Here is a 51,076-nt window from a genome sequence, read left to right as displayed (position 1 = left end):
GTTTCCCAATAGCTTGAACCTCTTGGATTTCGCGCAGCGCGGCTTAAATGCCGATGCCCTCTGCTGAACGGAATCCACCCATGGCCGACTACGACTACGACCTCTTCGTCATCGGCGCCGGTTCGGGCGGGGTTCGGGCGGCGCGGCTGACGGCGCTCGACGGCAAGAAGGTCGCGGTCGCCGAGGAGTATCGGGTCGGCGGCACCTGCGTCATCCGAGGCTGCGTGCCCAAGAAGTTTATGGTGATGGCCTCCGAGGTCAGCCACGCGCTGGAGATCGCCGAGGGCTACGGCTGGTCCTTCGACAACGCCAAGTTCGACTGGCCCACCTTCCTTGAGGCCAAGGACGTCGAGATCGCGCGCCTGTCGGGCATCTACGCCGCCAACCTGGGCAAGGCCGGGGTCGAACTGGTCCACGGCCGCGCGGTCCTGAAGGACGCCCACACCGTCGAGATCGTCGGCAAGAACCGCACCATCACCGCCGAGAAAATCCTGATCGCCACCGGTGGTCGCCCGTGGAAGCCGGAAGATATGCCCGGCATCGAACATACGATCACCTCGGAAGAAGCCTTCCACCTGCCCGAACTGCCCAAGCGCATCCTGATCGCGGGCGGCGGATACATCGCGGTGGAGTTTGCGGGCATCTTCGCCGGCCTGGGCGTCGAGACAACCCTCATTTATCGCGGCCCCAACATCCTGCGCGGCTTCGATGACGACGTGCGCGCGCACCTGGCGGGCGAGATCGAGAAGCGCGGCATCAAGGTCATCCTGGGCTGCCAGCACGAGAAGATCGAAAAGACCGTCACCGGCCTGGTCAACCACCTGGAGAACGGCATGAAGCTGGAAGCCGACGTGGTCATGTTCGCCACCGGCCGTATCCCTCACGTCAAGGACCTGGGTCTGCAAGCCGCCGGCGTCGAGCTGAACGACGAGGGTGCGATCAAGGTCGATCCGTACTCGAAGACCACCGCCGACAACATCTGGGCCATCGGCGACGTGACCGACCGGATGAACCTGACGCCCGTCGCCATCCGCGAGGCCGTCGCCTTCCACCAGACCGTCTATCGAGACAATCCCCAGCACTTCGACTACGAGGCCGTCGCCACCGCCGTCTTCAGCCAGCCGCCGGTCGGCGTCGTGGGCCTCAGCGAGGCCGAGGCCCGCCGGTCGTGCTCCAAGGGCGTGGACGTCTACGTCACCCGTTTCCGTCCGATGAAATACGCCTTCACCGGCTCTGACGAGCGGGTTTTGATGAAGCTGGTGGTCGACGCCGACAGCCAACGCGTGGTCGGCGTCCACATCGTCGGCCCCGAAAGCCCGGAGATGATCCAGCTCGCCGCCATCGCCGTGAAGGCCGGCCTGACAAAGGCCCAGTGGGACGCGACCTGCGCCGTCCATCCGACCATGGCAGAGGAACTGGTCACCCTGAAGGAGAAGCAGTCCGGCGCCACTTCGGCCGGCTGACGCCCTTACGGCCGGGGCCGGTCGCGGAACCGTTCCAGCAGGTCCAGCCGCGCGCTGAACGGCACCGGCGTCACCGTCGGCCCGACGTTGCCGAAGTTCATCAGCCGGGTATCCCCTGCCCTGGCGCGAGGCCATTCGATCCGGCCGACGCCATTGGGATCGCCCGAACGCGCAAAGGCGGTCCAGTAGCCGATCATCGCCTCCGACGCCTTGCGATCCCGATCCTCGACCGGGTACGGCAAGGTGTTCAGGGTTCCGAACACATAAGGCCGCTCGATCGCATGGGTGGCCCCGCCGTGCGGCTCGGGGTTCTGCGGCGACGAGATGTCGAACCGATACAGCCAGGCCGGATGACCGGCCTTGTTGTGCAGCCGCGCCAGCATCCGCGCCGGTTCGGAAAAAACCAGATCCGTGATGGCCAGTTTGTCGAACGCCTCCAGACCGCCATAGGCCTGGACCGCGTCGGCCCGCTCCAGCCAGGTCATGTCGTCGTCGATCTGGCCATAGCCGTTCCGATCCGTCGGCCGCATCCACCAGAACTCGGCGCTGTTCGTGCCGATGATCATCGGCACGGGCGCCTGGCGCCCCGCCTTGAACGCCGCCTCGACCGTGGACGGCACGATCCGCCCGTCGATCAGGGTCAGGTCGCCGTTGGCGAAAACAGGCGGCGGCGTCAGGAACATCTCGGCTGGCGCGGCGCGCAGATCGGCGGCGCTTCTCAGGCCCGCGCCGAACGACCAGACCTCGCCCCGCTCACGCGCCGACGGCGCGCCGTGCGGCCCTTTCTTGTCCAGCGGCGTCTGCAACTCCCGCCCCAGGCCCGACTGCACCACGGCCCGGTCGAACAGCCCCCGCGCCGGCGGCGAGATCATCAGCCGCGTCACGATGGCGCCGCCCGCAGACTCGCCAAAGATCGTGACGTTCTCGGGATCGCCGCCGAAGTCCGCGATATTGGCGCGCACCCATTTCAGCGCCCCCGTCACATCCATCAGGCCATAGTTGCCCGCCGCTTCACCCGCCGGTCGCTCGGCCGCCAGCGCCGGATGGTCGAAGAAGCCCAACCGCCCCAGCCGATAGTTCAGCGTCACCACGACGACGCCGCGCTTGGCCAGGGTCGTGCCGTCATAGAGCGGCGCCGTGCCCGACCCGTTCACCAGACCGCCGCCGTGGATCCACACCATGACCGGCGCCGGCTGGCGCGTGCCCACCGGCCGCCAGACGTTCAGGTTCAGGCAGTCCTCGCTCATCGGCAAGGGTCCGACGCCCGGGTCTCCGTTGGGCGGCGCCTGGATGCACAGGGGCCCATAGGCGCCGGCGTCGCGCTGTCCCTGCCACGTCGGCGCCGGGCCCGGCGGGCGCCAGCGTCGATCGGCCATCGGCGGTGCGGCGTAGGGGATGTTCTTGAACGCGGCCACGTCGGCATCGGCGCGTCCGATCAGGACGCCCTGCTGAATGCGGACGGAGGGCTGGTCGGCTGCGGGCGCCATCATGAGCGAGAGGGTGGCGAAGACGCCGGCGATTGTCATCCTCGCTGATTAGCAAATCCTGAGATCAGGCCAATGACCTCGCGATCACAGTTGACGACATCTCGCGGTAGAACCGATTTCGAGATCGTGCGTTATCGTCAAGCTGGACGGGGTAGGCGTTGAACGACACGACAAAATCAAGCGACCTGACCGTCGATCTGGGCGCGGCCTTCGAGGCCTCGCCCAACCCTTATCTGCTGCTCACGACTGACCTGCGCATCGCTGAGGTCAATCAGGCCTATATCGACGTTACCGGCGCCAGGCGCGACGACGTGCTGGGCCAACCTCTGTTCGCGACCTTCGACTCCGGCCCCGGAACCGAGGCGCCGGAAAATGTGCGCCAGGTCCGCGCCTCTCTGGAAAAGGCGCGCGATACTCGACAACGGGATCACCTTGCCGTCGTGCGCTACTCCATGCCCAAGACGCTGCCGGACGGCAGCGAGGTCTTCGTGGAACGGATCTGGAGCGCCACCCACACGCCGATCCTGAACGACGCCGGCGAGGTGGTGCTGCTGCTCCAGCACACCACGGATGTCACCGACCTGTCCCCGACCATCCAGCCGGACGAGCCCACCACCGCCCTCGACGCCATCGTCGGCGGCTCGGTCTTGCGCCGCGCCCAGTCCGTGCAGGAAGACAACCGCCGCTTGGAGACAGAGCGTAATCGTCTGGTCGAAATGTTCATGCAGGCGCCGGGTTTCGTCGCCATCCTGTCCGGCCCGGAACACCGGTTCCAGATGCACAACGACGCCTATAGCCAGTTGATCGGCCACCGCGACATCGCCGGCAAGCCGGTCCGTGAGGCCCTGCCGGAACTGGTGGGCCAAGGCTTTTATGAGTTTCTGGACGGGGTGTTCGCGACCGGCGAACCCTACGAAGGCCGCGAGAGCGTGGCCCAACTTCAGCGCACGCCCGACGGCCCGTTGGAAACTGTCTATCTCAACTTCATCTACCAGCCGATCCGCGACGACGCGGGCGCTGTCGTCGGCATCTTCGTCCAGGGTCACGAGATCACCGAGAACGTCCTGGCCGCCCAACGCCAGAAGCTGATGATCGACGAACTGAACCACCGCGTGAAGAACACCCTGGCCACGGTCCAGTCGATCGCCATCCAGACGGCCCGTTCCAACACCGATCCCGCAGGCTTCGCCGAGACCTTCCAGTCCCGGATCATGGCCCTGTCCCACACCCACAACCTGCTGACGCAGAGCCATTGGGAAGGCGCCGACCTGCGCGCCATCTTGGAGCACGAGACCGAGGCCTACGGCCATACGCGCATCAGTCTGAACGGCCCGCCGGTTTCGCTGGAACCCGCCATCGTGCTGTCTCTCGGCATGATCTTCCACGAACTGGCCACCAACGCCGCCAAATACGGCGCGCTTCACACGCCTGAAGGCCGCATCCTGATCGACTGGTCTCTGGCCGATCAGAGGGCCCACAAGCTGAAGCTCAGCTGGCGCGAAATGGGCGGCCCAAAAGTTACGGTACCGGACAGAAGAGGTTTCGGTAGCCGCTTGATTGAACGAAACATTCGCCATGATCTGGCGGGCGAGATCGATCTGGTCTACGCCCCCGATGGATTGATCGCGGAACTGACGGTTCCGCTCGACAGGACGGCCGCACAATGACCCAACCCCTGACCGGCCGCCGCGTCCTGATCGTCGAGGATGAATCCCTCGTCGCCATGCTGCTGGAGACGATCCTGGAAGACATGGAATGCATTCCGGTCGGTCCCGCGTCCAACATCGACGATGGTGAGACCCTGGCCCGCGACACCGACAACCTCGACGCCGCCCTGCTGGACGTCAACGTCTCCGGCCGCCAGGTCTTTCCCGTCGCCGAAATCCTCAAGGCGCGCGGCGTGCCCTTCGTTTTCTCCACAGGCTATGGCGAAGGCGGCCTGCCCGAAGAATGGCGCGGCCAACCCACCATCCAGAAGCCCTTCACCGAAGCCGCCATCCGCGACGCCCTGATGAAGGCCATTGGCGTCGCCCAGGCCTGAGCCCTAGCTCGGCATCCGCCTCGGCGCGAACCAGCCAACGTCGGTGCGGTAGATGCTTCCTGCGGCAGTCAGAATATCAAGGGTGTGCTGAAGACTTTTGGTTACGCTCTGTGCGCCCTTCGGAACTTCGAAAAGCGACTTGAGATCGTCAGCGTCCAAAGGGCGACCGACGCCGCGCAATACCTCCAGAACGCTCATTATCCGGCCAATCTCATCCGAGGGTAGCGGTGGACGAGAGACATTCTGTTCGACGTGCGCCGACGGAAGGAATTTTCGTAGCTTGGGTAGCCTGGTCTTTTGGAACTCGGGACGAAGGAAGAGTATTCGCCCCTCATCTTCCTCCAGAGCGCGACTCTGATTGAGAGCCACCAGGTGTGAAACGATAGCCGCGTCACCGACATCGGACGCCCATCCGTAAGCTTGGAACACCAGTCGATCCAGACGCTGGCCGGCATCCAGCAGCAGGTCCACGCATCCGACTTGGCGGACGGTTCGTTCGGCCTCAGTCAGCGCAACACCCGCAGATGTCTTTTCCATGACGTTGTAGAGCGTCGTCATCGCCATGCCGGGATTGCAGGCCAGCACATGGGCTCTCCGATCGTCCAGGCCCTCGGCGACGGTGGCGATTTCCTGCCGCGCCAGACTGCTTATGTCAGGAAACGCAAACCGATCGAAACATAAGCCTTTTGAATAGACGGGACGATCCTCAAGCCTCCCCCCGACAGCGAGCGCCCACGCCCTGTGTACTCTGGACGAAAGGACGCCCAGGACGAACGGGTCGTCGGACGCAATGCAGACCAGACGATTGTCCGGCAATATCGAGGCATCGAGAAATCGGAACCATCGGTGTTTTGACGTCTCTACCGTAACGATGAAACGAGGCAGTCCCTTCACGGCGTCGCGAAGATCTCGTCTTGGTTCGCCGAAAATCCACCAGTTATCGCGATAGGAGGGCCGGTTGTTGACATCCCTATCCGGCTTCACCGTCTCCATCAAATGCTGCATGAAGCCGGGATGCTGTCGTTTTGCGTCCTCTTGCGACCAGCCGAACAGATCGATGACCTGAAGATCGCGCGACCGCTCTGTCAGATCCTTGCCGTTTCGATAAGGTCTAAGCGGGATGATATGACGATCCACGGATAAGCTCGCCAACGTCTCAGCCTTGTCCGAAGAGACCTGGAAGCCCTCCCCCATCAGTTGCACGCCGCGATGGGCCAGCAGGCGGTTGGCCTTGAGCACAACCGCGCGATCAATCCCGCGCCCGATCGTCAGATCGCTTCCTATATCGCCTCTGGTTTCAGTATAGACTAAGCCGTCTACGCTTTCCTGAACGACCTGCAACAGGCGCCCGCGACCATCAGGCGCCCCGGCCTCTGCGACCGTCATCGCGACCCTGACGGCTGCAGCTGCCTCGCCCTTGATCCAGGGGTGGTCAGCGATAGCGAAGGTCAGCCGCATCGGCGACGCGCCGCCAAGCCTTTCCTCGACAACACGACGCGAGAAGTTTTGCGTGATCGAATTGGTCGTTACATATCCAAAGCGCTGAAGAGCCGGCTCAGGTATCGAACGCTTCTTGGGCAGGTCGGAGATATTCTCGAACGGTCCCTGCTTTCCGATATCCGAGACAAGGATTTCAGCGGCCCGATCCCACCATACCGTCACGATATCCGCTGATCGAAAGCGATCACCACGAGAGGACCAGAGCGCTTCGACATAGGCTGAACCCAACTCGGCGCGAAGATCCTTGCCCGCGATGAACGGCGGGTTTCCGATGATAAAATGCGCCTTAGGCCACGTCGGGGCATAGGGCTCGACATAGCGAATACCGTCTTTAGACGTTGGCGCCGGAGACATTCCGCGCCATGCCAGAATGGCGTCACCCTGCTCGACGACGCAGTAGTCCTTCAGGATGGGATTGGATGGGTGTACTTTTCCTGAAAGGCGATAATGCCACTGCAAATGGCCGATCCACATGACCACCGTCGCGATCCAGACGGCTTGGGTGCTTTTCTCTATCCCCATGAACTGGCGTGGGCCGACCGATGACCCATCGGTGTCAAGAACCCTCTGAGACTCACCAAGAGCCGCCAGCCGCTCTATCACCTCGCCTTCGAGGCCCTTCATTCTGTCCATGGCGATGTAAAGAAAATTGCCGGTGCCGCACGCGGGGTCGAGCACCTTGATGTGACACAGGGCCAGATGGAACGACTTCGCCAGATCCGTCGCCTTGCGCAGATCGCCGTGCTTCTCGAACTTGTCGATCTGAACGGCGGCAGCTTCCCACTCTTTCTGAAGGACATCCATTATGGTGGCCTGGACGAGCGTCTCGACCATGGCTTTCGGGGTGTAGTGAGCGCCCAGCTCACCGCGCTCCTCGGTTGAAAGCGCATTCTCCATCAGTGCGCCGAAAATCGCCGGCTCGACCCTCGCCCAATCACAGCCAGCAGCTTGGCAGAGGATATCGAGTTCACCCTCCGACACGGCGATCGCGGCGTCTTCGGCATACAGACCGCCGTTGAACCAGCGCATATCGCATCGAAGCACCGTGCAATGACCGCCGGTGTCCATCGTGCGGAAGACTTGGCTGATCGCTCTGTGCAGGTTCTTCGCGTCGCCCTTGTAGCTCTTCAAAAACTGCGCAAACGCCCTGTCCGGGATCAGTTGAACGCTGTCGGCGAACATGGCGAACACGCACTGCATGACGAAGACGGCCACCCGTTTTTCCCAGGCCGCACGATGCACCGGATCGCCGGCCCCATTGGCATCTCGTGAAAAGCGCGTGCGGAACGATTGGACTAACCGGCCTAGGATCGCTGCAATCTCGGTGGTCGCATCCTCGACCTTTTTCGCCGGGTCGAGCGACATTGGATCGGTCCAGACGGCCGCAAGCCGTTCTCGGATCTTGGGATCGCTTAGATCTGAGATCGATATCCTGTAGTTTTCGCGATCCGGGTAGTGGAGATAGGTCTTTCCCATCCGACTGAAATCGGACCAAAGCTCGATGGATCGCCCCACGTCCACGATGATGAGGAACGGCGGCCATTCGTCCAGTGCGCGCGCATAGCCTTTGGCCTGCGCCCTGGCGTTTTCCATTTTTCGCTCGACGACGTCTGGCCCGACGAATTTCATCTGGTTGGTGTCCGGCCCGCCAGCCAGCCGTTTCGCCGTCTGTTTTGCTTCCAGAACGAAGGATCCGCGACGGTAGCAGTCGATGAACCCCCAGTGGGAGCTGGAGTCATCATGACGAAACCGAACGATCCGCTCAAACCCGTAGTCCAGATCACCGACCTTCTTCTCGTTCGGAGCGGCGACACCAATTATCTTACAGAGATGGATGACAAACGACTGCGCTGCATCCCGCTCCGAAGCCGGAGTGTTCGTCCAGATCCTGATGAACTCGTCCACATCCATAAAGAGAATCCCCCAACTGAAGACCTCTTTAACGTGTATTTATCACGGCCACAATCATGGGGTGTTTTACGCTATGGCGTGGAGCACGGGTTTGCCCAACCAGTAGCAAAGCTCCGCCGGGCGGGAGATGTCCCAGATCGCAAGGTCCGCCGCCTTCCCCGGTTCGATTGTGCCCATTTCGTCCAGCATCCCAAGCGCACGCGCCGCTTCTCGCGTCGCGCCGACCAGGGCCTCTTCCGGGGTCAGGCGGAACTGGACGCAGGCGAGGTTGAGGGCGGCGGTCATGGAGCCCAAGGGCGAGGTGCCGGGGTTGCAGTCGGTGGCGACGGCCATGTGCACGCCGTGGCGGCGCAGCAGATCGACGGGTGGCGCTTTCGTTTCACGCAGCATCAGGTAGGCGCCTGGTAACAGGACGGCGACCACCCCGGCGGCGGCCATGGCGGCGACGCCTTCCTCAGTCGCATGTTCGATGTGGTCGGCGGACAGGGCCTGATAGCGCGCCGCCAGCGCCGCGCCGCCGCCGTTCGACAACTGATCGGCGTGCAGCTTGACCGGCAGGCCCAGGGCGCGGGCCTTGTCGAACAGGCGCGACACCTCGTCGGTCGAAAAGGCGATGGGCTCGCAATAGGCGTCGACCGCGTCGACCAGGCCTTCGGCATGGGCTGCGGGCAGGATGTCGTCGATGGCCAGATCGACATAGGCGGCGCGATCTTCGCGATACTCCGGCGGCACGGCGTGCAGGCCGAGATAGCTGGTGCGGACACGCACCCCGCCTTCGCGTCCGATCCGGCGGGCGACACGCAGCATCTTCAGCTCCGTCTCGCGATCCAGCCCATAGCCGGACTTGATCTCGACGATCGTGACGCCGGTGGCCTTCAGCCCCGCCAGCCGCGTCAGTGCCGAGGCGAACAGTTCGTCTTCCGACGCCGCCCGCGTGGCCTTGACCGAGGAGACGATGCCGCCGCCGGCGCGTGCGATCTCCTCATATGTGGCGCCGCCCAGTCGCTGCTCGAACTCGGCCGAGCGGTCGCCACCGAACACCAGGTGCGTATGGCAGTCGATCAGGCCCGGCGTCACCCAGCGCCCGTGCAGCCGCTCGGTCTCAGTGGCGTCTACGGCGGGCAGATCGGCGCGCGGCCCTACCCAGGCGATGCGGCCGTCCGCGACGACCACGGCCGCGTCGTGGATTGCGCCATAGGGAACCGGTCCCTCGACCATGGTGGCGACGTGACAGTCGATCAGCAGACGGTCGGCCTTCATCGGCGGGGCTCCTTGGCCAGAACGGGTGAATGGGCTGACGAGAAACGCGCCACCAGATCATAGCGGTCGCCGGGGAAGGTCTGCCAGACCCGCGTCACCCCCTGCCCGTCCCGCCACGTCCGCCGCTCGACGCACAGGCAGGCGGCGCCGGGCTTGAGTTTCAACAGGCGCGCGGCACGGGCGTCGGCCGCAACGGCCGAGATGCGGTTCTCGGCCTCGGTCCAGGGCGCGGAGTCCAGCAGCCAACTTCCCGGCGGAACCGTTTGAAAATCTACATTTATAGCCTGGGGTGCAGCCCCGAGGGCGATCAATCGATGCTCCAGCGCCAGCGGTGCGCCGTCGGCGCTGTGCAAACAGGTCAGATCCAGCAGACGACCGCCCGACGCCAGTGCGATTTCGTCCGCGCCCTCCGGCTCGCGCTCGACCCGCACCAGCAGGACATAGCCATAAACCTGTCCTCGCTCGATCACCTCGGCCCAAAGGTCGGGAATGGCGAGAACGGCGGCATGCGCTTTAGGCTGGGCGACGAAGGTGCCAGCGCGGCGACGGCGCGTGACCAGCCCCCGGCCCGCCAGTTCGGAGATGGCCTTCGACACCGTCATGCGCGAACAGCCGTAGCGGTCGGTCAGTTCGTGCTCGAACGGAATCCGGTCGCCGGGCGACAGATCGCCGGACAGGATGCGCCCCTCCAGATCGGCGTAGATGCGGCGATGAAGGCTCACCCCAGCACCGTCGCCAGCGCCTTGCGATAGCGCGTCTCGATGGCGTCCCGCGCGACGTGGCGGCCGTTCTTCACGACCTCGCGCCCCGCGCGCCAAACCGACGAAATCGAGCCCGTCGGCGCGCCGAATATCCAGCTGTCGAGCACCGCATCGCCCGACCGTCCGGCGAAGGCCACGCCGCTGGTATCGAGCGACACCAGATCCGCCGATGCGCCGACGCACAGACCCGTTGCCGCGCCCGTCGCCTGGGCGCCGCCGGCCAGCGCGCGGTCGAACAGGGCGCGGCCCGTCGAGCGCTGAGGGTCCGCCATGACCGCGCGACCGCGCAGCGCCAAACGCTGGCTGTATTCCAGCATCCGCAACTCTTCGGCCACGCCTATCTGGACGTTGGAATCCGTGCCGATCCCGAACCGCCCGCCGGCCCGTGTGAACTCAGCCGCCGGAAACACGCCGTCGCCCAGATTGGCCTCGGTGATCGGGCACAGGCCGACGACGGCGCCGCGCCCAACGACGCCTCGCCATTCGGTCTCGGTCACATGGGTCGAGTGGATCAGGCACCATCGCGGATCGACCGGCGCATTGGCCAGCAGCCATTCGACCGGCCGGGCGCCCGACCATGCCAGGCAGTCCGCGACCTCCTTGGTCTGTTCGGCCACATGGATATGGATCGGCCCATCGCCCGCCAGCGCAGGCAGGGCTGCGAGCTCGTCCGGGCTGACGGCGCGCAGGCTGTGCGGGGCCACGCCGACCACGGCGTCCGGCAGATCGGCCGTCAAAGTCCTGCACTGCGAGACCAGATCCGCGAACCCGTCCAGATCGTTGATGAAGCGACGCTGTCCGTGCGACGGCGGCTGCCCCCCGAACCCGGCATGGGCGTAGAAGACCGGCAGCATGGTCAGGGCGATGCCCGTCCCTTCAGCCGCCGCCACGATCCGCGCGGCGATCTCGGCCCGATCCGCATAGGCGGCGCCCGATGGTTCGTTATGCAGATAATGGAACTCGGCGACGCGGGTGAAGCCGCCTTCCAGCATTTCCATGAAGGCCAGGGCGGTGATGGCCTCGATCTCTTCCGGCCCGCCCCGGTCGAGGAAGCGGTACATCAGTTCGCGCCAGGTCCAGAAGTCGTCGTCGGATGGCCCGCGCGCCTCGGTCAGACCGGCCATGGCCCGCTGGAAGGCATGGCTGTGGACATTGGCCACGCCCGGCAAGGCGACTCCGCCGCCCTCATCCCCTCCAATGCGCGCTACGCCCGCTTCGAGACTGGCGATTCGCCCGTCCGCCATGCCGACGCGGATATCGTGCGCCCAGCCGTCCGGCAGCAGAGCCGCCTCGAACCAGAGGGTGCGATCCACAGGCTGCGGCTGAAGGGTCACTGGACAGGTCCGTTTGATTACGATCAATATGTCTAGACATACCACGATGGATCGATTTGGCGAGGGAGGCTGAACGGATGCAGGACTGGCTGACCGTCCATGAGGGTTCGGCGCCGCTGGTGATCGGCCTGCCGCACACGGGGACCGACATTCCGGCCGCCATCGAGGCGCGGATGAATTCAGGCTGGCTGGCGCGCAAGGACGCAGACTGGTGGGTTGATCGGCTGTACGACTTCGCCGTCGACATGGGCGCAACCCTGGTCCGCACCGGCGTGTCGCGCAGCGTCATCGACGTGAACCGCGATCCGTCGGGGGCCTCCCTCTACCCCGGCATGACGACCACCGGCCTGTGCCCCATCGAAACCTTCGACGGCGAGCCACTATATCCGGCGGGCCAAGAACCCGACGCGGCCGAGATCGCCGAGCGACGGGCGACCTGGTTCGATCCCTATCATGCCGCCCTTCAGAATCAGTTGGACCGCCTGCGTATCAAAGGCCCTGTCGTCCTCTACGACGCCCACTCGATCCGCTCGGTGGTGCCGCGCCTGTTCGAGGGCGAATTGCCCCAGTTCAACATCGGCGACAACGACGGCGCGACCTGCGCCGCTGAACTGACCCAGGCTGTCGAAGCCGCCTGCGCCGTCAGTGGGGCCAGCCTGATCGTCAACGGCCGGTTCAAGGGCGGCTGGACCACACGCCATTATGGCCGCCCCGAAACCGGCGTTCACGCCATCCAGATGGAACTGGCGGACCGGGGTTACACCCTCGATCACGCCGGTCCTGTGTCGCCCGACAACTGGCCCAGCGCCTACGAACCGGAGCGCGCCAAGCCGATGCGTCGGCATCTGCACCGCGTCCTGACCGCCTGCATCGACTTCGCGGAAAGCCAAAGATGAACACGCCCAACGCCCGGATCGTTCGCAGCCCGCGCGGGCCGGACAAGTCCGCCAAGACGTGGGCGGCCGAAGCCGCCATGCGCATGCTGATGAACAACCTCGACCCAGAAGTGGCCGAGCGGCCTCAGGACCTGGTCGTCTATGGCGGCATCGGCAAGGCCGCGCGCGACTGGGCCGCCTTCGACAAGATCGTCGAGACGCTGAAGACGCTGGAGGCCGACGAGACCTTGCTGGTTCAGTCGGGCAAGCCGGTCGGGGTCTTCCGCACCCATGCCGACGCCCCGCGGGTGCTGATCGCCAACTCCAACCTGGTGCCCAAATGGGCGACCTGGGAGCATTTCAACGAACTCGATCGCAAAGGCCTGATGATGTACGGTCAGATGACGGCCGGGTCGTGGATCTACATCGGCACCCAGGGCATCGTCCAAGGCACCTATGAGACCTTCATGGAGGCCGGGCGCCAGCACTATGGCGGCGACTGGTCGGGCAAGTGGATCCTGACGGCTGGCCTGGGCGGCATGGGCGGCGCCCAGACCCTGGCCGCGACCATGGCGGGCGCCTCCTGCCTGGCCATCGAATGCCAGCGCAGCCGGATCGAGATGCGGCTGAAGACCCGCTACCTCGACGTCATGGCCGAGACGCTGGACGAGGCGTTGGCTCTGATCGAAGACGCCGGGCGAACGGGAAAACCCTCATCTGTCGGTCTGTTGGGCAATGCAGCGGATGTCCTGCCTGAAATGGTGAAACGCGGTGTTCGCCCCGATCTGGTCACCGACCAGACCAGCGCCCACGACCTGATCAACGGCTATCTGCCCTCCGGCTGGACCGTCGCCGAATGGGAAGACAAGCGCGTCAGCGATCCTGACAGCGTCGCCGTCGCCGCGCGCACCTCCATCGTCGAACACGTCAAGGCGATGCTGGCCTTCCAGGCGATGGGCGTGCCGACGACCGACTACGGCAATAACATCCGCCAGGTCGCCTTCGATGCCGGCGTCATAAACGCCTTCGACTTTCCCGGCTTCGTCCCGGCCTATATCCGCCCGCTGTTCTGCCGGGGGATCGGCCCTTTCCGCTGGGCCGCCCTCACCGGCGATCCAGACGATATCCGAAAGACCGACGCGGCGATGAAGGCGCTCTTCCCCGACGACGCCGGCCTGCATCGCTGGCTGGACATGGCGGGCGAGCGCATTGCATTTCAAGGCCTTCCGGCACGTATCTGCTGGATCGGATTGGGTGATCGACACCGCGCCGGCCTGATGTTCAACGAGATGGTGGCCTCGGGCGAACTGTCCGGCCCCATTGTTATCGGCCGCGATCATCTGGACAGCGGCTCGGTCGCCAGCCCGAACCGTGAGACCGAGGCCATGATGGACGGCTCCGACGCCGTCTCCGACTGGCCCCTGCTGAACGCCCTGCTGAACACAGCCTCGGGCGCCAGCTGGGTGTCGCTGCACCACGGCGGCGGGGTCGGCATGGGCTATTCCCAGCATTCAGGCGTCGTCATCGTCGCCGACGGCACGCCTGAGGCCGCCAGACGGCTGGAGCGGGTGCTGTGGAACGACCCCGCCACCGGCGTCATGCGTCATGCCGACGCCGGCTACGAGATCGCCCGCGCGGCCGCCCGCGAGCACGAACTGAACCTTCCGAGCCTGAAGGCCTGAGCCATGACCACCCTGACCATCGGCCAATCGCCCCTTACCCTCTGCCAGCTACGCGCCGTGCTGGACGGCCCCGTGACCGTCTCTGTCACCCCCGCCGCCTGGGCCGATGTCGAGAAGAGCGCGGCGACCATCGCCGACATCGTGGCGGAGGGCCGCACCGTCTATGGCGTCAACACGGGCTTCGGCCTGCTGGCCAACACCTCCATCGCGCCGGAGGATCTGGAAACGCTTCAGCGCAACCTGGTGCTCAGCCACGCCTGCGGCGTCGGACCGTTGCTGCCCGATGCGGTGACGCGCCTGTTGATGGTGCTGAAGATCGCCAGCCTGTCGCGGGGCGCCTCGGGCATTCGGCGCGAGACGCTGAAGGCGCTGATCGCGCTGGTCAACGCAGACGTCCTGCCCTGCATCCCGTCCAAGGGGTCGGTCGGCGCCTCGGGCGACCTGGCTCCGCTGGCCCATATGTCCTGCGTCCTGATCGGCGTGGGCGAGGCGCGGCTGAACGGCGAGATGCTGGAGGCCGAAGCGGCCCTGGCCAAGATCGGCCTGACGCCCCTGACGCTCGGCCCCAAGGAAGGCCTGGCCCTGCTGAACGGCACTCAATGTTCCACCGCCCTGGCCTTGGCCGGCCTGTTTGGGGCCGAAGCCGTATTCGCCGCCGGCATCGCGGCCGGCGCCCTTTCGGTCGATGCACTGAAAGGTTCCGACGCCCCGTTCGATCCGCGCATCCATGCGCTGCGCGGTCAGCCGGGCCAGATCGCAGTCGCCGCCCGCCTTCGCGAACTCATGACCGGCTCGGCCATCCGCGACAGCCACCGCGACGACTGCGCCAAGGTTCAGGACCCCTATTCCCTGCGTTGCCAGCCCCAGGTCATGGGCGCGATCCTGGACGTGCTGAACACGGCCGCCGCCACTCTGGAACGCGAGGCCAACGCCGTGACCGACAATCCTCTGGTATTCATCGAGGACGGAGACGTGATCTCGGGCGGAAACTTCCACGCCGAACCTGTTGCTTTCGCCGCCGATCAGATCGCAATGGCCCTGTGCGAGATCGGCAATATCTCCGAGCGTCGCACCGCCATCCTGGTCGATCCGAAGATGAGCGAACTGCCGGCCTTCCTGGTCAAGGAAAGCGGCCTGAACTCCGGCTTCATGATCGCGCAGGTGACCGCCGCCGCACTGATCGCCGAAAACCGGATGGTCGCCCATCCGTGCAGCGTGGATACGGTGCCCACCAGCGCCAATCAGGAAGACCACGTCTCCATGGCCACCCACGGCGCGCGCCGTCTGCTGGATATGGCCGAGAACACGGCGACGGTCGTCGGAATCGAACTGCTGGCGGCGGCGCAGGGGATTGAGTTCCATCGCCCCCTGACCAGTTCCCCCGCGCTGGAACAGGTCTTCGCCATCGTCCGCGAAGCCGCCGCCCCCTACACCAGTGACCACTATTTCGCGCCCGACATCGCCCGTGCGACGGACGGCGTCAGGGCGGGCAGGTACCGGAGGTTTGCCGGTGACTTGCTGCCATCGGCCTGACCGCTTAACCGGCCAGGATGCCCAGGTGCTCCAGCAGGATCGTCGTGCCCAGGCCGATCAGGGCCACGCCGCCGATGATCTCTGCGGTCTTGCCGAACCGGGTTCCCACAGCCTTGCCGATCAGCATCCCGATGGTGGTCAGGACGAAGGTGGTGAAGCCGATAGAGGCGGCGATCACCCAGATGTTCACGCCGATGAAGGCCAGGCCCACGCCGACGGCCGCCGCGTCGATGCTGGTGCCGACGGCGGTGGCGATCAGGGCCCAGGGGCCGGACCGGCGCGGCGCGGCGTCATCTTCCGCATCGCGCGACTTGGCGCCTTCCCAGATCATCTTGCCGCCGACGATCAGCAGCAGGGTGAAGGCGATCCAGTGATCCGCCTTCTCGACCAGGCCGGCGGCGATGATGCCCAAGCCCCAGCCGATCAGGGGCGTAATTGCCTCAATGACGCCGAACACCAGCCCGGCCTTGATCGCGTCCTTGACGGCCGGTCGATGCGAGGCCCCGCGTCCCACGGCCGCCGCAAAGGCGTCCGTGGACATGCTGAGGGACAGGATGGCGATGGTTCCTGGGGTCATGGACTGCACTCGACCGGACGCAAGACAGCGGTTCCACTCCGGCCGGTGCGGCGGTGGAACGCGCTGGTCTCGCTAGGCGGTGATTGTCCGCTGATCGCGCCACGCGTCGAAACGCGAGTATGTTGACACGATCCCGACGCTGACGCCGGAAGCTACTCCCCAACAGGAGGCGGTCCTCTACACGCGGCGCCGAGGGATTAGCAACCGCGCAGATCAATCGAAGGGGTGCAGCGGGGCCCGTCTCAGGGCCGCCAGATTGGCGGAGTTGGTGCAGAAACAGACGGTTCTCAGTTGTCGGATGACCAGTTGAAAATGATCGACGACGGCATCGGTCGAGATGGTCGTCGCCGCCAGCACCCCCGCCGCCTGCCCCGCCACGTCGGCGCCGAGACGAATCGCCTTGGCGACGTCCAGCCCGTTGCGCACACCGCCCGATCCGATGATGACGGCCTCCGGGCAGGCGCGCCTGACGTCCACCAGCGCATGGGCCGTGGGCGTGCCCCAGTTGGAGAAGACGGCGGCGTGGGCCTTGTCTGCCGGATCGACGGCGCGTTCGCCCTCGACCAGTCCCCAGTTGGAGCCGCCGGCTCCGGCGACATCCACCGCGGCCACGCCCATATCCACCAACCGCCGCGCCGTGCGTCCCGACAGGCCCGCGCCGGTCTCCTTGACGACGACCGGAACCTCCAGCTTGAGGACCAGAGCCTCCAGCGCCGCCCCGACGCCCCACCAGTCGCGGTCGCCCTCGGGCTGACAGGCCTCCTGCAACGGGTTCAGGTGAACGACCAGGGCGTCGGCGTCGATCATCTCGACCGCCCGCCGGGCCTCGTCCAGCCCGAAGCCGCGCGTCAACTGGGCCGCCCCGATGTTGGACAGGATGAAGGTGTCCGGCGCCCGACGACGCAGCGTCCGGTCCAGACCGCCCGCCGCCCCGCCCTCGACCGCCGCGCGCTGCGAACCGACAGCCAAGGCGATGCCCAGATGCTGGGCCGCCTCGGCCAGGCGCGCATTGATCGCCTCGGCGCGCGTCGGTCCGCCGGTCATGGCGCTGATCAGCAAAGGCGCCTTCAGCCGCCGGCCCAGGAAGTCGGCGCCGAGGTCGATCTTGTCGTGATCCAGATCCGGCAGCGCCTCATGGACGAAATGCACCCGGTCGAAACCCGCGTCGCGCGCGTGTCGGCCGCGCCCGGCCAGCACCACGTCCAGGTGCTGGTCTTTGCGGTTTAGCGGAGCCGCGTCGGTCACAGGCCTTATTTCGGCATCACAATGACGGGGATCTCATCGTGGGCGACGGCCGAAGCCCCAGCCGGCTGGCGTTCGACCGTCAGGGCGTAGGCGCCTGTCTGGTTGGGGCCATAGGCGCGGGCGCGCACCAGATACCAACCATCGTCCGGCGCCGTCCAATCCAGCTTGGCGTGAGCGTCCGACAGGCCGTCGTCATCGGTCGCCAGGCTGGTGAAGTCGCCGTCGTCATCGACCCGGCCCAGGTCAATGAAGGAATCGAAGGCGTTCGAGACCATGGTGATCCGCAACTTCTCATCTTTCTTGGCCTGGAACCGATAGGCGTCGAAATAGGCGCCTTCGTCGCTCAGGGCGGCGCTGTTGGACAGGGTTCCGCGCACGGTCCCGCCAACTAGAAGACTGCCCGGCTTGGGTTCAGGCCCGCGATCCAGCAGTTCGAGCGAATACAGCCCCTTGCCGTCCGCGCTCAGCGGCGAGGCCCGCACCACATAATCGCCGGCCGACGGCAGGGTGAAGTTCAGGCGCGAATCCGTGCCTTCCGCCAAGCCGTCGTCGTCGCTGGCCAGAGCCTCGAACGTATCGCCCGCCTCGCCGATCTCCAGATAGGCGTCGAAATCGCCCGAACGCAGGATCGCCTGGACGCGCTGCCCCTCCGTCCCGGTAAAGACATAGGCGTCATAGCGTTTGCCGTCGTCGCCCTGGGGGTCCTCGTCCGTGATCTCACCCTCGACCTTCTCCCCAAAGGTCGCCGCCGTAGGCGGGGGCGGCGGCGCGGTTTCGGTCACCTTCAGCGTATAGTCTCCTTCGGCCTCGTCGCTGAAGCCGCGCGCCTCGATAATATAGTCGCCATCGGCGTCCAGGGTGCGGGCGATGCGGGAATCGGTGCCCGATCCGGCCCCGTCGTCATCCTCGGCCAGTACCGAATCGTCCGACGCGCGACGCAGGGTCAGATAGGTATCGAAATCGCTCGACTTCATCTCGATGGCGACGCGCTGGCCGTTCGTGCCGGTGAAGCGATAGGTCTCGGCGCGCTGGCCGTTGTCGTTGGTGGCGCTGTCGGAACCCAGTTCGCCCTTGATCTCGTCGCCCACGGCGATCGGCTTGGAGGGCGGGGCGGGCGGCGCCTCGGCCAGGCCAACCTCGTAGCGGCCCAAGCCGTCTTCCAGCGAGGTTGCGCGGATGATGTATTCGCCCGCCGTCGGGGCCGTGAAAGTCAGGCGCGAATTCAATCCGCCGCCGGGGGCGTCGTCGTTGGAGCTGATCTCGACGAAATCGGGACCGTTCATCCGCCCGACCCGCACCAGAGGATCGAAGGCGCTGGAGTCCAGGGTCACGACGAACCGGTCGCCGGCGTTGGCGCTGAAGGTGTAGGCGTCATAGCGGCCACCATCCTCTTGCTCAGGATCACGAGCGGTCAGTTCGCCGCTCTGGGTCGCGCCGAGGCGGATGCCGCTGGGTCGCGGCGCACGCGGCGGGGCCGGCCGTTCCTGCAGCGACAGTCGATAGTCGCCGCCATCCAGTCCGCTCAGCGTCCTGGCCCGCAGGACATAGGCGCCGGCCCGCTCGGGCGTAAAACGCAGGCGGGCATCGGTGCCCTCTTCCACCCCGTCGTCGTCGGTCGCCAGCGGCTCGCCCTCGGCGCCGTCCGCATAGACCGCCAGAAACGCATCGAAGGCGTCGGACCTCAGAATGGCTTCCAGACGCTGGCCTGCGCGCGCGTCGAACCGATAGTCGTCATAGCGATATTCGTCGTCCGCGGCCTTGCCGTCTGCGTCCGTCAGGGCGCCGTTGACCGTCGCGCCGATCCGCAAGGGCTGGGCGTCCTGGGCCATCGCCGGCGCGGCGGCCCACAGAAGGGCGACGGTGCTGACAGCGGCGGCAAGAGACGGACGGTTCATGAATTCCTCCAGTAGTGGACGCGGATCATAGACGCCGAACCGTGACGGCTGTAAATCGCCGCCATCCTGATTTCCCGCCAGACGGAGCTGCCATGTCGGCCCAATCCACGCCTGTGACCCTGATCGACGGCAAGGCCTTTTCGGTTGCCCTGGTGGAGCGTGTCGGCGCTGCCGTCGCCCGGCTGGAGAGCGCATACGGCGTCAAACCCGGCCTGGCCGTCGTCATCGTCGGTGAGGATCCCGCCAGCCAGATCTATGTGCGCAACAAGGGCGAGACGACCCTGCGCGCCGGCATGCGATCCGATACCCACCGCCTGTCTGATACGACCAGCCAAGAAGAGCTGCTGGCCCTGATCGCCCAGTTGAATGCGGATGCGGGCATCCACGGCATTCTGGTGCAACTACCCTTGCCCGCCCACATCGACGCCTCGGTCGTGCTGGACGCCATTTCTCCGGACAAGGATGTGGACGGCTTCCACGTCGTCAACGCGGGTCGGCTGGCCGTCGGCCTGCCGGGCCTGGCCCCCTGCACGCCGCTGGGCTGCCTGATGCTGCTCAAGGATCAGTTGGGCGACCTGTCGGGTCTGAACGCCGTGATCGTCGGCCGCTCCAACATCGTCGGCAAGCCGATGGCCCAGCTTCTGCTCGGCGAAAGCTGCACCGTCACCGTCGCCCATTCCCGCACGCGTGACCTGCCCGAGGTGTGCCGCCGCGCCGACATCCTGGTCGCCGCCGTCGGTCGTCCCGAGATGATCAAGGGCGACTGGATCAAGCCGGGCGCGACCGTCATCGACGTCGGCATCAACCGCGTCCCCTCGGCCGACCCGGTCAAGGCCGCCGAAGGCAAGACCCGCGTCGTCGGCGACGTGGCCTTCAAGGAGGCGGTCGAGGTCGCCGGTCGCATCACCCCGGTGCCGGGCGGCGTCGGCCCCATGACCATCGCCTGTCTGCTGGCCAACACCTATTCGGCGGCCTGCCGCATCAACAATATCCAACCGGAGCCATTGGACGCTTGATGCATTTATTGGGCCGGTGAATAGTCCCGCTCTGCGGCGCTATCGCCGACTGGGAGATGTCATGGTCCGCTTCAACGTTCGCGCCGTCGCTCTGACCGGCGCTCTGATGATCGTCCCCGCAGTCGCGGGCTGCGGCTACAACACCATTCCGACCAAGCAGGAACGCGCCGAGGCGGCCTGGGCGGACGTGCAGAGCCAGTATCAGCGCCGCGCCGACCTGGTTCCCAATCTGGTCGCCACCGTTCAGGGCGCCGCGATCCAGGAACGCACCACCCTGACGGACGTGATCAACGCCCGCGCCCGCGCCACCTCGGTCAATGTCTCGGCCGACGACCTGAATAACCCGCAGGCCTTCCAGCAGTATCAGGAGGCCCAGGGACAACTGTCGGGCGCCCTGTCGCGCCTGCTGGTCACGGTCGAGGCCTATCCCCAGCTTCAGGCCAACCAGAACTTCCTGACCCTGCAGTCGCAGCTGGAAGGCACCGAGAACCGCATCGCCATCTCGCGCCGCGACTACAACGAGGCGGTCCGCGACTACAACACCACGCTGCGCACCTTCCCGCAGGTGATCTGGGCCAAGACCCTGCACGGCGGCTCGCAGCCGATGCAGCTGTTCACCGCCACGGCAGCGGCCCAGTCGGCGCCCCAAGTCAACTTCAACCTGAACGCCCCGCCCGCCAACGCCTCGGCGCCCGGCGGCGGTGCACCGGCTGTGGCGCCGGGCGCGCCCCCGCCCGCTCAGTGACAGCGTTTCACGCGGCAGCGCGGCGTCCGACGGGCCTCGCCGCCCTCCTTCTGGGCCTGATCGCCGCTCTGCTGTTGGCCTTTCCGGCGGCCGCCCAAAGCAAGCTCGACTTCCCCGCGTTGACCGGCCGGGTGGTCGATCAGGCCAATCTGCTCGATCCAGCGACCGAACAGGCCCTGACCGAGAAGCTGGCGGCGCTGGAAGCCAGCTCCACGGACCAGTTAGCGGTCGTCACGGTCAACAGTCTTCAGGACCAGGCGATCGAGGACTACGGCTATCAGCTGGGTCGCGCCTGGGGCATCGGCCAGAAGGAAAACGACAACGGCGTCCTGCTGATCGTCGCGCCGAACGAACGCAAGGTCCGCGTCGAGGTCGGCTACGGGCTGGAGCCGATCCTGACCGACGCCTTCTCGTCCCAGGTCATTCGCAACGACATCCTGCCATCGTTCCGCGACGGCGATTATCAGGCCGGCGTGATCAAGGGCGTGGACGCCCTGATCGCGCAGCTGTCGCTCGATCCCGCAGAGGCCCAGGCTCGGGCCCAGGCGGCGGTCCAGCAACAGGATGCCAAGGGCGAATCCATCGTGCCGATCGTCATCATCGCGGCCATCTTCCTGTTCATGTTCCTGATCGCCATGCGTTCAGGGCGGGGACGCCGCAGCAACGTCGGCTCGGTCCTGCTGTGGGCCGCATCCGAGGCCTTGCGAAACTCCGGGCGCGGCGGCGGCGGCTTCAGCGGCGGCGGTGGTGGATTCGGTGGCGGAGGCGGCAGTTTCGGCGGCGGCGGCGCCTCGGGGGGATGGTGATGCAAATCACGGACAACGACCGCGCCCGGATCGCCGAGGCCATCTCAACGGCTGAGCAGCAGACGTCGGGCGAAATCTTCTGCGTCGTCTCACGACGGGTGTCCGCCTATGTGGATGTCAGCCTGGCCTGGGCGGCGGCGATGGCGCTGCTGACGCCCATCGTCTTCATTCCCTTCGTGCTGGATTTCCGCTGGCCCGGCGACAGGTGGGAAGCCGCGCATCAAGCCGCACAGGCAGCGACCACGGGTCAGGCCTTGGCTCTCTATGCCCTGTCCCAGGCGATGGTCTTCATCGGCGTCTTCCTGTTCACCCGCATTTCCGCTGTCCGTCGTCTGGCGACGCCCCCAGCCATCCGACGGGCGCGAGTGCGAGAGGCGGCCCTTCAGCAGTTCCTGGCCCAAGGCGTCCATGTCACCGACCAGCGCACCGGCGTCCTGATCTTCGCCGCCCTGGACGAGCAGCAGGTCGAGCTGATCGCGGACGAGGGCATCTACACCAAGGTCGATGAAGAGGCCTGGGCCCAGGCCGTCGCGGTTCTGACCCGCGAACTGCGCGCCGACCGTCCGGTCGAAGGGTTTGCGGCGGCTATCGCCCTGTGCGGAGAGGTGTTGGCCCGACATTTCCCGCCGCGCCCGAACAATCCCAACGAACTGCCTGATCACCTGATCCTGCTCTGACCGTCGTATCGGGGTCGCAATCGCGCGTCAGAAGGCCTAGCCCACGGTCAACGCTCACAGATCCGCCCGATCATGCCCCGTCTTCTGACCTACAATGTCCATCGCTGCGTCGGCACCGATCGCCGGCTGGACGTCAGCCGGATCGTCGCCGTCATCGGCGAATACGAACCGGACATCGTCTGCCTTCAGGAACTGGATGTCGGCCGCGTCCGCACCGGCGGCGTGGATCAGGCGCAGGCTATCGCCAAGGGTCTGGCCATGACCTCGCGCTTTCATGCGGCGATGCGGGTCGAGGCGGAACAGTATGGCGACGCCATCCTGACACCCCACCCCGAACGACTGATGCGCGCCGACGCCCTCCCGACGATCAAGGGCATTCCGGGTCTGGAGCCGCGCGGCGCCATCTGGTCCGAGATCGAGATCGGCGGAACCGCCATCAACGTTCTGAACACCCATCTGGGCCTGGTGCCGCGCGAGCAACGACTTCAGGCGGCGGCGCTAGCCGGTTCAGGCTGGGTCGGCGCCTGCACGGGTCCGACGCTGCTGGCGGGCGACTTCAATGCTACCTCCATCACCCGCCCCTACCAGACCCTGTGCCGAAGCCTTCAGGACTGTCAGCGTCAGTTGGGCCTGAAGCCCAGCGTGAAGACCTTCCCCTCTGCCTTCCCGGCCATCCGCATCGACCACTGTTTCGTCAGCCCGGAGATCCGCATCCGCGCGGTGCGGTCGGCTTTCTCGCCCCTGGCGAGGGTGGCGTCGGACCATCTGCCGCTGATCATCGACTTCGACGTAATTCAGCCCGGCGCCTGACCGCCCTCGGACGCGGGGCGGGTGCGGTGCGACCGGTTCAGCCGCTTCCACGGCCGCCAGGCGTCGGTCGAAGAGGTCGGATCGCCCAGTTGCCATTCGGCGAACATCCTCTGGATGCGCGTCGGCGGGTCCGACCCAAGCGGCTTCAACCGATCCGTCTCGAAGCTGCAGATCGCCTGGCCGACCGATCCGAACACCCCCTCCACCGCCGCATAATCCTGGGTCGCGACGCCCAGCCAATGGGCGATGGTGCGGTGGCGGTGGGCGGTGATCACGGCCCGCCCAGCCGCATCTGTCGGCTCGGCGGCGATGTCGCACTCGGTGTCCAACCCCATCGAGCGGTTGTTCAGGTTCGTAGATCCGATCCTCAGCAGCCGGTCGTCGATGATCGTCACCTTCGCATGGACGATGATCCGGTCGCCATGCTCGGTCAGCGGGGCGAAGGCGAAGAAGCGGTTGTAGGTATCGGCCTGCTCCAGCCGATGCAGCACCTCGGCCCGCGCCGTGTCCATGGTCAGACTGTCGAACCAACTGGGGCTTTTCGCCGTCGAGATGACGATCACCTGCGGTCCATCCACTTCGGCCAGCCGTTCGGCCAGGGCGGCGGCGATCACCGGTGAGGTGAAATACTGGTTCTCGAAATAGATCAGACGCTTAGCCCGACGAATGGCTTCCAGGTGCAGAGCCTCGCTCTCACGCACCTCGTGCCGGCCCGACCATTTGGGCTCGGTGCGGGCGATGCCGACGGGCACGTCGGTCATCTGCACCGGCACGCCATCCGGCCAAGGATCGCTTTCGACCTCATCCGGGGTGGTGCGTTCCCAGGTCGCCTTGAACCAGCGCTCCCGCGCCAGATCGCCCAGCGCGCGCGCCGCCGGGCCATCCATCACGCTCATCACCTCGTGGCGCGCCTTGCAGATCAGGCCGCTGGGCAGGGCGCGGCGCGGATCGCCGTCCAGATGCTCGTCGGAATCCCAGCGGTCCGTCGAGATGTCGCCCCCGCCGCAGAAGGCCACCTTGTCGTCGATCACCACCACCTTCTGGTGATGGCAGGCGCCGATCGGTCCCGGCGAATCCAGTCGGAACTCCACCATCCGCTTGCGGAACCAGCGTTGCGCCCGGTGCGGATAAAAGCCCTGCGACGCCGCGATCAGCAGCGGCGATTTCCAGATCAGCAGCCGCACATCAAGATCGGGCTTCTTCTTAACCAACATCCGCAACTGGCGACCAATCTCGGCCGACTTGTCGCCGGGCCGGGTTTCGGGGTCCAGATGGGTGCGCGGATCGAACTGCCAGCCCAGCAGCACGATGGAGCGTTCTGCCTTGTGGATCGCCGACGACAGGGCGTCGAAATAGGCCTCGTTCTCCATCAGCACGGAAAAGCGATTGGCGACCGCGACGGTCCACAGCCCCGGACCGGGGTCTAGCAAACTGCCTTCGTAACTGTCGCCGCTCTGCGTCATGCGACCCATCTGACTGATTCGCGTGACACGGTGTCGGAGCGCCTCCTGCCTCCGTTCCACGCAGTTCGCGCGCGGTCAATCTTTGAAGGGGCGGGCGTTGAAGGCGGGATTGTGACGTTCGTCGATTTGGCGCATAAGGAGCGTGGCCATTCGGGCCGCGAGGGAGGGTGGAATGCAGGCGCTGGTCGAACTGATCGCCGGCTTCATCGCGCTTCTGGCCGCCGCCGTCCTGTCCCAGTTCGGCGTGGACACCCACACCCCGTCGCATTCCGACCGCGAAGTCCGCCGTGTCGTCGAATGTCGCGACGCCGGATCGTCCTCGGCCGTCCTGTCGGAAACCAGGCGCGACTGCTGATCGCGTTCGAGTCGGTTCCGTCCGAACCAATCATGCTCTAGGGTTTCATCGGCGTTGTCGGGCGCCCGCGTAGAGATCGAGTTTTAGAGCTGATGAAGTCTCCCAAACGGCCGCCGCTGAAGCTGACCGACGACGAGGTCGAAATCCCCGTCGAACTGTCGACTGCCGACGAAACGCCGTCGGACGACGCGACGCCCGAGCTCGAACCAATCCCCGAGCCCGAGCTGGAGATCATTCAGCCGACGTTCGAAGCGCCGATGTCCGAGCGCCGTCGCCGTCGCCTGCTGGAAGAGCAACGTCTGGCCCAGGAACGCGCCGAGACCGCCGCGCGCGGCCCTATCGCCGAACCGGCCTCGGTCGTCCCGCCTGAACTGACCGCCGAGCCTATGCCGGAATCGACGGCATCCGTCGAAATGGCGGTCGCCGCCGGAAAGCCGCCCGCGACCTTCGAACTGTCCAAACCGCCTGTGGTGAAGACCGTCTCGACCAAGACCCAGGCCGAGCCGTCCGGTCGTCACGCCTATCTGATCGCCGGCATCGCGTCCGCCCTGTGGATCGGCGGCGTCGCTTCCTGGGCCGCCTATGAGTTCGGCGCGGGCGGAGCGGAGCTGGACCCGTTGCGGATCGCCATCTACGCCCTGATCGCCCTGGCGCCCGCGGGCCTCGCCATCATGCTGGCCCATGCCGTGCGCCAAGGCGCGGGTCTGGCCGCCGAGACTCGCCGCGCCCGACAACTGGCCGAGGCCCTGGTCGCCCCCACCGCCCTCGCCGCCCAGCAGACCGGCGAGGTCCTGCAATCTCTGCGCGCCGACATCGACCATGCCGCCCTGGCCGCCGAACGCGCCCGCAACGACATGTCCATGTTGCGCGAGGCCCTGGCCGAGGAAACCACTCGCCTGAATGAAGCCGCCGAGAACGCCGGCCGCACCGCCCGCCGCCTGACCGAAAACCTGGGTCGGGAGCGGGACCAGATGCAGACGCTGGGCCTTCACCTGGACACCCAGGCGTCCGGCGTCATCGACGCGGTCGAGCGCCAGTCGCGCATGGTCGCCGACGCCTCCGACCTGGCCCAGGCGCAACTGCGCGAGGCCGAGGCAGCGCTTGCCGCCCGCGCCGCCGATCTCGCCGCCGCCGCCGGCGAGGCTCAGGACGCTGCCCGCGTCGCCTCCGACGACTTGGCGCGCCAGACTATACGACTTGAGAACGCCGGTTCCGGCGTCGCCGAACAGATCCAGTCGGTCGAGGAAGGCCTGGGTCAGCAACGCGCCGCCCTGGTTACCGCCGCCTACGCCCTGCGCACGGATCAGGAGGACTTCTCCGCCCAGGTCGAGAGCCAGCGCGCCCAGTTGGTCGAACATCTGTCCGCCACCCGCACCGCAGCCGGCGATCTGGATCGCACGTCCCAGACCTCGGTCGAGTCGATGCGCGACCTGGTCGAGGCCGCCGCCGATCAGTTCCGCGCCCTGGTGGACATGTCGCAACGCGAGGCCGACGGCTTTGATTCCGCCACCAAGGTCGCCCTGGACCGTTTCGAGGCTCTGGCCGCCGAAGCCCGCGACGCCCTGATGGAAGAGACCCGTCGCGCGCTGGAGCAGATGCGCGCCACGGCCGAGGATTCCCGCGCGGCCGCCGCCGACGCGGCCGAACAGGCTCGGCTTCGCACCGATCGACTGGGCGAATCCCTGTTCGACGCCGCCCAGAAGGCCGATCAGGCCGCTGACGCCCGCATCGCGGACGCCCGTCGCATCGTCGGCGAAACCTCCGGCCTGGTGGACGAGGCCGGCGAGCGGATGGCCAACCGCTTGGAGACCTTGGTCACTCGCCTCAGCTCGGCCCTGTCAGAAATCGACACCGCCGTCGCGGACATCGACGAACGCGCCTCGCGCCTGCCGCAGGAAGCCCGCGCCCGCGCCGACGCCGTACGCGCGACGGTCGAGGACGGCCTGGCCTCACTGTCCGCCGCATCCCGCAAGGCGGCCGAGGACACCGAGGCGCTGGATGTCGGCTTCCAGGAACGGGTGCGCCGCAACTACGACATGCTGACCGAGGCCGTACGTCTGATGGGCGTGGTGTCTGGCGATGCATCATCTCCGCCTCGCCGTCGCGAACCGACCCCTGAAGTTGAAGCGCGTCCCGAGCCGCGCGCGTCACGCTCGCCCCCTCCGCCGGCGCCGCCGGTAGAGGAGCGTCGGTTCGGTTTGCGCAGCCGTCTTCGCCTTGAGCCCGCCGAGACGCCGCGAGAGACCGCAAGCGAAGGACTGGACTGGAGCGATCTGGTGTCCGGCGACGACAATGAGGCCCCGCTAGAATTGGACACGCCCTCCCCCTCGCCCGCCGAGGCCGAGGCCCTGTCAGAACGAGTCGCCGCCGCCATCCGGCGTATGGGCGTGGATCCCAACGCCCTGCTGCCCCGCTCACGCGTCGAAGAGGCGGCCCGTGCGATAAGCAAGGGCGATCCTGACGCCGCGCGTCAGATTGTACGCCGCGTCGCCCCCGCCGCCGTTCGCAGCGTCTCGCGTCGCGTGCTCAGTGACGCCGAACTGCGCGCCGACGCCGAACGTTATGTCCGCAACTTCGCCGTGATGCTCTCGGCCTCGGCCCGCGCCGGCGACAGCGCGGCCGTGCAGAGCAGCCTGGCCTCCGACAGCGGTCGCGCCTTCATGTTGCTTGATGCGGCCGTGGGCGACCTGGGTTAAGGATCAACAGGGCTTGACGACGTTGGGAAGTTACAGCCTCCTGCGCGTCACCGAACTGTCATGGATGGGGCTATGGCCGGCACGATGAACGATATCGACGGCCCTGCGAGCGTTGACCGCCGCCCAGGCATCATCATCTGCACCTACGATAGCGAGGACGGCGGCTGGGATCTGGTCGAGAACCTGTCCGGCGAAATCTGGAGCCCCATTGGCGCGCGTTCCGTTCCCATCGCCGCCGCTGATCCCGATGTCCTCGCCTCGACGCTGGCCGCGCGCCTGGGCAGCGGCGAATGTCGCGCCGTGCTGCTGGTCGGACGCACGCACAAGGGCGATGGCTTCCGCATTCAGATGCGCGCCGAGAACCGGACCCTGGACTATAAGGACCGCCTGTCGCGCACCGGCCCCGGCATCGCCCGCACGACCGCCCCTGTCGCCGACATGGTTCGTGCCCTGACCGCCGCCGGGCTTTCGGCGGATGCCACGTCCGAGGTCGAGGAAGACGTCGGATCCTATCTTCTCTATCGCGTCCTGTCCGACCTGCCGGACGGGCCGCTGACGCCGTCCATCGGTCTGTTGCGCGCGCCTGCTCCCGCCAACGAAGCTGCGGTACGCAAGGGCATCAAGGCCGCCGCTTCCGCAATGGCCAGCCACCTGACGCCCCTGCCTCGCGTGGGCTGAACCCCTCATAGGTCGCAGACATTCGGGATTCGCCGGGCTAGGGTTCTCGGATGACAGCGAGTCGCAACCTGATCCTCTTCGCAGCCCTCAACGGCGTCCTGGCCATCGCCCTGGGCGCTTTTGCGGCTCACGGCGCAGGGCCTCAGGTGAAGTCCCTACTGACCACCGGCGGCCAGTATCAGTTGATCCACGCCGTCTTCGCCTTCGGCTGCGCCCAATGGATCGCGGGTGGTCGGCTGGCGCGTATCGCCGGCTGGCTGAGCGCGATCGGGGGACTGGTCTTCTGCCTCTCGCTGGCCCTGATCGCCTTCCTCAGCGTCCCCGCCTTCGGCGCCGTCGCCCCGATCGGCGGCCTGCTGATGATCGCCGGCTGGGTCTGCCTGGCCATCGCCGCGCTTCGTTCCTAATCGCTTCGTCCTCGCAGAAAGACCGTTCCTTCATGGCCTTCCCTACGCCCACCGAGCCGCGTCGAGTGCTCCACCCCGAGATCGAATCCTACACCTCGGGCTGGATGACGACCGAGGGCGTGCACGAGATCTATTACGAGGAATCCGGCAATCCCCAAGGCCTGCCTGTCCTGGTGCTGCACGGCGGGCCGGGCGGCGCGGTGAACCCCGGCATGCGGCGCTTCTTCGACCCGGCCGTCTATCGCATCATCATGTTCGACCAGCGCGGTTGCGGCCTGTCGCGGCCTCACGCTTCGCTGGAGGACAATACCACCTGGACCCTGATCGACGACATCGAGCGACTGCGGGCGCTATGCGGCATCGACAAATGGGTGGTGTTCGGCGGTTCCTGGGGATCGACCCTGTCTATGGCCTACGCCATCACCCACCCGGACAGGGTTCTGGCCCTGCTGCTGCGCGGCATCTTCCTGCTGACGAAGAAGGAACTGCACTGGTTCTACCAGGACGGCGCCTCGATGATCTTCCCGGACGCCTGGGAACGGTTCGTCGCCCCCATCCCCGAGGCCGAGCGCGGCGACCTGATGGCCGCCTATTACAAACGTCTGATAGGCGACAACGTGGCCGAACGTGAACGCTGCGCAGTCGCCTGGTCGAGCTGGGAGGGCGAGACCGTCAGCGTCGAGGGCCCGAACGCCAAACCGGAAAAGTTCGCCGAACCTGACTTCGCCGTCGCCTTCGCGCGGATTGAGAACTGGTTCTTCACCAATGCCGGCTTCTTCGAGGAGGACGGCTGGCTGCTGAAGAACGTGGACCGGATGCGCCACATCCCCTGCTGGATCGCGCAGGGCCGGTTCGACGTGGTGACGCCGATCTCGGGCGCCTGGGCGCTGCACCGAGCCTGGCCAGAGGCGCATCTGGACATCGTTGGCGACGCCGGCCACGCCTCGTCCGAGCCGGGCATCGTCGACAGCCTGGTCCGCGCAGCAGACTGGGCGGCGACCCTTTAGACACGAAAAAGCTGCCGCGCCGGACAGCGCAGCGGCCCTTGTTATTCTCACAAGTCAGAAGCGTCTTTCGCTACGGTTGTCGATGCTCCACGCACCAGGACCGGCCGTGAAGATGTAGAGGAAGACGAAGCAGAACAGGATGGCAGCATCGCCGCCGTTAACCGCCGGATATGGATCGCGCGGGAAGTGGAACATCCAATAGGCTACCGCCATCTGGCCCGAGGCGATCAACGCGGCCGGACGCGTGAACAGGCCCAAGATCAGTAGAAGGCCGGTGACCAGTTCGATCAGGCCGCCGATGCCGAACAGCGACAACAGCTCCTGCTGACCCTGCTCGGCCCCAGCAGGAAAGCCGAACACCTTGACGACGCCATGCGCCAGGAACAGCAGACCGGCCACGATCCTCAGCGCCGCCAGCGCGCGAGAAGACCAGCCATTCACTTGATTGAACATTCTCATTCCTCGGTTGTCGGTGCAGACTTCACGGTCGGATCAGGTCCGACCGTGAAGCTTGATCCTAAAATCATGCGGCGTCCACCAGCACGATTTCTGCGTCCGACAACGCCTTGACCGTCACGACATCCTCCTGGGCGATGGCTGCGCCGTCGCGAGCGTTCAGCTTGACGCCGTTGACCTCGACCTCGCCCTTGGCCGGAACCAGATAGGCTCGACGGTCGGCGCCCAGCGCATAGTCGGCGCTGTCGCCGGCCTTCAGCGTCGCCGCCACGATCCGCGCATCAGTGCGGATCGGCAAAGCGTCCTCATCACACTCGAAGCCCGAGGCAAGGACCACGAACTGACCCGACCGCTCGCCCTTGGGGAAGGGCTTGGAGCCCCAGCTGGGCGCCTCGCCACGCTTGGTCGGCTCGATCCAGATCTGGAAGATCCGCGTCAGCTCCGGCTCGGCGTTGTATTCGGCGTGGCGGATGCCGGTGCCCGCGCTCATGACCTGCACATCGCCAGCGACGGTGCGGCCCTTGTTGCCCAGGCTGTCCTCATGGGTGATGGCCCCGTCGCGGACATAGGTGATGATCTCCATGTCGGCGTGCGGATGAGGCGGGAAGCCAGAGCCGGCGGCGATCTCGTCATCGTTCCAGACACGCAGATTGCCCCAGCTCATCCGCTTGGGATCATAGTAGTTGGCGAAGGAGAAATGGTGTTTGGCGTTCAGCCAGCCGTGGTTGGCGCCGCCAAGGGATTCAAACGGTCTGCGCTCGATCATCGAACTCGTCCTTTCGCGTCGGAACCGTCCGACGCCTTTGCTTGACGCCAAGATAGAGATCGGGGACCGATCAGAAATAGAAACAACCGAAACTCATCGTTTCGCACCGCAGAGCCGCCCATGTCCCGCCTGCCCGACCTTGAAGCCCTGGCCATCTTCGCCAAGGTCGCCGACAGCCAGTCCTTCTCCGGCGCCGCCGAGACCCTGGGCCTGTCCAAGGCGACGGTGTCCAAGGCGGTGACACGGCTGGAGCAGCAACTTCGCACCACATTATTACACCGCACCTCACGCAGGTTCGCCCTGACCGATGCGGGCCGAACCCTGGCCGCCCGCGCCGCGCACATGCTGGCCGAGGCCGAGGGCGCGGTGTCCGAGGCGTTGGACATGTCCGTCACTCCGCGCGGCCTTGTGCGGTTGGCCGCGCCCATGTCGTTCGGCATGGCCTATGTCGCCCCCGCCCTGCCCGAATTCCTGGCCACCCACCCGGACGTGTCCATCGACCTGCATCTGTCGGACGAGGTGATCGATCTGGTCGGCGACGGCTTCGACTGCGCGCTGCGGATCGCGGCCCTTGCGGATTCCTCGCTGACGGCGCGCAAACTGCGGCCAGTGGCGCGCGCCCTGGTGGCCTCGCCGTCGTATCTGGAGCAGCGCGGTCGTCCGACCCACCCCGACGACTTGGCCCGACACGCCTGCCTCGGCTACGCCTACATGCCCAGCCCCGACACCTGGCGGTTCACCAATGACGCAGGCGAAGAAGTGGTGGTGCATCCGCGCGGGCCACTGAGAACCAATAACTCAGACGCTTTGACGGCGTCGCTGTGCGCGGGGCTAGGCCTCTTTCCCCAGCCGGACTTCATCTACTGGAAGGACGTCGCCGACGGCCATCTGGAGACAGTGATGACCGACTGGCGCCTGCCGCCCATCGCGCTTCATCTGGTGGCGCCCAGCGGCGGCCCACGCCCTGCACGGGTCACGGCCTTCATGGACTATCTGACCGCCAAGTTCAGCGGGCCGTTATGGCCCGGCGATATGGTCGGACGCTGAACGTCAGCCGCACTTCACTTCGCGCACGATGCTCGTCGCCTCGTCATAAACGAAGTTCACCCGGTTCTCGCGATAGTCCATCGTCGCCGCGCAGGTGGTGCAAAGCACGCGGAACGTCTGGCCTGCAGGCGCGGTCGGGATGGTCGAGCGATTGCGCCCGACGTAGCTCTGATAATCCTCGACCTTGCACGGCTTGACTGCCGTCTCCAGCGGTTGCCGCACGGGTTCGGAGGTTTGGGTCGGCGCGCAAGCCGAGAGCGCCAGGGCGGCGACGGCCGCCAGTGTGCTGATAAGGGTCTTCATGATCGTCTCCCTGTGGGTCGCGGTCGACTAGCCGCAGCGGACCTGTTCGATGACGCCGGTCTGCTCGTTGTAGAAGATGTTCAGCCGATAGGCCGAAAAATCCTGCGTGACCGGGCATGTGGTGCAGGTCACGCGGCGGTTCACGACGTCCACCGGAACCGGGATTTCGGTGCGCGACTTGCCGACGAGATACTGCATCTCACCCGCCTTGCAGACATCGTCCGTCTGTCCGGTTGGCATGCGACTGCCGACAGGCGGATTCATCTGCGCCTGCTCAACAGCGCGCGGCGCCGGCGCATCGGCGACAGGCGTCGAACAGCCCGCCAGCAGGATCAGCCCGATCAGGCCGCCTTTTCCCAGCGCCCCTCGTCGTTCTGACGCCAATAGGCCAGGTTCGCGCCCTGCTCCTTCAGCGCCTTCCAGCGTCCGCGTGCGTGCTGCAACGCCGGTTCGTCCCGACCGTCGAAAATGATGAAACATCGTTCGAACCCTTCCGTCGCGCCCAGTTCTGCGTCGTCGACTATGAACAGCGCTTGAGCGCCGTTCAGGTTCTCTCCCGATTCGCTCAGCAGCACAGGCTGGCGGTCGGCGTGAGGCTGATCGGCCCGGCCGTGCGGCAGGAAACTCTGATCATGAAAGGTCCACAACGTCTCGTCGACCTCGTCCAGCCGATGCGAATGCGACGACTTTATCAGCGCCCGCCAACCCCGCTCGATCGTCTTTTCGAGCAGGGTCGGCAGCACCTGATCCAGCGTCGAGCGCTCCAGGTGGTAGAACCAGATTTCGGGCTTGTCGCTCACCCGGCTCTACCCCCGGCGATCAGGCTTCGTAAGCGTCAGCGACCATGCGATCCAGCGTGCGCACGGCGAAGCCGACGCCGCCTTCCGGCACGGTGGGGCTGGGGCTCTTGTTGGCCCAGGCGGTCGGAGCGATGTCCAGGTGCGCCCACGGCACGCCGTTGGTGAACCGTTGCAAGAACAGGGCGGCGGTGATCGAGCCGCCGGCGCGACCGTTGCCGGTGTTCTTCACGTCGGCGATCTTGGAATCGATGTGCTGCTCGTAAATGGCCGGGATTGGCATGCGCCAGAAGTTCTCGCCGACCTTCTTCGCCGCCGCCAGGATAGGATCTGCGACATCGTCGGAGTTCGAGAAGACACCGGCATAATCCAGGCCCAGGGCCACGATCATGGCGCCCGTCAGGGTGGCCAGGTCGATCATGAACTTCGGCTTGAAACGCTCCTGCGTGTACCAAAGGGCGTCGGCCAGAACGAGGCGGCCCTCGGCGTCGGTGTTGATCACCTCGACCGTCTGACCCGACATCGACACGACCACGTCGCCCGGACGCTGGGCGTTGCCGTCAGGCATGTTCTCGACCAGGCCCAGCACGCCGATGACGTTGACCTTGGCCTTGCGGCCGGCTAGGGCGATCATGGTTCCGGTCACGGCGGCCGCGCCGCCCATGTCCCACTTCATGTCCTCCATGCCGTCAGCCGGCTTGATCGAGATGCCGCCGGTGTCGAAGCAGACGCCCTTGCCGACGAACGCAAGCGGCTGAGCGCCGGCCTCGCCGCCGTTCCACTTCATGATCGCCAACTGGCTTTCGCGACGGCTGCCCTGGCCGACACCCAAAAGGGTGCGCATGCCCAGCTTCTCCATCTCGGCCTCGCCCAGGATTTCGACCTCCAGCCCCAGGCTCTCCAGCGCCTTGACGCGCTTGGCGAACTCGGCCGGATAAAGGACGTTGGCGGGCTCGGACACCAGATCGCGGGCGAAGATGACGCCGTCGGCGACGGCCGACAGCGGCTCCAGCGCGGCCTCGGCGGCGCGCAGGTCAGAGGTCACGACGCGGATCGTCGTGATCGACGGAGTCTTGTCCGGCTTCTGCGTCGTGCGATATTTGTCGAAGCGATAGGCGGCCAGACGTGCAGCAAAGCCGACACGTGCAGCCTGTTCCGGCGCCAGGTCCGAGGCGTCGATGGTCAGAACCTCGGCGCCCGACAGTTTCACGGCCGCATAGGCGTTGCCGCCGAAGGCCTCGACCGCCAGGTCGTCCAGCCTGTCCTTGGCGCCTGCGCCGACCAGCAGCACGGCGTCGGCGTTAACCCCGGCCGGTGCGGCGACGCTCAGGCTCTGGCCGGCTTTGCCGGTGAAACGGCCCTTGCTGGCGGCCTTGGTCAGGGCGCCGCTGGTCTTGGCGTCCAGAGCCGTTCCAGCAGGCGTAAACGCACGATCTTCAAAAACCGGAACCGCCAGAATCTCGGCGGCGTCCACGGCGGCGGCGAACTCGATCTTCATTCAAACAACTCCAGCCAGGCCCCACCCGGCGTCTGCAACAGCAAAAAGACAACGGCGCGTCTGCTTGTCGCGGACGCGCCCTGATGTGCTACTAGATGCGCCTCAATATCGCCGCCTGCAACCGGGCGAAGTCCAACCGCCCATGCCCCTGATTCAAAGATACCTTTTTCGCCAGATCCTGTTCCCCGTGGTCGCCGCCTGCGCAGCGCTGGCGGGAATCGGAATTCTGAGCCAGAGCCTCGACCAACTCCAGGTCATCGTGGAGCGGGGCCAGAGCGTGTGGGTCATGATCAAACTGACCCTGCTGGCCCTGCCGCAACTGCTTTCGGTGATTCTGCCCATCGGGCTTTTCGTCGGCGCCCTGATCGCCCTGACGCGGTTGCAACGCGAGCAGGAGCTGACGGCGGCGTTCGCAGGCGGCATGACGCGCTGGCAGGTGATCTCGCCCGCCGCCCGCATCGCCGTGCTGGTCGCCTTGGTCACCCTGCTGGTCAACGTCTTCCTGTTGCCCTGGGCGCAGCAGGAGGCCCGACGTCAGGCCTTCGACATTCGCACTGATCTCGCCGCGCTACTGGTCGAAGAAGGCCAGTTCGTCCAGGGGCCTGACGGCCTTACGGTCTACGTCCAGCAGATTGAGCAGAACGGCCTGCTGAAGAATCTGTTCGTCTATCTGGACGACAAGGAAAAGGTCACGACCTGGAATGCGTCAGAGGCGCGCTTCAGTCGCGACGCAGGCGGGACGCCGGTCCTGACCATGATCGACGGCTCGGCCCAGCGTTACTCGTCGGGCGGCGTGCTGGAGACACTGTCGTTCGGACGATACGATTTCTCGCTCGCCCCCTTCGTCGGCGTCACCGACACGATCCGCTACAAGCCGACGGACCTTTATCTGCGCCAACTGTTGAACCCGACGGCCAAGATCGTAGAGGTCGCCGGATCGCGCGGCGAACTGCTGGCCGAGGCCCATTCGCGCCTGTCTTCGCCGCTCTACGCCCTGGTCGCCATGGCTCTGGCCCTGTCCGCCATCCTGGGCGGCGCCTTCAGCAGGACCGGCTATACGCTGCGGATCGCCAAGGCGGCGGGCCTGTTCCTGCTGCTGCGTGTCATCGGCTACGGCCTCGTCGCCGCCAGCGCCTGGAACGGCTGGATGAACATCCTCCAGTATGTCGTGCCCCTCATCGCCATCGCCGTCGCCTTGCGCGTTCTTTTCCGTGCGCTCAAGCCCCGACGCAGCCGCACCTCGGCCGCCCTGCGCGGTCTGAAAGCGAAGTTCGCATGACTGCCGCCGTCGCTTCCGCTCGTCGTTCGCCGCACATTCCCCGTCTTGGCGGGATCGAACGCTATGTGCTGGTCCAGCAGCTGAAGTCCCTTGGCGTGGCCCTGACCGTGATCTCGGCCCTGGTCATGCTGATCGACTTCGTCGAGGTCTCGCGCGGCGTCGGCTCGGCCCAGGATCTGTCGGCTGTGCGGATCTTCGGCCTGGTGCTGCTGAAGTCGCCGTCGGTGATCGTGCAGCTGATGCCGTTCGTCTTCCTGTTCGGCACCCTGTCGGCCTTCATAAGCCTGAACCGCCGCAGTGAACTGATCGCCATGCGCGCCGCGGGCGTGTCCGCTTGGCGTTTCGTCCTCCCGGCGGCCGGCATGGCCTTTGTTTTGGGCATTCTGACCGTCACCGTGCTGGGTCCGATGGCCTCGTCTGGCGACGGCCTGTGGCAACGCGAGCGCGCCCGAATTTCCGGCACAGCGCCCGGCGGCGACCCGAAAGAAGCGATCTGGCTGCGCGAAGGCGACGACCAGCGCCAGATGATCATCCGCGCCGGACAGCAGGACCGCGCCAACGCCCGCCTGCTGAACGTCAGCTTCTTCATCTACACGACCGCGCCCGGCGGCGGCCGCACCTTCTCCGAACGGATCGACGCCAAATCAGCCTCGCTGAACGCGGGCAGTTGGCGACTGACCGATGCGGTCGGCGCCCAGATCGGCCAGCGCGCCGTGACCTATTCCAGCCTGACCCTGGTCTCCAGCTTGGCCGATGAGGAAGCCTTCGACCGGTTCGCGCGTCCGCAATCCACACCCTTCTGGTCGCTGCCCAACCAGATCAGCCGCATCGAAAACGCCGGCTTCACCTCCACGGCCTACCGCCTGCGCTTCCAGCAGCTTTTGGCCACGCCCCTGGTGTTCGCCGCCATGTCGATTCTGGCCGCCGCCTTCTCGCTTCGGTTGATGCGTCTGGGCGACCTGGCCCGGATGAGCGTCTCGGCCGTGGTGTTGGGCTTCGCCTTCTTCTTCCTGAACCAGTTTTCGTCGGCGATGGGATCGGCCGAGGTCGTGTCGCCCTTCGTCGCCGCTTGGCTGCCGCCGGTTTTGACCGCGCTCTCAGCCTTTACCTTGCTGTTCTACACCGAAGACGGCTAATCGGGCGCTCGCTTCTCAGAATACGGATGGCCTATGCAGGGTGATCGCCGCGATCGGCGCTTCAACGCTTTCAGAGCAAGGCTTCTCGCCGGTGCGGCCCTGGTCGCCTGCGCGCCCTTCGCCACGCCTGCCCTGGCCCAGACGACCCAAGCGACGACCATGATGGCGCCCGCTGACGGACTGCCGCCCCAGGCCATCTATGTGGACGCCGACAACGCCCGTCGCGAGGGCGACAACATCATCGTCAGCGGCACGCCAGAGAACCGCGCCTATGTCCGCACGCGCGGTCATGTGCTGCGCGGCGAAAATCTCTCCTATGACCTGAACGCCGGGTCGGCCACGGGCGAGGGCAATGTCGAGGCCGTCGCGCCCGGCGGCACTGTCGTCTACGCCAGCCGGCTGGAGCTGGACAAAGACCTGACAACCGGGGTCGCCGTCGATTTCGCCACGCGCCTGGGCAACGGCGCCAGCCTTATGGCGGCGACAGCCGTCCGCCGCAGCGAGACCGTCAGCGAACTAAACTACGCTCGTTTCACCCCCTGCCCCGTCTGCGACGAAGGCGGCCCCAAAAGGCCGAGCATCTCGATCCAGGCGGAACGTGTCGTTCAAGACGAGCAGCTTCGCGCTATCCTGTATCGCAACGCCGTCTTCTATATCGGCCCTGTGCCGGTCTTCTACACGCCCTTTTTCGCTCACCCCGACCCGTCGGTCGAGCGCGCCTCGGGCTTGCTTGTCCCCATCACCAACTTTGACGAAGGGCGCGGCGTCTCGGTCGAGGTTCCCTATCTTCACGTCGTATCGCCGTCCGAGGATTGGCTGATCAGCCCCCAGATCAACACCAAGGTCGCGCCGCTGCTGAACCTGCAATGGCGCCGCCGGTTCGCCGAAGGCATGATCGTGGCGCGTGGCGGCTATACCTACGAACGCGATTTCGGCGACTTCGATCTGGACCGCGACGGCGACTTCGAGAGCAACGTCAGATTCGGCGATCGCAAGAGCCGCAGCTATATCCTGTCTCACGGCGAGTATGATCCCGCCGGCCCGTGGCGCTTCGGGTTCACGGCCGAACGGACCTCGGACAAGACCCTGTTTGACCGTTACGACATCCGCTCGCCCTATCAGGACAACGGCCTCTACTACGGCGACCGCCGTCGCCTGATCAGCCAGATCTACGCCGAGCACCAGACCGACCGCTCCTATGTGTCGGTTGCGGCCTTCTCGATCCAGAGCCTGCGCCTCGACTCGGCCTTCGCCGCGAACGACTTCCGCGATGCGAACGGCTTCAAGGTGTTCGAGAACGACGACACCCTGCCTCTGGTCGCGCCCCTGATCGACGCGCGCTGGGAACCGCACGAACTCGTCTTTGGCGGGCGCCTACGCCTCAAGGGCTCGGCCGTGTCTCTCTATCGCGACAGATTCGTCGGCGCGCCGATCCTGAACCCTGAGATCGTGCCCCCCGACATTACGGGTCTCGGCGGCGTCGACAGCCGCCGCATCACAGGCCAGATGGAATGGCGGCGCGCCATCATCCTGCCGGTCGGCATACGCATCGAGCCGTTCATCGACACCCGCGTCGATCTTTATTCCATGTCCGACCTGCCCCCGATGTTGGGGATCGACAGCGACGCAACCGTCAGCCGTTCGCGCCTCAGCGCCGGCGTGGATGTCAGCTATCCTTTGGTCAAGCGCGTCAGCGACGCCGACATCATCCTGGAGCCGGTCGGACAACTGTCCGTCTCCAACAAGGTCAGCCTGGATCGCCGCATCCCCATCGAAGATTCCCAGGTTCTGGAACTGGACGAATCCTCGCTGTTCCGAATGGACCGCTTCTCCGGCTACGACCTGCTGGAGGGCGGCGCTCGCCTGACCGCAGGCGGGCGCGCCACCATCCGCTGGGCCGAAGGCCGCAAGGCCAGCCTGTTCGTCGGTCGCAGTTATCGCTTCGACCAGCAGAACGACTTCCGCACCTCGATCCCCGACGCCCCCGCGCGTCTCTACGATCCGACAGGCCTGGCCTCAGAAAGCTCCGACTGGGTGGTTCAGGGCGACTATTCACCGTCCGACCGCATCCGCAGCTGGGTTCACGCCACCATCGATGGTTCGGGCGACGTGCGTCGCGCGGAGGCTGCGATCGATGGCCGCTGGGGTCGTCGCAACCTGGCGACCGTCAGCTACATCCTGGATCAGTCGAACCCCGTCGATGGACCGCTGAACCGAAACTATGAGTTCGTCCAGCTTGCGGGCCAACAGTTCGTCTATGGCAACTGGGGCGTCGCTGTCGCCGGCATCGCCGATCTGGACCAGAACGAGATCACCCGATCAGAAGTCGGCGTGCTCTTCGACGACGATTGCCTGCGCTTCGAACTGGGCTACCGCCGCGACAACACACGTGCGCGGCCCGGCGGCCCGTCGCAAGGCATCTATGTGCGCCTAAACCTCGCCACTTTCGGAGGTTCAGGTTATGGACAGGGCGATATGCGTTGAGCATGACGCTTTACGGGGCGCGACCGCCTGCCGGCCTGGCTGGCGGACCGCTGTGAGGAATCAGGACGACCAATGGGTTTGATGCGTTATTCGACGGGGGCTGCGCTCGCGGCGTTCCTGCTCGCCGGTTCTGCCCATGGCCAGACGGCGCCCGCGCCCGTTCAGGCTCCCGCGCAAGGCCCTGCGGCCGGTGCGCCCAATCCTGCGGCGGAGGAGGCGCCGGCCGCCGCTCGCGCCGAACCTCAGTTCGAGATGGCCGACGGCATCGTCGCCACCGTCAACGACAAGATCATCACCGGCTATGACCTGCGCCAGCGCATGCTGATGCTGATCGCTTCGTCCCAGGTCCAGCCGACCGAGCAGAACCTGCCCGCTATCCAGCAGGCCGCGCTGAACGCCCTGATCGAAGATCGCCTGAAGACCCAGGAGATGGCCAAGTTCGAGAGCCTCAAGGTCTCGGACGAAGAGGTCGACGCCGAAATCGCGGAAATGGCCCGCGCCGCCGGCACGGCGCCCGCCGCCTATCTGCAGTTCCTGCAACAAGGCGGCATCCAGCCCGCCGCCTTCCGCGAGAACCTGCGCACCCAGATCGGCTGGGGCCAGCTGATTCCCGGCCGTTTCAACAGCCGCGCTCGCCCCAGCACCCTGCAGGTCGATCAGGAAGTCCGTCGCCTGAACGAAGCGGCGTCCAAGCCCCAGTTCCTGATCGGTGAAATCTACATCGACGCCGCCCGCGTCGGGGGCGCCCAGCCGGCCCTGAACGGCGCTCGTCAACTGGTGCAGCAGATCATCGGCGGCGCGCCTTTCCAGGCCGTCGCGCAACAGTTTTCCTCGGCCCCGTCCGCCAACGCCCGCGTCCCCGGTGACGCCGGTTGGGTGGTGAAGGATTCGCTTCAACCCGCCGTCCAGACCGTCCTGGAACAGCTTCAACCGGGTCAGCTGTCCAATCCCATCGTCGTCGATGGCGGCGTCTACATCCTGTATCTGCGTGACAAGCGCGACGGCGCCGCGACCAGCCTGGTCTCGCTGCGTCAGGTCATGGTCGAACTGCCCGACACGGCCTCGGAAGCCGATGTCGCGGCCGCCGGCGCCAAGCTGGAAGCGATGCGGACCGGCCTGACCTGCGACAACATCATCTCCCAGGCGCGCGCGACCGAGGGCGTCCTAGGCGCTGATCTGGGCGAATCCGACGTCGCCAACCTCGCGCCCCAGTTCCAGCAGTTCGCCCGCACCGGCGAAATCGGCACGGTCTCCACGCCGATACGCACGCCGCTGGGCCTGCACCTCGTCGCCGTCTGCGGTCGCCGCGTGGGTGGGCCGGAGGCGCCGAACCGCCAGCAGGTCGAGAACCGCCTCCGCAGCCAGAACCTGGCCGTGCTGGAGCGTCGCTACCTGCGCGACCTGCGCAGCGACGCCCTGATCGAGTTCAAGTGACCCCAGCGGTCGCGCCCCTGGTCCTGACGCTCGGCGAACCCGCCGGCGTCGGACCAGAGATCGTGGCCGCCGCCTGGAAGGCCCTGAACACGGAGGCCCTCGCCTTCGCCTTGATAGGCGACGCCGCCTTGCTGCGCGCCCAGGGCGTGCCGGTGGTCGAAGTTAATCTGCCTGGCGACGGCCATGGCCGCTTCGCCTCGGCGCTTCCGGTCATCCACCGCCCCCTGCCCGCGCCGGTCGAGGTCGGACGGCCCGACCCCGAAAACGCCTCCGCCGTCGCGGACGGGATCGAAGAGGCCGTCAGCTTCGCCCTGTCCGGCGAGGCGTCCGGCGTCGTCACCGCCCCCATCGCCAAGGCGCCGATGTACGCCTCGGGCTTCCGTTTCCCCGGCCACACGGAGTTCATCGCCGAACTGACCGCCGATGCGCCCTACCCCGGCACGCGCGGCCCGGTGATGATGCTGACGGCGCAAGACCTGCGCGCCTGTCTCGTCACCATCCATGTCGCCGTGGATCAGGTGCCGGAACTGGTCACGGCCGAGCGCGTCGCTCGCACGGCCCGCGTCGTCCACGAAAGCCTGAAGCGCGACTTCGCCATCGCCCGCCCACGCCTGGCCATGGCCGCCCTGAACCCGCACGCCGGCGAAGGCGGCGCTCTAGGCCTTCAGGAGATCGACATCCTGATCCCGGTCGCCGAACAGCTCCGCGCTGAAGGCATCGACATCACCGACCCCAGGCCCGCCGACACGATGTTCCATGACGAGGCCCGCGCCACCTACGACGCCGCCATCTGCATGTACCACGATCAGGCCCTGATCCCGGTCAAGACGCTGGACTTCTGGGGCGGGGTCAACGTCTCCCTGGGCCTGCCCATCATCCGCACCTCCCCCGACCACGGCACGGGTTTCGACATCGCCGGCAAGGGGATCGCGCGTCCCGACAGCCTGATCGCCGCCATTCGTCTGGCATCGGAGATGGCGGCGGCCCGCGCCACGCGCTAACAGGGCGTGTGACCGACCTTCCTTCCCTCCGCGAAACCCTCGACGCCCACGGCCTTTCGGCCAAGAAGAGCTTCGGCCAGCATTTCCTGCTGGACCTCAATGTGACGCGCAAGATCGTCCGCATGGCCGGCCCGTTCGAGGGCCGCGCGGTGATCGAGGTCGGCCCCGGCCCCGGCGGCCTGACCCGCGCCCTGCTGGAATCCGACGCGGGCCCCGTGGTCCTGATCGAGAAGGATCCGCGCTTCGTCCCCCTTCTAACCGAACTGGACGACGGCTCCGGCCGCCTGACCATCGTCGAGGCCGATGCGCTGAAGGTGAAGGAGGCTGATCTGGTCTCCGGCCCGACCCATCTGGTCTCCAACCTGCCCTACAACGTCGGCACGCCCCTGCTGATCAAATGGCTGACCGGCCCGTGGTTGCCGCACAGCCTGACCCTGATGTTCCAGAAGGAGGTCGCCGAACGCGTGGCCGCCGGGCCGGGCGAGGACGCCTATGGCCGTCTGGCCGTGATCTCCCAGGCGGTCTGCACCGCCCGCATCGTCATGCACCTGCCCGCCGCCGCCTTCACCCCGCCGCCCAAGGTGGCCTCGGCCGTGGTCCATCTGGTCCCGCTGGACGAACGCCCGTCGCCCGAACGCCTGAAAAAGCTGGAACGCGTCACCGCCGCCGCCTTCGGCCAGCGCCGCAAGATGCTCCGCTCCAGCCTGAAACAGCTCGGCGGCGCCGCCTTGTGCGAAGCAGCAGGCATAGAGCCCGACGCCCGCGCCGAGACCATCGATGTGACGGGCTTCTTGCGCCTAGCGGATGCACTGGCATGACGGTCGAACCCTTCCGCGCCATATCCGTCAGCCGCTTGGCGCACCAGCTGAAGGCCGAAGGTCGCTCGATCATCCACATGGAGTTCGGCCAGCCCTCGACCGGCGCCCCCGCCGCCGCCATCGCCCGTGCGCATCAGGTGCTGGACGCTGACGCCATGGGCTATTGGGAAAGCCCCGACCTGCGCGCCCGCATCGCGCGCCTGTATGACGACCGTTACGGCGTTACGGTCGATCCCGACCGCATCCTGCTGACCTGTGGCGCGTCTCCCGCTCTGGTCCTGGCGCTCAGCACCCTGTTCAAGCCCGGCGACCGCATCGCCCTGGCCCGTCCCGGTTATGTCGCCTATCGCAACACCCTGCGCGCCCTACACCTTGAACCGGTCGAGATCGCCTGCGGCCCCGACACCCGGTTCCAGCTGACCGCCGCCCAGCTCCAAGTCCTGGATCCCGCACCCGCCGGCGTCATCATCGCCAGCCCGGCCAATCCAACCGGCACCATCATCCCCGACGCCGAACTGGCCGCCATCGCCGAGGTCTGCCGCGCGCGCGACATCGCCATCGTCTCGGACGAGATCTATCACGGCCTCAGCTACGTCGGCCCGACCCCGTCGATGCTGCAGTTCGCGCCCGACGCCGTGGTGATCAACAGCTTTTCCAAATACTGGAGCATGGCCGGCTGGCGCCTGGGTTGGCTGCTGGTCCCGGAAACGCAGATCGACGCCGCCCGCGCCTATATCGGCAACATGTTCCTGACCCCGCCCAGCCTCAGCCAGCATGCCGGTCTGGTCGCGATGGACGCTGTCGATGAGTTGGAGGGCCACATCCAAAACTACGCCTGCAATCGCGAGCTGATGCTGGACGCCTTGCCTGCCCTCGGCCTGAAGAAGATCGCGCCACCGGACGGCGCCTTCTACATCTGGGCCGACATCGGCCATCTTACGAACGACAGCGTGGCCTTCTGCGAACAGTTGCTGCGCGACACCGGCGTCGCCACCGCGCCCGGCGTCGACTTCGACCCGGTGGATGGCCATCGTTTCATCCGCTTCAGTTTCGCCGTCTCGACGCCCGAGATTGAAGAGGCGCTTAACCGCATGCGCACCTGGTTCGCAGCCCTCTCCTAAGCCGCTTGGGCCTGCGCGCCCGACGACGTCGCCTTGTGCAAGGCGTCGTAAAGTTTCCGAGGCTCCAGCGGCTTGGCCAGCCAGTCCGTCATCCCGGCCGCATAACAGGCCTGAACCTGCTCGACCTCGGTCCCTGCACTGAACCCGATCACCGGAACCGCAGCATTCAAACCGCCCGAGGCGCGCAGCCGTCGCGTCGCCTCATTGCCGTCGATCCCCGGCATGTTCACGTCCATCAGCACCACGTCGAACGCCTGCTCAGCCAGCAGCGACAGCGCCAGATGGCCGTCCGAGGCTGTCGCCAGATCCACGTCCAGCGGCTGGAGCACCAGGGCGATGGTGCGCCGATTGATCTCGTGATCGTCAACGGCCAGCACCCGGATTCGGCGCGCCAGCACCGGCGCCGCGGCGTCCAGGCTGTCTTCAGCCTGCGTCGGCTCGCCCGCAGGCAGGTCGATGCACAGGGTGAAGGCGGCCCCCTGCCCCGGCACGCTCGTGACCGTCAGGTCGCCGCCCATCAACCGCGCCAGCTCGCGGCTGACGGTCAGGCCCAGACCCGTCCCGCCATAGGTGCGCGCCACCTCGGCTGATCCTTGCGCGAACGGCGTGAACAGCCGGCTCATGGCTTCGGGCGTGATGCCTGCCCCCTGATCGGTGACGGTCAGGGTCAGACGATGGCGGCCGTCGGCGCCCGGCGCTGCGGCCTGCAGCCGGATCGTGCCGGCCAGCGTGAACTTGATCGCGTTCGACACCAGATTGTTGATGATCTGGCGCAGACGATAGGGATCGCCCCGCAGCCAGATGGCGTCACCTTCGCCCCCCGACATCTCCAGCGTCAGTCCCTTCTCGGTCGCCGGCGCCGCCCAGAATCGCGCCGTGTCGCGCACCAGATCGCCCAACTCGAAGTCGCGGCTCTCCATCGACATCGCCCCCGCCTCCATCTTGGAGTGGTCCAGCAGGTCGTTCAGCATCCCGGTCATAAGGCGACCCGCGTCGATGATCAGGTCGGCGGTCTCCTCGCGCTGCTCGGGCAGCTTGCCGCCGCGAATGACATGGGCGCCCGCCAGGATGGCGCTGACGGGCGTGCGCAGTTCGTGGCTGACGATGGCGGCCATGGCCGCGCGATCCGCCATGGCCGCCTGCGCCTGCTCCAACCGTTGCTCGGCCTCAGCGCGGGACTGAACCTCGGCCTGACGTGCGGCGTGCACCCGCCAATAGACGTTCAGAATCGCCCCCGCGAACAGGGCGGCCGACAGGGTCATCACCACGACGCCATGGGTGTCGCCTTGGATGATCTTGACCACGGGCATCAGCGCCAGCACCGCCAGATAGGGCCCGCCGCCGATGAAAAAGACTGTCCGCGACCCGATCCCCGACGCCACATTGGTCAATAGCCCGCCCGCAAGCGTCAAGGCGGCCAGGGTCACCAGGGCCGGATGATTGGACGACCAGATGATCAGCGCCATACCGCCATAAGTCGCCGACATAAGCGTCGTGGACGCCAGGGCCAGCGCGACCGGCAGTCGCGCGTTGGACGGTTCGGCGCGTCGATAAGGCGCCATCGCAAATAGCTCGAACGCCTGAACGAACAGCGCCGCCATCAACCATAGGGGGATCCACCGCTCCATGCCGGCCGCATACATGGCCCAGGCGACGACGCTGGCCAGCAACAGCCTGACCGGAACCTGCTTGGCGCGTTCCTTGGCGCTGCTCGCCATAAGAGGACCGATTGAATCCAGAAAGCGCATGATACCCCCGTTCACCGCCTAACGTTAGGTCAAGAGGGCGAACAGGACGTAAACCACGCGCGTTCAGCCGCTACGGGGTGTTCCTTACTGCCGCGTTTACCGTCTGCAACCTTCTGTCCGGCAAAAGGGCTTCAGTAGCGTAGCGTTGAGTACCCCGCAGCGCCGCCGGCCACACCACGGCCTGCGGCGCTGTCTTTTTATTCAGACGACTTCGCGCAGCAGAGCGGTGCGATAATCCTCAACCCAAAGGTTGCGGAACCGGCGCGACCGCTCCGCATGATAGATGTGGGCCAGTTCGGCGTAGGATCGGTCGAAGTCCTCGTTGACCAGCACATAGTCGAAGGCGTCGCAGTGTTCGATCTCGCCCTTGGCGTTGGCGACGCGGCGCTCGATCACGTCCTCGGCGTCTTGCGACCGCGTCACCAGGCGGCGACGCAGCTCTTCCAGACTGGGCGGCAGGATGAAGACGCGCACGGCGTCCTCCGGGCATTTCTCGGCGACGTCGCGCGCGCCCTGCCAATCGATGTCGAACAGGACGTCGCGGCCCTCGGCCAGCGCCCGATCTACCGGCGCGCGCGGGCTGCCGTAGCGATTGCCGTGAACGTCCGCCCATTCCAGGAAGGCGTCCTGGTCGATCAGCCGTTGGAACTCCTCATGCTCCACGAAATTATAGTCCCGTCCATGCACCTCTCCGGGGCGAATGCCGCGCGTCGTCATGGAGACGGACAGCTCCAACCCGCCGTGATCCGCCATCAACCGGCGACACAGCGACGTCTTGCCGGCGCCCGAAGGGCTGGCGACGATCAGGAGGACGCCTCTGCGGGGCGTGCGTTCATTCGACATTCTGGACCTGCTCACGCAACTGTTCGATGACGGCCTTGAGCTCCAGGCCGATTCCGGTGAGCGCGGTCGTAGCGGATTTCGAGCACAGCGTGTTGGCCTCACGCATGAATTCTTGCATCAAAAAGTCGAGTTTGCGCCCGGCGGGCGCCGAGGCCACAAGCTGGCGCGCCGAAGCGACGTGCGCCGCCAGCCGATCCAGCTCCTCGCGCACGTCCGCCTTGGTCGCCAGGGCGGCCGCCTCCAGGAAAATCCGATCCTCCAATCCTGGCGCATCCGGCGCCAGTTCGGAGATTCGACGCGCGAAACGGTCGCGAATGGCCTCGACCTGGGCCGTCGCCTCGACCTCGGCCTGGACGACCAGCGCCTCGATCCGGGCGATGAACTCCTCGATCACCGGCGTCAGCTGCGCGCCCTCGTTCTGGCGCGAGGCCTTCAGCGAATCGAGCGCCTCTTCGACGGTGCGGGCCATGGCCGCCTCCACCGCCGCCCGCGCCTCAGGATCGTCTAACTCTTCCGGCGCCTCGATCACGCCGCGCAGGGCCAACAGGCCGTCGGCGGACGGCGGCGTCGCCCCATCTTCGGCCAGTTCATTGGCCAGGGTCAGATAACGCGCGAGGACGGCGGCGTTGATCGCGACCGCCGCCTCTCCCGCCTCGGCTCGCTTGGCATGGACGCCGATGGTGACCTGGCCGCGCGCGAACCGCGCCTGGCCCGCGGCCTTGGCCGAGCGCTCCAGCGCATCGAAACCGTTAGGTCCCCGGAACCGGATCTCCAGATTGCGCCCGTTGACCGAGCGCACCTCGACCGACCAGGCCCAGCCCTCGCCGGCCCCGTCCGCCCGGCCAAAGCCGGTCATTCCCGACAGGCTGCTCATCGTGGTCCCTGCGTCGCGCCGGCTGGAAGGGTGATCGTCGCCTGACCGCCCGCGACAGGCGCAGCCGCAGGATCGGTCGTCATCGGCGCCGCACTGGTCCCCGGCGTCACGGGTGCGGCCGCTTCCGGCGGCAGGCCCGCCTTCTGGCGCTCGATCTGACGCCAGCGCGCCACGTTCTGTTGATGCTCGTCATAGGTCAGGGCGAAGGCGTGTCCCCCCGATCCGTCGGCGACGAAAAACAATGCTGGATCGGCCGGCGGGTTCAGCACCGCCTTGACCGCCTCCTTGCCCGGATTGGCGATGGGCGTCGGAGGTAGGCCGTTGATCTGATAGGTATTCCACGGCGTTGGGGCCAGCAGTTCGGAGCGCCGGATGCCACGCCCCAGCGGCCGCCCCTTGGTCACGCCATAGACGATGGTCGGATCGCTCTCCAGCCGCATCCCGGCCCGCAGCCGGTTCGAGAACACCGCCGCCACGCGCGGACGCTCGGCCGCCAAAGCCGTCTCCTTCTCCACGATGGAGGCCAGGATCACCGCCTCCTCAAGACTGCGCGCGACCGTGGCCGGAGAGCGCTGGCTCCACAGCAGACGCAGGTTCTCGTTCGCGGCGCGCTGCATCCGGTCGATCACCGACTGGCGCGTATCACCGCGCGAAACCTCATAGGTGTCGGGCCACAGGCTGCCTTCTTCGGGCGTCTGCGCCACCGTTCCGGTCAGCGTCGGCTCCTTGTTCAGGATGTCCACGGCCTGCAGCGACGACCAGCCCTCGGGCAAGGTCACGAAATGGCGTACTACCCGTCCCTCGACCAGCAGGTTCAGCACCCCGGCCAGGGACGTGCCCGACGGCACCTCGTATTCGCCGGCCCTCAGTCGACGATCCGCGCCCGTGAGGGTCGCCGCCGCGCGGAACAGGTCGGTCGAACGGATCACGCCCGCCGCCTTCATCCGCGCCGCGATGGCCGAGACGCCCGATCCACTGGACAAGGTCACGACCGTCTTGTCGCCCTGCTCCGCCGATGGTCCCGGCGCATAGTAGATGGCCCACACCGCGATAAGCGCAGCGAGCAGGAACAGGCCGAAGGTGGCGGACGCGGTCAGCAGCGAGACCGTGAACCCCGACCGCCCATTGGACTTCTCGACCCGTCCCCGCCCGAACATCTCAGTCGACCTTCTTGAAGATCACCGAGGCGTTGGTGCCTCCGAAGCCGAAGCTGTTGGACATGGCAACGTCGATCTTCATCGGCTTTGCCTTGTTCGGAACCAGATCGATGGGCGTCTCCATCTCCGGGTCGTCCAGATTGATGGTCGGCGGCGCGACCTGGTCGCGGATCGCCAGCACGCAGAAGGCCGCCTCTATGGCCCCGGCCGCACCCAGCAAATGCCCCGTCATCGACTTGGTCGAACTGACGGTCAGGTTCTTGGCGTGATCGCCCGCCAGCCCCTCGATCCCCTTCAGCTCGATCCAGTCGGCCATGGTCGAGGTGCCGTGGGCGTTGACGTAATCAAGATCCGACGGCTGCATCCCCGCCCGCTTCAGCGCCATCTTCATGGCCCGCACACCGCCCTCCCCGTCCTCGGACGGGGCGGTGATGTGATAGGCGTCGCCGCTCATGCCGTAACCGACGACCTCGGCATAGATCTTGGCCCCGCGCGCCTTGGCGTGTTCGTATTCTTCCAGCACCAGGATGCCGGCGCCCTCGCCCATGATGAAGCCCGCATGGCCCCGGTCATAGGGACGCGACGCCTTCTCCGGCGTGTCGTTATAGGCGGTGCACAGCGCCTTGCAGGCCAGAAAGCCGGCGATGCCGATCGGCACGACCGAACTTTCGGCCCCGCCCGCCACCATCACGTCGGCGTCGTCCAGGGCAATCATCCGGGCTGCATCGCCGATGGCGTGGGCGCCGGTTGCGCAGGCGGTCACGGCCGCATGGTTCGGCCCCTTCAGGCCGTGGCGGATCGAAATCTGGCCCCCGGCCAGATTGATCAGGGCGCTGGGGATGAAGAAGGGGCTGACGCGACGCACGCCCTGTTCCTTCAGGACGATGGCCGTCTCGGCGATGGGGCCCAGGCCGCCGATGCCGGAGCCGACCATCACGCCGGTGCGTTCCTTGTCCTCGTCCGTCTCGGGCTTCCAGTCCGCATCGGCCAGGGCCTCGTCCGCCGCCGCGATGGCGTACAGGATGAAGTCGTCGACGCGCTTGCGATCCTTGACCGACATGATCTTCTCGGGGTCGAAGTCGCCTTCGCCGCCCCCGCCGCGTCCATCGACGCTCGGAATCTCACCGGCGATGGTGCAGCCATAGCCCGTGGTGTCGAACGACGTGATCGGACCGATTCCCGAACGTCCCTCGACGATACCCTTCCAGCTCTTCTCGACGCCCCAACCCAGGGGGGTCAGCAGACCGATGCCCGTAACGACGACGCGGCGCATGGTGCGTGCTCCCTTATCTCCAGCCCGACCTTTCAGAATCATCGCGGATTCCCAAGGGTCAGAAACAGTAAAGGCCGCCGGGCGTCTCCGCTAGGAGCGCCGGGCGGCCCTGTGAACCGTCAGCCTGTTCGGCCGATATCGGCGACTGAAATCAGCCGGCCGACTTTTCGTCGATGAACTTGACCGCATCGCCGACCGTCTGAATGTGCTCGGCGGCGTCATCCGGGATCTCGATGTCGAATTCTTCTTCGAAGGCCATCACCAGCTCGACGTTGTCGAGCGAGTCGGCGCCCAGGTCGTCGATGAAGCTGGCCTTTTCCGTAACCTTGTCCGGATCGGCGTCCAGGTGGTCGATGACGATCTTGCGAACGCGCTCTAGGGTGTCGGACATGAGTGTCTCTCTGCCTGTTTGAAATCGCCGCGGAGGCGGGGGTAGCTAAGAAATCGCCGTCTCACGGCAGCGAAGGCGACGCAAGCCCGAAAGCCCGAACCGCCGATGCATTCAACCCTTTAGCACAGGCTTTCGGGCTGGAAATAGTCTGTTGCGCGACGTGATAAGGGCCGCAGCCCTTAAATCATCGCCATGCCGCCGTTCACATGCAGGGTCTGGCCCGTCACATAGGCGGCTTCGTCGGACGACAGATAGACGGCGGCGGCGGCGATCTCGTCGCCTGAACCCAGGCGGCCGGCCGGAATACGGCCCAGGATGGTGTCGCGCTGCTGGTCGTTCAGCACGTCCGTCATCGGCGAGGCGATGAAGCCCGGCGCGATGCAGTTGACGGTGATCCCGCGCGATCCGACCTCCTGCGCCAGCGAC

The 51,076-nt window shown here is 66.4% G+C and carries 46 protein-coding genes and 1 riboswitch (1 of these 47 running past the window's edge); of the genes, 24 read left to right on the top strand and 22 right to left on the bottom strand.

Annotated features, from left to right (window positions below):
* The first annotated feature begins 80 nt into the window (after nucleotides 1-80).
* Complete coding sequence (gene gor, locus WC597_RS05500; protein WP_372692279.1) at nucleotides 81-1,463, top strand: glutathione-disulfide reductase; 1,383 nt, start codon at nucleotides 81-83, stop codon at nucleotides 1,461-1,463.
* A gap of 5 nt (nucleotides 1,464-1,468) precedes the next feature.
* Here gor and WC597_RS05495 read toward each other — a convergent pair whose 3' ends face one another.
* A complete protein-coding gene (locus WC597_RS05495; RefSeq protein WP_372692278.1) occupies nucleotides 1,469-2,989 on the bottom strand; it encodes a carboxylesterase/lipase family protein in 1,521 nt (506 codons plus the stop codon).
* A gap of 119 nt (nucleotides 2,990-3,108) precedes the next feature.
* On the opposite strand from WC597_RS05495, the gene WC597_RS05490 reads away from it, so the two are divergent.
* Entirely contained in the window at nucleotides 3,109-4,617 is a 1,509-nt protein-coding gene (locus tag WC597_RS05490; RefSeq protein WP_372692277.1) for a sensor histidine kinase, read from the top strand.
* Complete coding sequence (locus WC597_RS05485; RefSeq protein ID WP_372692276.1) at nucleotides 4,614-4,991, top strand: response regulator; 378 nt, start codon at nucleotides 4,614-4,616, stop codon at nucleotides 4,989-4,991. The genes WC597_RS05490 and WC597_RS05485 overlap by 4 nt, the downstream gene beginning before the upstream one ends.
* A gap of 3 nt (nucleotides 4,992-4,994) precedes the next feature.
* Here WC597_RS05485 and WC597_RS05480 read toward each other — a convergent pair whose 3' ends face one another.
* From WC597_RS05480 to WC597_RS05465, 4 genes are all read right to left on the bottom strand, one after another.
* Complete coding sequence (locus WC597_RS05480) at nucleotides 4,995-8,402, bottom strand: class I SAM-dependent DNA methyltransferase (protein WP_372692275.1); 3,408 nt, start codon at nucleotides 8,400-8,402, stop codon at nucleotides 4,995-4,997.
* A 66-nt stretch (nucleotides 8,403-8,468) separates the two neighbouring features.
* On the bottom strand, nucleotides 8,469-9,662 hold the full coding sequence (gene hutI / locus WC597_RS05475; RefSeq protein WP_372692274.1) for an imidazolonepropionase: 1,194 nt from the start codon (nucleotides 9,660-9,662) through the stop codon (nucleotides 8,469-8,471).
* Entirely contained in the window at nucleotides 9,659-10,384 is a 726-nt protein-coding gene (hutC, locus tag WC597_RS05470) for a histidine utilization repressor (protein WP_372692273.1), read from the bottom strand. Before hutC ends, hutI begins: the two co-directional genes overlap by 4 nt.
* On the bottom strand, nucleotides 10,381-11,757 hold the full coding sequence (locus WC597_RS05465; protein WP_372692272.1) for a formimidoylglutamate deiminase: 1,377 nt from the start codon (nucleotides 11,755-11,757) through the stop codon (nucleotides 10,381-10,383). Before WC597_RS05465 ends, hutC begins: the two co-directional genes overlap by 4 nt.
* Nucleotides 11,758-11,834: 77 nt before the next feature.
* On the opposite strand from WC597_RS05465, the gene hutG reads away from it, so the two are divergent.
* The 3 genes from hutG to hutH are packed head-to-tail and all read left to right on the top strand — an operon-like array spanning nucleotide 11,835 to nucleotide 15,847.
* Nucleotides 11,835-12,653 carry an N-formylglutamate deformylase gene (gene hutG, locus WC597_RS05460; RefSeq protein WP_372692270.1) on the top strand — a complete coding sequence of 273 codons (819 nt, stop codon included), beginning with the start codon at nucleotides 11,835-11,837 and terminating at the stop codon, nucleotides 12,651-12,653.
* On the top strand, nucleotides 12,650-14,314 hold the full coding sequence (gene hutU, locus WC597_RS05455; protein ID WP_372692268.1) for a urocanate hydratase: 1,665 nt from the start codon (nucleotides 12,650-12,652) through the stop codon (nucleotides 14,312-14,314). The genes hutG and hutU overlap by 4 nt, the downstream gene beginning before the upstream one ends.
* Before the next feature lie 3 nt (nucleotides 14,315-14,317).
* Nucleotides 14,318-15,847 (top strand): histidine ammonia-lyase, encoded by a 1,530-nt coding sequence (gene hutH / locus WC597_RS05450; protein WP_372692267.1) that lies wholly within the window; start codon nucleotides 14,318-14,320, stop codon nucleotides 15,845-15,847.
* Nucleotides 15,848-15,851: 4 nt separating this feature from the next.
* Here hutH and WC597_RS05445 read toward each other — a convergent pair whose 3' ends face one another.
* The 3 genes from WC597_RS05445 to WC597_RS05435 all read right to left on the bottom strand — a co-directional run bounded on the left by WC597_RS05445 (nucleotide 15,852) and on the right by WC597_RS05435 (nucleotide 19,564).
* Nucleotides 15,852-16,424 (bottom strand): manganese efflux pump MntP family protein, encoded by a 573-nt coding sequence (locus WC597_RS05445; RefSeq protein WP_372692266.1) that lies wholly within the window; start codon nucleotides 16,422-16,424, stop codon nucleotides 15,852-15,854.
* Between the two features lie 26 nt (nucleotides 16,425-16,450).
* Nucleotides 16,451-16,594, bottom strand: a riboswitch (yybP-ykoY riboswitch).
* A gap of 43 nt (nucleotides 16,595-16,637) precedes the next feature.
* Nucleotides 16,638-17,669, bottom strand: a complete 1,032-nt coding sequence (gene fni / locus WC597_RS05440) for a type 2 isopentenyl-diphosphate Delta-isomerase (protein ID WP_372692264.1) — start codon at nucleotides 17,667-17,669, stop codon at nucleotides 16,638-16,640.
* A gap of 5 nt (nucleotides 17,670-17,674) precedes the next feature.
* Nucleotides 17,675-19,564 (bottom strand): PPC domain-containing protein, encoded by a 1,890-nt coding sequence (locus tag WC597_RS05435; protein WP_372692263.1) that lies wholly within the window; start codon nucleotides 19,562-19,564, stop codon nucleotides 17,675-17,677.
* Between the two features lie 92 nt (nucleotides 19,565-19,656).
* Between WC597_RS05435 and folD the strand changes: the two genes are divergently transcribed.
* The 5 genes from folD to WC597_RS05410 all read left to right on the top strand — a co-directional run bounded on the left by folD (nucleotide 19,657) and on the right by WC597_RS05410 (nucleotide 23,618).
* Nucleotides 19,657-20,580, top strand: coding sequence for a bifunctional methylenetetrahydrofolate dehydrogenase/methenyltetrahydrofolate cyclohydrolase FolD (gene folD, locus WC597_RS05430; protein ID WP_372692262.1), 924 nt, complete (start codon nucleotides 19,657-19,659; stop codon nucleotides 20,578-20,580).
* Nucleotides 20,581-20,641: 61 nt separating this feature from the next.
* Nucleotides 20,642-21,325, top strand: coding sequence for a LemA family protein (locus WC597_RS05425; RefSeq protein WP_372692261.1), 684 nt, complete (start codon nucleotides 20,642-20,644; stop codon nucleotides 21,323-21,325).
* The gene (locus tag WC597_RS05420; RefSeq protein WP_372692260.1) at nucleotides 21,322-22,131 is read left to right on the top strand and encodes a YgcG family protein; all 810 of its coding nucleotides are present in this window, start codon (nucleotides 21,322-21,324) and stop codon (nucleotides 22,129-22,131) included. Before WC597_RS05425 ends, WC597_RS05420 begins: the two co-directional genes overlap by 4 nt.
* The gene (locus WC597_RS05415) at nucleotides 22,131-22,808 is read left to right on the top strand and encodes a TPM domain-containing protein (protein ID WP_372692259.1); all 678 of its coding nucleotides are present in this window, start codon (nucleotides 22,131-22,133) and stop codon (nucleotides 22,806-22,808) included. The genes WC597_RS05420 and WC597_RS05415 overlap by 1 nt, the downstream gene beginning before the upstream one ends.
* 72 nt (nucleotides 22,809-22,880) lie before the next feature.
* Complete coding sequence (locus WC597_RS05410; protein ID WP_372692258.1) at nucleotides 22,881-23,618, top strand: endonuclease/exonuclease/phosphatase family protein; 738 nt, start codon at nucleotides 22,881-22,883, stop codon at nucleotides 23,616-23,618.
* Here WC597_RS05410 and WC597_RS05405 read toward each other — a convergent pair.
* Nucleotides 23,603-25,081: a phospholipase D-like domain-containing protein gene (locus tag WC597_RS05405; protein WP_372692257.1), complete on the bottom strand. Its 1,479-nt coding sequence runs from the start codon at nucleotides 25,079-25,081 to the stop codon at nucleotides 23,603-23,605. The genes WC597_RS05410 and WC597_RS05405 overlap by 16 nt on opposite strands.
* A 172-nt stretch (nucleotides 25,082-25,253) precedes the next feature.
* On the opposite strand from WC597_RS05405, the gene WC597_RS05400 reads away from it, so the two are divergent.
* From WC597_RS05400 to pip, 5 genes are all read left to right on the top strand, one after another.
* The gene (locus tag WC597_RS05400; RefSeq protein WP_372692256.1) at nucleotides 25,254-25,436 is read left to right on the top strand and encodes a hypothetical protein; all 183 of its coding nucleotides are present in this window, start codon (nucleotides 25,254-25,256) and stop codon (nucleotides 25,434-25,436) included.
* Between the two features lie 92 nt (nucleotides 25,437-25,528).
* Nucleotides 25,529-28,132 carry a tipN gene (locus WC597_RS05395; protein ID WP_372692254.1) on the top strand — a complete coding sequence of 868 codons (2,604 nt, stop codon included), beginning with the start codon at nucleotides 25,529-25,531 and terminating at the stop codon, nucleotides 28,130-28,132.
* Nucleotides 28,133-28,204: 72 nt separating this feature from the next.
* Nucleotides 28,205-28,810 (top strand): hypothetical protein, encoded by a 606-nt coding sequence (locus WC597_RS05390; RefSeq protein WP_372692253.1) that lies wholly within the window; start codon nucleotides 28,205-28,207, stop codon nucleotides 28,808-28,810.
* A 50-nt stretch (nucleotides 28,811-28,860) separates the two neighbouring features.
* A complete protein-coding gene (locus WC597_RS05385; RefSeq protein ID WP_372692252.1) occupies nucleotides 28,861-29,217 on the top strand; it encodes a DUF423 domain-containing protein in 357 nt (118 codons plus the stop codon).
* A gap of 32 nt (nucleotides 29,218-29,249) precedes the next feature.
* Entirely contained in the window at nucleotides 29,250-30,224 is a 975-nt protein-coding gene (gene pip / locus WC597_RS05380; RefSeq protein WP_372692251.1) for a prolyl aminopeptidase, read from the top strand.
* Between the two features lie 54 nt (nucleotides 30,225-30,278).
* Here pip and WC597_RS05375 read toward each other — a convergent pair whose 3' ends face one another.
* Complete coding sequence (locus tag WC597_RS05375; protein WP_372692250.1) at nucleotides 30,279-30,677, bottom strand: DoxX family protein; 399 nt, start codon at nucleotides 30,675-30,677, stop codon at nucleotides 30,279-30,281.
* 70 nt (nucleotides 30,678-30,747) lie between these two features.
* Nucleotides 30,748-31,446: a pirin family protein gene (locus tag WC597_RS05370; protein ID WP_372692249.1), complete on the bottom strand. Its 699-nt coding sequence runs from the start codon at nucleotides 31,444-31,446 to the stop codon at nucleotides 30,748-30,750.
* 120 nt (nucleotides 31,447-31,566) lie between these two features.
* Here WC597_RS05370 and WC597_RS05365 point away from each other — a divergent pair, with 120 nt between their 5' ends.
* A complete protein-coding gene (locus tag WC597_RS05365) occupies nucleotides 31,567-32,493 on the top strand; it encodes a LysR substrate-binding domain-containing protein (protein WP_372692248.1) in 927 nt (308 codons plus the stop codon).
* Nucleotides 32,494-32,496: 3 nt separating this feature from the next.
* On the opposite strand, the gene WC597_RS05360 is transcribed toward WC597_RS05365, so the two are convergent.
* From WC597_RS05360 to WC597_RS05345, 4 genes are all read right to left on the bottom strand, one after another.
* Complete coding sequence (locus WC597_RS05360; RefSeq protein WP_372692247.1) at nucleotides 32,497-32,796, bottom strand: I78 family peptidase inhibitor; 300 nt, start codon at nucleotides 32,794-32,796, stop codon at nucleotides 32,497-32,499.
* A gap of 27 nt (nucleotides 32,797-32,823) precedes the next feature.
* Entirely contained in the window at nucleotides 32,824-32,994 is a 171-nt protein-coding gene (locus tag WC597_RS05355; RefSeq protein ID WP_372692245.1) for a hypothetical protein, read from the bottom strand.
* Nucleotides 32,995-33,137: 143 nt separating this feature from the next.
* The gene (locus WC597_RS05350; protein ID WP_372692244.1) at nucleotides 33,138-33,596 is read right to left on the bottom strand and encodes a DNA polymerase III subunit chi; all 459 of its coding nucleotides are present in this window, start codon (nucleotides 33,594-33,596) and stop codon (nucleotides 33,138-33,140) included.
* A 19-nt stretch (nucleotides 33,597-33,615) separates the two neighbouring features.
* Nucleotides 33,616-35,091, bottom strand: coding sequence for a leucyl aminopeptidase (locus tag WC597_RS05345; RefSeq protein WP_372692242.1), 1,476 nt, complete (start codon nucleotides 35,089-35,091; stop codon nucleotides 33,616-33,618).
* A gap of 142 nt (nucleotides 35,092-35,233) precedes the next feature.
* Between WC597_RS05345 and WC597_RS05340 the strand changes: the two genes are divergently transcribed.
* From WC597_RS05340 to WC597_RS05310, 7 genes are all read left to right on the top strand, one after another.
* Nucleotides 35,234-36,370: an LptF/LptG family permease gene (locus tag WC597_RS05340; RefSeq protein ID WP_372692241.1), complete on the top strand. Its 1,137-nt coding sequence runs from the start codon at nucleotides 35,234-35,236 to the stop codon at nucleotides 36,368-36,370.
* Nucleotides 36,367-37,506: an LPS export ABC transporter permease LptG gene (lptG, locus tag WC597_RS05335; protein ID WP_372692240.1), complete on the top strand. Its 1,140-nt coding sequence runs from the start codon at nucleotides 36,367-36,369 to the stop codon at nucleotides 37,504-37,506. Before WC597_RS05340 ends, lptG begins: the two co-directional genes overlap by 4 nt.
* A 33-nt stretch (nucleotides 37,507-37,539) precedes the next feature.
* Complete coding sequence (locus WC597_RS05330) at nucleotides 37,540-39,990, top strand: LPS-assembly protein LptD (protein ID WP_372692239.1); 2,451 nt, start codon at nucleotides 37,540-37,542, stop codon at nucleotides 39,988-39,990.
* Nucleotides 39,991-40,062: 72 nt separating this feature from the next.
* Nucleotides 40,063-41,424, top strand: coding sequence for a peptidylprolyl isomerase (locus WC597_RS05325; RefSeq protein WP_372692238.1), 1,362 nt, complete (start codon nucleotides 40,063-40,065; stop codon nucleotides 41,422-41,424).
* Nucleotides 41,421-42,425 carry a 4-hydroxythreonine-4-phosphate dehydrogenase PdxA gene (pdxA, locus tag WC597_RS05320; protein ID WP_372692237.1) on the top strand — a complete coding sequence of 335 codons (1,005 nt, stop codon included), beginning with the start codon at nucleotides 41,421-41,423 and terminating at the stop codon, nucleotides 42,423-42,425. Before WC597_RS05325 ends, pdxA begins: the two co-directional genes overlap by 4 nt.
* 8 nt (nucleotides 42,426-42,433) lie before the next feature.
* Entirely contained in the window at nucleotides 42,434-43,243 is an 810-nt protein-coding gene (gene rsmA, locus WC597_RS05315) for a 16S rRNA (adenine(1518)-N(6)/adenine(1519)-N(6))-dimethyltransferase RsmA (RefSeq protein WP_372692235.1), read from the top strand.
* On the top strand, nucleotides 43,240-44,364 hold the full coding sequence (locus WC597_RS05310; RefSeq protein WP_372692234.1) for a pyridoxal phosphate-dependent aminotransferase: 1,125 nt from the start codon (nucleotides 43,240-43,242) through the stop codon (nucleotides 44,362-44,364). Before rsmA ends, WC597_RS05310 begins: the two co-directional genes overlap by 4 nt.
* Here WC597_RS05310 and WC597_RS05305 read toward each other — a convergent pair.
* From WC597_RS05305 to fabG, 7 genes are all read right to left on the bottom strand, one after another.
* Nucleotides 44,361-46,112 (bottom strand): ATP-binding protein, encoded by a 1,752-nt coding sequence (locus tag WC597_RS05305; RefSeq protein ID WP_372692233.1) that lies wholly within the window; start codon nucleotides 46,110-46,112, stop codon nucleotides 44,361-44,363. The two genes, WC597_RS05310 and WC597_RS05305, sit on opposite strands and share 4 nt — an antisense overlap.
* Before the next feature lie 201 nt (nucleotides 46,113-46,313).
* Complete coding sequence (gene gmk / locus WC597_RS05300; protein ID WP_372692232.1) at nucleotides 46,314-46,955, bottom strand: guanylate kinase; 642 nt, start codon at nucleotides 46,953-46,955, stop codon at nucleotides 46,314-46,316.
* Nucleotides 46,945-47,829 carry a YicC/YloC family endoribonuclease gene (locus WC597_RS05295; protein WP_372692230.1) on the bottom strand — a complete coding sequence of 295 codons (885 nt, stop codon included), beginning with the start codon at nucleotides 47,827-47,829 and terminating at the stop codon, nucleotides 46,945-46,947. The genes gmk and WC597_RS05295 overlap by 11 nt, the downstream gene beginning before the upstream one ends.
* On the bottom strand, nucleotides 47,826-48,986 hold the full coding sequence (gene mltG, locus WC597_RS05290) for an endolytic transglycosylase MltG (protein ID WP_372692229.1): 1,161 nt from the start codon (nucleotides 48,984-48,986) through the stop codon (nucleotides 47,826-47,828). The genes WC597_RS05295 and mltG overlap by 4 nt, the downstream gene beginning before the upstream one ends.
* A gap of 1 nt (nucleotide 48,987) precedes the next feature.
* Nucleotides 48,988-50,259, bottom strand: coding sequence for a beta-ketoacyl-ACP synthase II (fabF, locus tag WC597_RS05285; protein ID WP_372692228.1), 1,272 nt, complete (start codon nucleotides 50,257-50,259; stop codon nucleotides 48,988-48,990).
* A gap of 151 nt (nucleotides 50,260-50,410) precedes the next feature.
* The gene (locus tag WC597_RS05280) at nucleotides 50,411-50,650 is read right to left on the bottom strand and encodes an acyl carrier protein (RefSeq protein WP_008264317.1); all 240 of its coding nucleotides are present in this window, start codon (nucleotides 50,648-50,650) and stop codon (nucleotides 50,411-50,413) included.
* 179 nt (nucleotides 50,651-50,829) lie between these two features.
* Nucleotides 50,830-51,076: the end of a 3-oxoacyl-[acyl-carrier-protein] reductase gene (gene fabG / locus WC597_RS05275; protein ID WP_372692227.1), read on the bottom strand. Its footprint extends 494 nt past the window's final position; 247 of the gene's 741 nt are visible here — the last part of the coding sequence; its start codon lies beyond the right edge, outside the window; the stop codon is at nucleotides 50,830-50,832.

Source organism: Brevundimonas sp. (assembly GCF_041648115.1).
Taxonomy (GTDB): domain Bacteria; phylum Pseudomonadota; class Alphaproteobacteria; order Caulobacterales; family Caulobacteraceae; genus Brevundimonas.
Note: the sequence above shows the minus strand (reverse complement) of the source record. Positions and strands in the feature narration are given on the sequence as shown.

Coding starts and splice junctions, on each gene's coding strand:
- WC597_RS05385 (WP_372692252.1), top strand. CDS start 28,861: ATGACAGCGAGTCGCAACCTGATCCTCTTCGCAGCCCTCAACGGCGTC.
- WC597_RS05360 (WP_372692247.1), bottom strand. CDS start 32,796: ATGAAGACCCTTATCAGCACACTGGCGGCCGTCGCCGCCCTGGCGCTC.
- hutI (WP_372692274.1), bottom strand. CDS start 9,662: ATGAAGGCCGACCGTCTGCTGATCGACTGTCACGTCGCCACCATGGTC.
- WC597_RS05410 (WP_372692258.1), top strand. CDS start 22,881: ATGCCCCGTCTTCTGACCTACAATGTCCATCGCTGCGTCGGCACCGAT.
- WC597_RS05340 (WP_372692241.1), top strand. CDS start 35,234: ATGCCCCTGATTCAAAGATACCTTTTTCGCCAGATCCTGTTCCCCGTG.
- fabF (WP_372692228.1), bottom strand. CDS start 50,259: ATGCGCCGCGTCGTCGTTACGGGCATCGGTCTGCTGACCCCCCTGGGT.
- WC597_RS05400 (WP_372692256.1), top strand. CDS start 25,254: ATGCAGGCGCTGGTCGAACTGATCGCCGGCTTCATCGCGCTTCTGGCC.
- WC597_RS05390 (WP_372692253.1), top strand. CDS start 28,205: ATGGCCGGCACGATGAACGATATCGACGGCCCTGCGAGCGTTGACCGC.
- WC597_RS05370 (WP_372692249.1), bottom strand. CDS start 31,446: ATGATCGAGCGCAGACCGTTTGAATCCCTTGGCGGCGCCAACCACGGC.
- WC597_RS05345 (WP_372692242.1), bottom strand. CDS start 35,091: ATGAAGATCGAGTTCGCCGCCGCCGTGGACGCCGCCGAGATTCTGGCG.
- gor (WP_372692279.1), top strand. CDS start 81: ATGGCCGACTACGACTACGACCTCTTCGTCATCGGCGCCGGTTCGGGC.
- WC597_RS05355 (WP_372692245.1), bottom strand. CDS start 32,994: ATGCAGTATCTCGTCGGCAAGTCGCGCACCGAAATCCCGGTTCCGGTG.
- WC597_RS05495 (WP_372692278.1), bottom strand. CDS start 2,989: ATGACAATCGCCGGCGTCTTCGCCACCCTCTCGCTCATGATGGCGCCC.
- folD (WP_372692262.1), top strand. CDS start 19,657: ATGTCGGCCCAATCCACGCCTGTGACCCTGATCGACGGCAAGGCCTTT.
- WC597_RS05485 (WP_372692276.1), top strand. CDS start 4,614: ATGACCCAACCCCTGACCGGCCGCCGCGTCCTGATCGTCGAGGATGAA.
- WC597_RS05405 (WP_372692257.1), bottom strand. CDS start 25,081: ATGACGCAGAGCGGCGACAGTTACGAAGGCAGTTTGCTAGACCCCGGT.
- WC597_RS05330 (WP_372692239.1), top strand. CDS start 37,540: ATGCAGGGTGATCGCCGCGATCGGCGCTTCAACGCTTTCAGAGCAAGG.
- WC597_RS05310 (WP_372692234.1), top strand. CDS start 43,240: ATGACGGTCGAACCCTTCCGCGCCATATCCGTCAGCCGCTTGGCGCAC.
- WC597_RS05365 (WP_372692248.1), top strand. CDS start 31,567: ATGTCCCGCCTGCCCGACCTTGAAGCCCTGGCCATCTTCGCCAAGGTC.
- mltG (WP_372692229.1), bottom strand. CDS start 48,986: ATGTTCGGGCGGGGACGGGTCGAGAAGTCCAATGGGCGGTCGGGGTTC.
- lptG (WP_372692240.1), top strand. CDS start 36,367: ATGACTGCCGCCGTCGCTTCCGCTCGTCGTTCGCCGCACATTCCCCGT.
- WC597_RS05425 (WP_372692261.1), top strand. CDS start 20,642: ATGGTCCGCTTCAACGTTCGCGCCGTCGCTCTGACCGGCGCTCTGATG.
- WC597_RS05295 (WP_372692230.1), bottom strand. CDS start 47,829: ATGAGCAGCCTGTCGGGAATGACCGGCTTTGGCCGGGCGGACGGGGCC.
- hutH (WP_372692267.1), top strand. CDS start 14,318: ATGACCACCCTGACCATCGGCCAATCGCCCCTTACCCTCTGCCAGCTA.
- pip (WP_372692251.1), top strand. CDS start 29,250: ATGGCCTTCCCTACGCCCACCGAGCCGCGTCGAGTGCTCCACCCCGAG.
- hutU (WP_372692268.1), top strand. CDS start 12,650: ATGAACACGCCCAACGCCCGGATCGTTCGCAGCCCGCGCGGGCCGGAC.
- WC597_RS05305 (WP_372692233.1), bottom strand. CDS start 46,112: ATGCGCTTTCTGGATTCAATCGGTCCTCTTATGGCGAGCAGCGCCAAG.
- hutG (WP_372692270.1), top strand. CDS start 11,835: ATGCAGGACTGGCTGACCGTCCATGAGGGTTCGGCGCCGCTGGTGATC.
- WC597_RS05480 (WP_372692275.1), bottom strand. CDS start 8,402: ATGGATGTGGACGAGTTCATCAGGATCTGGACGAACACTCCGGCTTCG.
- WC597_RS05395 (WP_372692254.1), top strand. CDS start 25,529: ATGAAGTCTCCCAAACGGCCGCCGCTGAAGCTGACCGACGACGAGGTC.
- WC597_RS05445 (WP_372692266.1), bottom strand. CDS start 16,424: ATGACCCCAGGAACCATCGCCATCCTGTCCCTCAGCATGTCCACGGAC.
- WC597_RS05415 (WP_372692259.1), top strand. CDS start 22,131: ATGCAAATCACGGACAACGACCGCGCCCGGATCGCCGAGGCCATCTCA.
- WC597_RS05325 (WP_372692238.1), top strand. CDS start 40,063: ATGGGTTTGATGCGTTATTCGACGGGGGCTGCGCTCGCGGCGTTCCTG.
- gmk (WP_372692232.1), bottom strand. CDS start 46,955: ATGTCGAATGAACGCACGCCCCGCAGAGGCGTCCTCCTGATCGTCGCC.
- WC597_RS05375 (WP_372692250.1), bottom strand. CDS start 30,677: ATGTTCAATCAAGTGAATGGCTGGTCTTCTCGCGCGCTGGCGGCGCTG.
- WC597_RS05435 (WP_372692263.1), bottom strand. CDS start 19,564: ATGAACCGTCCGTCTCTTGCCGCCGCTGTCAGCACCGTCGCCCTTCTG.
- WC597_RS05280 (WP_008264317.1), bottom strand. CDS start 50,650: ATGTCCGACACCCTAGAGCGCGTTCGCAAGATCGTCATCGACCACCTG.